The 57,671-nt window shown below is 33.3% G+C and carries 54 protein-coding genes and 2 pseudogenes (2 of these 56 cut by a window edge); 19 read left to right on the top strand and 37 right to left on the bottom strand.

All coding sequences use genetic code 11. The features are described 5' to 3' along the window. A protein-coding gene (lpdA, locus tag ACWA1F_RS10390; protein WP_456893688.1) for a dihydrolipoyl dehydrogenase crosses the window boundary here: on the top strand, nucleotides 1-94 show its end. The gene continues 1,310 nt to the left of window position 1, outside the view; 94 of the gene's 1,404 nt are visible here — the last part of the coding sequence; its start codon lies off the left edge, out of view; it ends in the stop codon at nucleotides 92-94. Nucleotides 95-263: 169 nt separating this feature from the next. Then, nucleotides 264-806 carry a lipocalin family protein gene (locus tag ACWA1F_RS10385; RefSeq protein WP_456893687.1) on the top strand — a complete coding sequence of 181 codons (543 nt, stop codon included), beginning with the start codon at nucleotides 264-266 and terminating at the stop codon, nucleotides 804-806. Nucleotides 807-869: 63 nt separating this feature from the next. Here ACWA1F_RS10385 and ACWA1F_RS10380 read toward each other — a convergent pair whose 3' ends face one another. Then, the gene (locus tag ACWA1F_RS10380; protein WP_306158786.1) at nucleotides 870-1,244 is read right to left on the bottom strand and encodes a DoxX family membrane protein; all 375 of its coding nucleotides are present in this window, start codon (nucleotides 1,242-1,244) and stop codon (nucleotides 870-872) included. A gap of 299 nt (nucleotides 1,245-1,543) precedes the next feature. Between ACWA1F_RS10380 and ACWA1F_RS10375 the strand changes: the two genes are divergently transcribed. The 3 genes from ACWA1F_RS10375 (at nucleotide 1,544) to ACWA1F_RS10365 (ending at nucleotide 6,501) form a co-directional block, all read left to right on the top strand. Next, on the top strand, nucleotides 1,544-2,830 hold the full coding sequence (locus ACWA1F_RS10375) for an anthranilate synthase component I family protein (RefSeq protein ID WP_456893686.1): 1,287 nt from the start codon (nucleotides 1,544-1,546) through the stop codon (nucleotides 2,828-2,830). Nucleotides 2,831-3,109: 279 nt separating this feature from the next. Continuing rightward, on the top strand, nucleotides 3,110-4,420 hold the full coding sequence (gene tilS / locus ACWA1F_RS10370; RefSeq protein WP_456893685.1) for a tRNA lysidine(34) synthetase TilS: 1,311 nt from the start codon (nucleotides 3,110-3,112) through the stop codon (nucleotides 4,418-4,420). Next, nucleotides 4,420-6,501, top strand: coding sequence for a protein-disulfide reductase DsbD family protein (locus tag ACWA1F_RS10365; RefSeq protein ID WP_456893684.1), 2,082 nt, complete (start codon nucleotides 4,420-4,422; stop codon nucleotides 6,499-6,501). Before tilS ends, ACWA1F_RS10365 begins: the two co-directional genes overlap by 1 nt. 348 nt (nucleotides 6,502-6,849) lie before the next feature. Here the strand turns inward: ACWA1F_RS10365 and ACWA1F_RS10360 are convergent, their stop codons facing one another. Next, a complete protein-coding gene (locus ACWA1F_RS10360) occupies nucleotides 6,850-8,166 on the bottom strand; it encodes an ammonium transporter (RefSeq protein ID WP_306158778.1) in 1,317 nt (438 codons plus the stop codon). 315 nt (nucleotides 8,167-8,481) lie between these two features. On the opposite strand from ACWA1F_RS10360, the gene ACWA1F_RS10355 reads away from it, so the two are divergent. The 3 genes and pseudogenes from ACWA1F_RS10355 to ACWA1F_RS10345 all read left to right on the top strand — a co-directional run. Next, nucleotides 8,482-9,456 (top strand): Gfo/Idh/MocA family protein, encoded by a 975-nt coding sequence (locus ACWA1F_RS10355; protein WP_456893683.1) that lies wholly within the window; start codon nucleotides 8,482-8,484, stop codon nucleotides 9,454-9,456. Between the two features lie 13 nt (nucleotides 9,457-9,469). Beyond that, entirely contained in the window at nucleotides 9,470-9,880 is a 411-nt protein-coding gene (locus ACWA1F_RS10350; RefSeq protein ID WP_456893682.1) for a hypothetical protein, read from the top strand. A 75-nt stretch (nucleotides 9,881-9,955) separates the two neighbouring features. Next, a pseudogene (locus ACWA1F_RS10345) lies at nucleotides 9,956-11,380 on the top strand (YifB family Mg chelatase-like AAA ATPase); the annotation flags it as partial. Between the two features lie 137 nt (nucleotides 11,381-11,517). On the opposite strand, the gene ACWA1F_RS10340 reads toward ACWA1F_RS10345, so the two are convergent. Further along, on the bottom strand, nucleotides 11,518-12,471 hold the full coding sequence (locus tag ACWA1F_RS10340) for a hypothetical protein (RefSeq protein WP_456893681.1): 954 nt from the start codon (nucleotides 12,469-12,471) through the stop codon (nucleotides 11,518-11,520). A gap of 424 nt (nucleotides 12,472-12,895) precedes the next feature. Here ACWA1F_RS10340 and ACWA1F_RS10335 point away from each other — a divergent pair, with 424 nt between their 5' ends. From ACWA1F_RS10335 to ACWA1F_RS10320, 4 genes are all read left to right on the top strand, one after another. Beyond that, on the top strand, nucleotides 12,896-14,002 hold the full coding sequence (locus ACWA1F_RS10335; RefSeq protein ID WP_456893680.1) for an IS3 family transposase: 1,107 nt from the start codon (nucleotides 12,896-12,898) through the stop codon (nucleotides 14,000-14,002). 18 nt (nucleotides 14,003-14,020) lie between these two features. Beyond that, complete coding sequence (locus tag ACWA1F_RS10330; RefSeq protein ID WP_456893679.1) at nucleotides 14,021-15,181, top strand: IS3 family transposase; 1,161 nt, start codon at nucleotides 14,021-14,023, stop codon at nucleotides 15,179-15,181. Between the two features lie 503 nt (nucleotides 15,182-15,684). Beyond that, nucleotides 15,685-16,320, top strand: coding sequence for a hypothetical protein (locus tag ACWA1F_RS10325; protein WP_456893678.1), 636 nt, complete (start codon nucleotides 15,685-15,687; stop codon nucleotides 16,318-16,320). 283 nt (nucleotides 16,321-16,603) lie between these two features. Then, on the top strand, nucleotides 16,604-17,200 hold the full coding sequence (locus ACWA1F_RS10320; RefSeq protein WP_456893677.1) for a recombinase family protein: 597 nt from the start codon (nucleotides 16,604-16,606) through the stop codon (nucleotides 17,198-17,200). A gap of 98 nt (nucleotides 17,201-17,298) precedes the next feature. Here ACWA1F_RS10320 and ACWA1F_RS10315 read toward each other — a convergent pair whose 3' ends face one another. Continuing rightward, on the bottom strand, nucleotides 17,299-17,757 hold the full coding sequence (locus ACWA1F_RS10315; protein WP_456893676.1) for a hypothetical protein: 459 nt from the start codon (nucleotides 17,755-17,757) through the stop codon (nucleotides 17,299-17,301). Nucleotides 17,758-17,874: 117 nt separating this feature from the next. Here ACWA1F_RS10315 and ACWA1F_RS10310 point away from each other — a divergent pair, with 117 nt between their 5' ends. After that, the gene (locus tag ACWA1F_RS10310) at nucleotides 17,875-18,132 is read left to right on the top strand and encodes a helix-turn-helix domain-containing protein (RefSeq protein ID WP_456893675.1); all 258 of its coding nucleotides are present in this window, start codon (nucleotides 17,875-17,877) and stop codon (nucleotides 18,130-18,132) included. A gap of 29 nt (nucleotides 18,133-18,161) precedes the next feature. Here ACWA1F_RS10310 and ACWA1F_RS10305 read toward each other — a convergent pair whose 3' ends face one another. After that, a complete protein-coding gene (locus tag ACWA1F_RS10305) occupies nucleotides 18,162-19,667 on the bottom strand; it encodes a recombinase family protein (protein WP_456893674.1) in 1,506 nt (501 codons plus the stop codon). A gap of 58 nt (nucleotides 19,668-19,725) precedes the next feature. On the opposite strand from ACWA1F_RS10305, the pseudogene ACWA1F_RS10300 reads away from it, so the two are divergent. Next, a pseudogene (locus ACWA1F_RS10300) lies at nucleotides 19,726-19,842 on the top strand (magnesium chelatase subunit ChlI family protein); the annotation flags it as partial. Nucleotides 19,843-19,902: 60 nt separating this feature from the next. On the opposite strand, the gene ACWA1F_RS10295 reads toward ACWA1F_RS10300, so the two are convergent. From ACWA1F_RS10295 to gltB, 17 genes are all read right to left on the bottom strand, one after another. After that, nucleotides 19,903-21,156, bottom strand: coding sequence for a porin family protein (locus ACWA1F_RS10295; protein ID WP_456893673.1), 1,254 nt, complete (start codon nucleotides 21,154-21,156; stop codon nucleotides 19,903-19,905). 319 nt (nucleotides 21,157-21,475) lie between these two features. Next, nucleotides 21,476-22,345: an alpha/beta hydrolase gene (locus tag ACWA1F_RS10290; protein WP_456893672.1), complete on the bottom strand. Its 870-nt coding sequence runs from the start codon at nucleotides 22,343-22,345 to the stop codon at nucleotides 21,476-21,478. Between the two features lie 92 nt (nucleotides 22,346-22,437). Beyond that, complete coding sequence (locus ACWA1F_RS10285) at nucleotides 22,438-22,938, bottom strand: SRPBCC family protein (RefSeq protein WP_456893671.1); 501 nt, start codon at nucleotides 22,936-22,938, stop codon at nucleotides 22,438-22,440. Between the two features lie 29 nt (nucleotides 22,939-22,967). Further along, nucleotides 22,968-23,471, bottom strand: a complete 504-nt coding sequence (locus ACWA1F_RS10280) for an SRPBCC family protein (RefSeq protein WP_456893670.1) — start codon at nucleotides 23,469-23,471, stop codon at nucleotides 22,968-22,970. Further along, nucleotides 23,461-23,787: an ArsR/SmtB family transcription factor gene (locus ACWA1F_RS10275; protein ID WP_306158766.1), complete on the bottom strand. Its 327-nt coding sequence runs from the start codon at nucleotides 23,785-23,787 to the stop codon at nucleotides 23,461-23,463. Before ACWA1F_RS10275 ends, ACWA1F_RS10280 begins: the two co-directional genes overlap by 11 nt. A gap of 155 nt (nucleotides 23,788-23,942) precedes the next feature. Beyond that, nucleotides 23,943-25,130: a hypothetical protein gene (locus tag ACWA1F_RS10270; RefSeq protein WP_456893669.1), complete on the bottom strand. Its 1,188-nt coding sequence runs from the start codon at nucleotides 25,128-25,130 to the stop codon at nucleotides 23,943-23,945. 225 nt (nucleotides 25,131-25,355) lie between these two features. Continuing rightward, complete coding sequence (locus tag ACWA1F_RS10265; RefSeq protein WP_456893668.1) at nucleotides 25,356-25,826, bottom strand: DUF1572 domain-containing protein; 471 nt, start codon at nucleotides 25,824-25,826, stop codon at nucleotides 25,356-25,358. Between the two features lie 80 nt (nucleotides 25,827-25,906). After that, complete coding sequence (locus tag ACWA1F_RS10260) at nucleotides 25,907-27,067, bottom strand: DUF1624 domain-containing protein (RefSeq protein ID WP_456893667.1); 1,161 nt, start codon at nucleotides 27,065-27,067, stop codon at nucleotides 25,907-25,909. Between the two features lie 228 nt (nucleotides 27,068-27,295). Beyond that, nucleotides 27,296-27,658, bottom strand: a complete 363-nt coding sequence (locus ACWA1F_RS10255; protein WP_456893666.1) for a hypothetical protein — start codon at nucleotides 27,656-27,658, stop codon at nucleotides 27,296-27,298. Nucleotides 27,659-27,716: 58 nt separating this feature from the next. After that, the gene (locus ACWA1F_RS10250) at nucleotides 27,717-28,169 is read right to left on the bottom strand and encodes a hypothetical protein (RefSeq protein ID WP_456893665.1); all 453 of its coding nucleotides are present in this window, start codon (nucleotides 28,167-28,169) and stop codon (nucleotides 27,717-27,719) included. Nucleotides 28,170-28,252: 83 nt separating this feature from the next. Beyond that, entirely contained in the window at nucleotides 28,253-28,651 is a 399-nt protein-coding gene (locus tag ACWA1F_RS10245) for a helix-turn-helix domain-containing protein (protein WP_456893664.1), read from the bottom strand. Between the two features lie 186 nt (nucleotides 28,652-28,837). After that, nucleotides 28,838-29,299, bottom strand: a complete 462-nt coding sequence (locus tag ACWA1F_RS10240; RefSeq protein WP_456893663.1) for an RDD family protein — start codon at nucleotides 29,297-29,299, stop codon at nucleotides 28,838-28,840. Between the two features lie 331 nt (nucleotides 29,300-29,630). After that, nucleotides 29,631-29,786, bottom strand: a complete 156-nt coding sequence (locus ACWA1F_RS10235) for a hypothetical protein (protein WP_456893662.1) — start codon at nucleotides 29,784-29,786, stop codon at nucleotides 29,631-29,633. Further along, the gene (locus ACWA1F_RS10230) at nucleotides 29,783-30,253 is read right to left on the bottom strand and encodes a DUF6934 family protein (protein WP_456893661.1); all 471 of its coding nucleotides are present in this window, start codon (nucleotides 30,251-30,253) and stop codon (nucleotides 29,783-29,785) included. Before ACWA1F_RS10230 ends, ACWA1F_RS10235 begins: the two co-directional genes overlap by 4 nt. A 191-nt stretch (nucleotides 30,254-30,444) precedes the next feature. Continuing rightward, nucleotides 30,445-31,668: a diaminopimelate decarboxylase gene (lysA, locus tag ACWA1F_RS10225; protein WP_306158754.1), complete on the bottom strand. Its 1,224-nt coding sequence runs from the start codon at nucleotides 31,666-31,668 to the stop codon at nucleotides 30,445-30,447. A 537-nt stretch (nucleotides 31,669-32,205) separates the two neighbouring features. Beyond that, nucleotides 32,206-33,660, bottom strand: a complete 1,455-nt coding sequence (locus tag ACWA1F_RS10220) for a glutamate synthase subunit beta (protein ID WP_456893773.1) — start codon at nucleotides 33,658-33,660, stop codon at nucleotides 32,206-32,208. Between the two features lie 122 nt (nucleotides 33,661-33,782). Beyond that, complete coding sequence (gene gltB / locus ACWA1F_RS10215) at nucleotides 33,783-38,300, bottom strand: glutamate synthase large subunit (RefSeq protein ID WP_456893660.1); 4,518 nt, start codon at nucleotides 38,298-38,300, stop codon at nucleotides 33,783-33,785. A 415-nt stretch (nucleotides 38,301-38,715) separates the two neighbouring features. Here gltB and sucC point away from each other — a divergent pair, with 415 nt between their 5' ends. Next, nucleotides 38,716-39,909: an ADP-forming succinate--CoA ligase subunit beta gene (gene sucC, locus ACWA1F_RS10210; RefSeq protein ID WP_306158749.1), complete on the top strand. Its 1,194-nt coding sequence runs from the start codon at nucleotides 38,716-38,718 to the stop codon at nucleotides 39,907-39,909. Nucleotides 39,910-40,166: 257 nt separating this feature from the next. Here the strand turns inward: sucC and ACWA1F_RS10205 are convergent, their stop codons facing one another. After that, entirely contained in the window at nucleotides 40,167-40,967 is an 801-nt protein-coding gene (locus tag ACWA1F_RS10205) for a DUF5694 domain-containing protein (RefSeq protein WP_456893659.1), read from the bottom strand. 220 nt (nucleotides 40,968-41,187) lie between these two features. Here ACWA1F_RS10205 and ACWA1F_RS10200 point away from each other — a divergent pair, with 220 nt between their 5' ends. Beyond that, the gene (locus tag ACWA1F_RS10200) at nucleotides 41,188-42,228 is read left to right on the top strand and encodes a sensor histidine kinase (RefSeq protein WP_456893658.1); all 1,041 of its coding nucleotides are present in this window, start codon (nucleotides 41,188-41,190) and stop codon (nucleotides 42,226-42,228) included. A gap of 3 nt (nucleotides 42,229-42,231) precedes the next feature. Further along, on the top strand, nucleotides 42,232-42,939 hold the full coding sequence (locus tag ACWA1F_RS10195; protein ID WP_456893657.1) for a LytR/AlgR family response regulator transcription factor: 708 nt from the start codon (nucleotides 42,232-42,234) through the stop codon (nucleotides 42,937-42,939). A gap of 237 nt (nucleotides 42,940-43,176) precedes the next feature. On the opposite strand, the gene ACWA1F_RS10190 is transcribed toward ACWA1F_RS10195, so the two are convergent. The 4 genes from ACWA1F_RS10190 to ACWA1F_RS10175 all read right to left on the bottom strand — a co-directional run bounded on the left by ACWA1F_RS10190 (nucleotide 43,177) and on the right by ACWA1F_RS10175 (nucleotide 46,620). Continuing rightward, nucleotides 43,177-43,644: a DUF1456 family protein gene (locus ACWA1F_RS10190; RefSeq protein ID WP_456893656.1), complete on the bottom strand. Its 468-nt coding sequence runs from the start codon at nucleotides 43,642-43,644 to the stop codon at nucleotides 43,177-43,179. Nucleotides 43,645-43,766: 122 nt separating this feature from the next. Then, on the bottom strand, nucleotides 43,767-44,786 hold the full coding sequence (locus tag ACWA1F_RS10185; RefSeq protein ID WP_456893655.1) for an aminotransferase class I/II-fold pyridoxal phosphate-dependent enzyme: 1,020 nt from the start codon (nucleotides 44,784-44,786) through the stop codon (nucleotides 43,767-43,769). 1 nt (nucleotide 44,787) lies between these two features. Further along, nucleotides 44,788-45,798 carry a dipeptide epimerase gene (locus ACWA1F_RS10180; RefSeq protein ID WP_456893654.1) on the bottom strand — a complete coding sequence of 337 codons (1,011 nt, stop codon included), beginning with the start codon at nucleotides 45,796-45,798 and terminating at the stop codon, nucleotides 44,788-44,790. 24 nt (nucleotides 45,799-45,822) lie between these two features. Continuing rightward, nucleotides 45,823-46,620 carry an alpha/beta hydrolase gene (locus ACWA1F_RS10175; RefSeq protein WP_456893653.1) on the bottom strand — a complete coding sequence of 266 codons (798 nt, stop codon included), beginning with the start codon at nucleotides 46,618-46,620 and terminating at the stop codon, nucleotides 45,823-45,825. A gap of 57 nt (nucleotides 46,621-46,677) precedes the next feature. On the opposite strand from ACWA1F_RS10175, the gene ACWA1F_RS10170 reads away from it, so the two are divergent. Further along, entirely contained in the window at nucleotides 46,678-47,079 is a 402-nt protein-coding gene (locus ACWA1F_RS10170) for a TerB family tellurite resistance protein (RefSeq protein WP_306158737.1), read from the top strand. Here ACWA1F_RS10170 and uvrB read toward each other — a convergent pair. From uvrB to ACWA1F_RS10155, 3 genes are all read right to left on the bottom strand, one after another. Then, entirely contained in the window at nucleotides 47,076-49,067 is a 1,992-nt protein-coding gene (gene uvrB / locus ACWA1F_RS10165; protein ID WP_306158735.1) for an excinuclease ABC subunit UvrB, read from the bottom strand. The genes ACWA1F_RS10170 and uvrB overlap by 4 nt on opposite strands. Nucleotides 49,068-49,426: 359 nt before the next feature. Beyond that, a complete protein-coding gene (locus ACWA1F_RS10160) occupies nucleotides 49,427-50,377 on the bottom strand; it encodes an alpha/beta fold hydrolase (protein ID WP_456893652.1) in 951 nt (316 codons plus the stop codon). A gap of 90 nt (nucleotides 50,378-50,467) precedes the next feature. Beyond that, a complete protein-coding gene (locus ACWA1F_RS10155) occupies nucleotides 50,468-50,698 on the bottom strand; it encodes a uroporphyrinogen decarboxylase (protein WP_125721554.1) in 231 nt (76 codons plus the stop codon). 15 nt (nucleotides 50,699-50,713) lie between these two features. Here ACWA1F_RS10155 and ACWA1F_RS10150 point away from each other — a divergent pair, with 15 nt between their 5' ends. Then, the gene (locus ACWA1F_RS10150) at nucleotides 50,714-50,839 is read left to right on the top strand and encodes a hypothetical protein (protein ID WP_456893651.1); all 126 of its coding nucleotides are present in this window, start codon (nucleotides 50,714-50,716) and stop codon (nucleotides 50,837-50,839) included. A gap of 172 nt (nucleotides 50,840-51,011) precedes the next feature. Here the strand turns inward: ACWA1F_RS10150 and rlmF are convergent, their stop codons facing one another. From rlmF to ACWA1F_RS10115, 7 genes are all read right to left on the bottom strand, one after another. Then, nucleotides 51,012-51,962 carry a 23S rRNA (adenine(1618)-N(6))-methyltransferase RlmF gene (gene rlmF / locus ACWA1F_RS10145; RefSeq protein ID WP_456893772.1) on the bottom strand — a complete coding sequence of 317 codons (951 nt, stop codon included), beginning with the start codon at nucleotides 51,960-51,962 and terminating at the stop codon, nucleotides 51,012-51,014. Nucleotides 51,963-52,213: 251 nt separating this feature from the next. Further along, a complete protein-coding gene (locus tag ACWA1F_RS10140; protein WP_456893650.1) occupies nucleotides 52,214-52,876 on the bottom strand; it encodes a thiamine diphosphokinase in 663 nt (220 codons plus the stop codon). 94 nt (nucleotides 52,877-52,970) lie between these two features. Then, the gene (locus ACWA1F_RS10135; protein ID WP_456893649.1) at nucleotides 52,971-53,417 is read right to left on the bottom strand and encodes a DinB family protein; all 447 of its coding nucleotides are present in this window, start codon (nucleotides 53,415-53,417) and stop codon (nucleotides 52,971-52,973) included. Nucleotides 53,418-53,419: 2 nt separating this feature from the next. Further along, the gene (locus tag ACWA1F_RS10130) at nucleotides 53,420-53,902 is read right to left on the bottom strand and encodes a GyrI-like domain-containing protein (protein WP_456893648.1); all 483 of its coding nucleotides are present in this window, start codon (nucleotides 53,900-53,902) and stop codon (nucleotides 53,420-53,422) included. A gap of 2 nt (nucleotides 53,903-53,904) precedes the next feature. Further along, a complete protein-coding gene (locus tag ACWA1F_RS10125; protein ID WP_456893647.1) occupies nucleotides 53,905-54,726 on the bottom strand; it encodes a DUF4249 family protein in 822 nt (273 codons plus the stop codon). Nucleotides 54,727-54,754: 28 nt separating this feature from the next. Further along, on the bottom strand, nucleotides 54,755-57,136 hold the full coding sequence (locus ACWA1F_RS10120) for a TonB-dependent receptor (RefSeq protein WP_456893646.1): 2,382 nt from the start codon (nucleotides 57,134-57,136) through the stop codon (nucleotides 54,755-54,757). Nucleotides 57,137-57,278: 142 nt separating this feature from the next. Further along, nucleotides 57,279-57,671, bottom strand: the final stretch of a protein-coding gene (locus ACWA1F_RS10115) for an NADP-dependent isocitrate dehydrogenase (RefSeq protein WP_456893645.1). The gene runs 1,827 nt beyond the window's last position; 393 of the gene's 2,220 nt are visible here — the last part of the coding sequence; the start codon falls outside the window, past its right edge; the stop codon is at nucleotides 57,279-57,281.

Below are 57,671 nucleotides of genomic sequence, written 5' to 3'. Positions count from 1 at the left end.
TATTTCTCGAATGAGCCATGCGCACCCAACTTTCGCGGAAGCGGTAAAAGAGGCGGCATTGGCAGCTACAGAAAATAGAGCTTTACACGTATAAAATAGCGTTTAAATATATAAACCGTCCCGTCTCGTCAGAATTTGACGAGACGGGACGTTTTTTTTGTGCTTAAAATTTAAGCTTTGGATCATATAATAATCAAAAATAATTTTGTAAATTAGATTTGTAATTCTGGTGCTATCTTTATGACTATTAAAAAGATAGGATTATGAAAAATAGATATATAGTTCCAATTCTAATTGGAGCAGGTATTGGGATCGCATTAAGCTCATGCGGAGGCGGAATTCCAAAAAATGCAAAAGCTGTAACAAACTTTGACAGCGCGAAATATCTCGGAAAATGGTATGAAATTGCCAGATTAGATTACAAATGGGAAAGAGATTTGAACAATGTAACAGCCGAGTATTCTTTGAATGAAGATAAAACTATAAAAGTCGATAATAAGGGCTATAATGTCAAAAAAGACAAATGGGAACAAAGTGTCGGGAAAGCTAGATTTGTCAAAAAAGACAATATTGGTATGCTGAAAGTCTCATTTTTTGGTCCTTTTTATTCTGGTTACAATGTCGTTGCAATCGATCCTGATTACAAATATGCGCTTGTGGCCGGAGAAAGTTTAAAATACATGTGGATACTTTCTAGAGAAAAAACAATTCCAGAAAGTGTAAAAGCAGATTTTCTTATCAAAGCTCAGGAAATTGGGTATAACGTAACCGATTTGGTTTGGGTGAAACACGATAAGGTGAATTAGAAAACAAAAAGTCCGTCTCGTTAATCTATCGGGACGGACTTTTTGTTTTTATTTAAAAATGATTTATGCTGTAAAAACACTTTTATAATTATCCCAGTATCTGTAAATCAAAAATAAATTTCCTAGAAATAAAAGTACGGCAATAGGCAAGCCTTCGGGTGCAAGAAAATAATTGATAAACAAAATATTTACCGTAATAGGTAAGATCAAGACGTTTGCTAAAGTTACATAACGCCCAGTTACAAATGCAATTCCACAAAGCAGCTCAATTGATTTTGCTAAAGGCATCAAATAAGTTGCGGCCATTAAACCTACATTAAAAGCTTTAAAATTTCCTGTAGTTTCAGGTTCAGGCATCAAGTGAAAAAAGTAACTGATAGAGGCAAAAAGCAGCAAAAGGCCAATTAAAACGCGGACAATAATGGTGGCAATTTTCATAATACTTAGGATTTTTTAGGGTTAAAAAATATAATTAAGTTATTGGAAAAGATGCAATCTAAAAGCTCAAAGTAGAATCACAAATTATGTTTTTTGAGGTTCTTTTTTAAGGATTTTACAATCAAATCAAGGCTGTTTTAGAATTAATCTAATTGTATATCAAATATAACGAATTTTTTCTTATAAAAAGTATGTCTTTTTAACAGTTTTGCAATCAGATTCAAATCATTTGATTATTTTTTTTGCTTTCTGGTAATGAAATAATTTTGTCGTAATTTTGACCTTTAAAATTACCATTTTTGAGAGTTTCCATCCATAAAAATATTGCCAATCCGAAACTGTTTAAGGAGCAGCTTTTAAGTTGGGCGCAGCAATTTCGCGAAGTCGTTTTTTTAGACAGCAATTCTTATCCGCAGCAGTATTCGAGTTTTGACTGCATATTGGCAGTAGATGCTTTTACGTCTTTAAAAACCGATTATTACAATGCTTTTGAAGATTTAAAACAATATCAGCAAAATACTAAAGACTGGCTTTTTGGACATCTTTCTTATGATTTAAAGAATGATGTAGAAAAGCTTCAATCCAATAATTTTGATGGTTTGAACTTTCCAGATTTGTTTTTCTTTCAGCCTAAAAAGATTTTTGTTTTGAAAGACAATGAACTTGAAATTCAATATTTAATGCTTTGCGATGATGAGGTTGAAGATGATTTTGAGGAAATCGTAAAAACTCAAACTGAAACGTTTGTCACACTGAGCGGAGTCGAAGTGAAACAACGCATTTCTAAAGAATTGTATATTCAGAAAGTAAATAAAATGCTGGAACATATTCATATTGGAGATATGTACGAAGCTAATTTCTGCATGGAATTTTATGCTGAAAATGCTATTATAAATCCGTTAGAAAAATTTCAGAAACTAAATGAAATTTCACAGCCTCCTTTTTCGGTTTTCTTTAAAAATTACAAACACTATCTGCTTTCGGCTTCACCAGAACGTTATCTGAAAAAGGAAGGAGAGAAGATTATTTCGCAGCCAATTAAAGGAACTTCGAGACGTTTTGCAGATCCGGTTGAAGATGAAAAATCAAAAAATATTTTGGCTTCAGATGCAAAAGAACGAGCTGAAAACATCATGATAACCGATTTAGTTCGAAATGACTTATCACATACTTCGCAAAAAGGTTCTGTAGTGGTTGAAGAACTTTGCGGAATTTATTCGTTTTTGCAGGTACATCAGATGATTTCTACAATTACGTCAAGATTAGATCCGCAATATTCTGCGGTAGATGTTTTAAAAACAACATTCCCAATGGGAAGCATGACAGGTGCGCCGAAGATTTCAGTAATGGAAATTGTCGAAAATATGGAAGAAACCAAAAGAGGTCTTTATAGCGGTGCAGTCGGCTATTTTACACCAGATGGAGATTTTGATTTTAATGTCGTAATCAGGAGTATTTTATACAATCAGGAAAATAAATATGTTTCATTTTCGGTAGGAAGCGCCATTACAGCACAATCTATTCCCGAAAAAGAATATGAAGAATGCCTGCTGAAAGCGAAGGCAATGCATGAAGTTTTGCGATAAAAAAAATAGCCACGAATTCACGAATTATTTTTTTTCGTAGATTGAACATATTTTTTTGCCACAGATTAAAAAGATTTCCACAGATTTTAAATCATTTTAATTCTTTTAATATGTAGCTATTTAGTTGAAGAAATAATTTGTGGGAATTTGTGTAATTTGTGGCAAAAGAAAATATGCGCCATCAGCATAAAAATAATTCGTGAATTCGTGGCTAATAAAAATATCGCGCTTAACATTTCGTTTGAAAAATAAACAAAACTTATTCTTTACTTTTATCAGATGTTTTTAAAATTCCAAAATCATATCGTTTCGAGATTTCCATTTTTAGCCGAAAAAAAACTTTTTCTGGCTGTAAGTGGTGGGCTAGACAGTATGGTTTTATTGCATTTATTGAATAAAATGCCTTATGAAATTGCAGTTCTACATTGCAATTTTCAACTTCGCGGATTGGAAAGTTTTGGCGATCAAGAATTTATTCAGAACTATTGCGAACAAAACAATATTCCGATTTTTACCACTCATTTTGATACTGAAGCTTTCGCTAAAGATTATAAATTATCGACTCAAGTTGCAGCGAGAGAACTTCGTTACAGCTGGTTTTACGAGCTTTTAGAAGAAAAAAACTTCGATTATATTCTGACGGCGCATCATGCAGATGATAATCTGGAAACGTTTATCATCAATTTAACGCGAGGAACGGGATTGGAAGGTTTAACTGGAATTCCAGAACAAAACGATAAAATTATTCGTCCGCTTTTGTCTTTTTCAAGAGAAGAGATTTTGAAATATGCAGAAGAAAATAAAATAGAATGGCGTGAAGATAGCAGTAATGCCTCGACTAAATATCTTCGAAATAAAATTCGCCATAATTTAGTTCCAGTTTTAAAAGAGATCAATCCTAATTTTTTGGATGCTTTTCAGAAAACGCAGTCCTTTCTTCAAGAATCAAAAGAAATGGTTGAAGATGCTTCAATTATGATTTATCAGCAAGTGGCAAAAGAAGCAGGCGATGATATTCATTTCGATTTAAATCAATTAAAAAAACTGCCTAATTATAAATCGTATTTGTACCAATGGCTGAATGAATTTGGATTTTCTGCATGGAATGATATCTACGATTTGGTTGAAGGACAGTCTGGAAAACAAGTTCTTTCTGAGGAATTTAGATTGCTAAAAAATAGAGAAACACTGATTTTGAGTCCGTTTTCTGAAACGTCAGAAAAGGAAGAATATGAAATTGGTGAAAACGATACAGAAGTTAATTTTCCCATAAAAATGAGTCTTTGTAACGTAGGTCACACAACATTCGGATCAAATAAAGTTATATTTGTTGATTCCGACAAAATCCAGTTTCCTCTGACTTTGCGTAAATGGAAAGAAGGAGATGTTTTTCAGCCTTTTGGAATGAATGGAAAATCTAAAAAAGTAAGCAAACTTTTTAAAGATGAAAAATTATCATTGATTGAAAAAGAAAAAACTTGGATTCTATGTTCTGAAAATGAAATAGTCTGGGTTGTCGGAATGAGACAGGACGAACGTTTTAAAATAGAAAAAACCACAAATAAAATACTTAAAATAGAAATACAATAATGAACTTTACTCAAAATCTTCAGACAAGTTTGTCAAAAAACGTTTGGACTAAAACCATTTTACTTTTCTTGTTTTTCTTTGCTTTTGCAAAAGGTAATGCGCAAATTTTAGAGCCAGTGAAATGGACTTCTAAAATTGAGAAAAAAGGAAACAATACCGTTTTGATTTTTGATGGAACAATCGAAAAAGACTGGCACATGTATTCGCAGTTTACACCAGACGGCGGACCTTTGGCATTAGAAATTAGTTTTAAAAATCAAAAAGGAAATTACGAACTGGTTGGGAAAGCGAAAGAAGGCAAAACCAGAACCGCTTTTAATGATGTTTTTGGTGTAGATGAAACTTTCTTTGAAGGAAAAGCACACATCGAGCAAGAAATTAAAATCATTAACCCGAACTTGAAAACGGTCGATGTAGATTTTGATTTTCAGGTTTGTAAAGAAGTTTGTATCAACTCAAGCAAGAAATTCTCTATTGCAGTTCCTTCTACTTTTAAAATGAGTGAAGTTCCAGTAGTTACAGAGGTTAAAGCTGATGAAACTAAAGTAGTTGGTTTGGCTGTTGATACTGCTAAAACAGAAGAAGCAGTTCAGCCAAAAATTGAAAAGACAGCAGAAACAGCAAAAGAAGAAATTCCTGCTCCAGCGCCTGCAAGAAGTTTATGGTCAATCTTTTTTATTGCTTTCTTATCAGGATTTGCGGCATTATTGACACCATGCGTTTTCCCAATGATTCCGATGACAGTAAGTTTCTTTACGAAACAAAGTAAAAGCCGTGCTAAAGGAATTAGAAATGCAATTATTTACGGTTTTTCTATTATTGCTATTTATGTTGTTTTAGGTCTTATTGTGACTAAAATATTTGGTGCCGATGCCTTAAATGCGTTGTCTACAGATGTTTGGTTTAACTTAATATTCTTTGTAATCTTAATCATTTTTGCTACTTCTTTCTTGGGAGCTTTTGAAATTATGCTTCCAAATTCATGGGCAAACAAAGCCGATCAGCAAGCCGACAAAGGCGGTTTAATCGGAATATTATTCATGGCTTTGGCTTTGGCAATTGTATCGTTCTCTTGTACAGGGCCAATTGTTGGAACATTATTAGTTGAAGCAGCTTCAAACGGTGGAATAGCTCCAATTGTTGGAATGTTAGGTTTCTCATTAGCATTAGCGCTTCCATTTATGTTATTTGCGATGTTCCCAGGTTGGTTAAATTCATTGCCAAAATCTGGCGGATGGTTGAATACGGTTAAAGTAGTTTTAGGGTTTTTAGAATTGGCTTTAGCATTCAAATTTTTATCAAATGCCGATTTAGTTTTACAATTGCATTTCTTAGAAAGAGAAGTTTTTATCGCAATCTGGATTGCTATTTTTGGAGCTTTGACTTTATATTTATTCGGAAAAATTACATTGCCTCACGATAGTCCGACAAACCATATTTCTGTTGGAAGACTGTATTTAGGATTACTGACTTTAGTGTTTACATTCTATTTAATTCCAGGACTTTGGGGAGCGCCTTTAAAATTAATTAGTGCTTTTCCTCCTCCGTCTACGTATAGTGAAAGTCCTTTTGGAGTTGGTGGATCAGGAAATGGAGCTGTTTCTGCAGAAACAGGAAAAGGACTTCCAGAAGGAGCAGAATTAGGCCCGCACGGAATTATGGTTTTCCATGATTACGAAGATGGATTAGCTTACGCGAAAGAAATCAATAAGCCCATTATGCTTGATTTTACAGGTTATGCCTGTGTAAATTGCAGAAAAATGGAAAACAATGTTTGGTCTGAACCAGCAATTTTACCAATTCTAAAAAATGATGTGGTTCTGGTTTCGCTTTATGTTGATGATAAACGTGAATTGCCAAAAGAAGAGCAATTTACAACTGAAGCTGGAGACAAAATTATTACAGTTGGTGACAAATGGACTGATTTTATGATTTCTAAATATAAAACTAATACACAACCGTTGTATGTAATTACAGATTTAGAAGGAAATAATATGAATGCTTCTAAACCAACAATTAGCTATGTAAGCGCTGATGAATATTTAAAATGGTTGAAAGAAGGGATTGCTAATTTTAAGTAATTGGGTCAATTAGTCAATTAGAAAATTAGAAAATTAGAAAATTAGAAAATTAGAAAATTAGAAAATTAGAAATAGAATATTAAACCACTCTATAGGCAATCTGAAACCTACAATCTAAAATTTAAAATAATAATAAAAGGTTAATTCAAACAAAAAACGCTCTAAATATTTAGAGCGTTTTTTTATGGGGGACAAAAAAGGAATTAACTGTATTGCTAGAGTTTTTTATTATCGCACTAGTAATACTCTTTAAAACGTTTTAAAGGAATCTATTAAAGCAAAAAGCACTCTAAGTCAAATTTAGAGTGCTTTTTTATTTATCAAGTAATGTGAGAAGGGAATTTATTCTTATAAGAATTCTCCGTGTTGAGAGATGTCTAATCCTAGTTCTTCTTTTTCTTCAGAAACTCTTAGTGGTGTAATTTTGTTAACGATGAAGAATAAAGCATAAGAAGCTACGAAAGCAAAGATTGAAACGATAACCAAAGCAGTTAATTGGTTAATGAATAAAGTTGGAGTTCCGAAGATTAGACCTTGGTTATCTCCAACAGCAGGGTTGATTGCTTTTGAAGCAAAAACTCCAGTTAAAAGCATACCTACCATACCACCAACACCGTGACAAGCAAATACGTCAAGAGCATCGTCGATTTTTCCTTTAGGGAATTTGCTTACTACAATGTTACTCACAATTGCAGAGAATAAACCGATGAAAATAGCGTGAGATATACTTACGAAACCAGCAGCAGGTGTAATAGCAACAAGACCTACAACAGCTCCGATACAAGCTCCAAGAGCAGATAATTTGTGTCCTAAAATTTTGTCAAGGAAAACCCAAGCCATTGCAGCTGCTGCGGCAGCAACAGTTGTAGTTCCTAAAGCTTGAGCAGCAAGACCATTTGCTCCTAAAGCAGATCCAGCGTTGAAACCAAACCATCCGAACCAAAGTAAACCTGTTCCTAATAATACATATGTAATTCTTGCAGGATTTGCTTTTTGAACTTTTCTTTTTCCTAAGAAAATAGCTCCAGCCAATGCAGCCCATCCAGCACTCATGTGTACCACTGTTCCTCCAGCAAAGTCCAAAACTCCCATCTTGAAGAAAACTCCATCAGGATGCCAAGTCATGTGAGCAAGTGGAGTATATATCAATAATATGAATAAAACCATAAATAGCAAATAAGCCCAGAAACGGATACGTTCTGCAAAAGCACCTGTAATTAATGCAGGAGTAATGATGGCGAATTTTGCCTGAAATAATGCGAATAAAATAAATGGAATTGTTGGTGCAAGGCTCCATGCTGTATTGGTTCCAACTCCTTCAAAGAATAAATTATAAGACGGATTTCCGATAATTCCTCCAATTGTTGGTCCAAAAGCCAATCCAAAAGCAACAACTGTCCATAGAATAGTAACAATTACCATTGCCATAAAACTTTGAAGCATAGTACTAATTACGTTCTTCTTACCTACCATACCTCCGTAGAAAAATCCTAATCCAGGTGTCATTAACAATACAAATGCAGTTGCAACGATCATCCAGGCAGTATCTCCCGTATCAAACTTTACAGCTTCTGCAGGAATTGGGTTGTCTGCAATGATAAAGTTCGAAATAAAGGTTAGTACTAAAATCGTGATAAGAATCACACTTAAAATAATTTTTCGCATAGTTATTTAGTTTTAAATTTTTTATAAAAGTATAAAATGATTTGATACCCCATAAAAAAATAGGGGTATGTGTTTAATTTTTGTTAAATTTAAAATTTAACCCCTATCATTTTGCGTAGATTTCTTAAAACAAACTTAAAATTTACAATTTAGCAACATTCTTTTTTCACTTAACGTCATTTTTGATAATTTTTGGGGTAATTGATTGCTATTTTTTGTAGGATAATAGATATTTGTTGTTTAAAAAACGTCTGGAGTTTGTTGTAAAGAATATTTTTTAATCTTTTTAACAATTTTGGTGATTATTATATAAGAATGGAAAATAGAAAAATTAAATGGGGAATTGTAGGACTTGGAAATATTGCAAGTCAGTTTGCATCTGATTTGTTGTTGATTGAAAATGCTGATTTGACGGCAGTTGCGTCCAGAGATTTTTCTAAAGCAGAGCAGTTTGGCGGAAAATTCAATGTTTTAAGAATGTATAATTCCTATGATTTGCTTTTTGAAGATCCAGAGGTAGAAATTGTGTATATCGCAACTCCTCATAATTCTCATGCCGAATTGTCTATAAAAGCAATGGAAAATGGCAAACACGTTTTATGCGAAAAGCCAATGGCATTGTCTTATAACGATGCAGAAAGAATGGTTGAGGCTTCTAAAAAGCACAATACATTTTTTATGGAAGCATTTTGGACACGATTTATACCATCGGTTCAAGATGTTTTGCACAAAATCAATAATGGAGCAATTGGAAACGTCAACTATATAAAAGCCGATTTTGCCTTTCACGGAAGTGAAATAGAAAATAAAAGACTTTTTGATAAAGAATTGGGTGGCGGCGCTTTATTTGATATTGGAGTTTATCCGTTATTTCTCTCCTATATAGTATTAGGAAATCCAAAAGAGATTTTAGCGAGCGCCATCAAACATAAAAACAATATTGATTTGCAGACTTCGATGATTCTGCAATACGAATCGGGACAGTCAATTCTTCACGCTTCTATAGTTTCTGATTCTGACATGAAAGCCTTTATTACTGGAACAGAAGGACGAATAGAATTAAATGCGCCGTGGTTTGTTGCAGACGGTTATTCTCTATTGAAAAATGAAGGAAAAGAAGCTGTTTTTACTTTGCCGACTTTAGGAAAAGGATATTCTCATGAAATTATTGAATGCCAGAATTGTATTTTGAATAATGAAATTGAAAGTGAGTTTTGGTCACATCAGAATTGTTTAGATTTGAGTAGGATTGTGGAGGAGGTTAAGAATCAGATTGAGTTACCATTTTAATAATTAAAATTATATGATTGAGAAAACAGAATATCTTGCAAATAAAATAAATGAGTTTGTTGAAAAATATGGAGAAGTGCCTCCTCAATGGATTTTCAAAGAAGATTCACATCCTTATAGTATTTTTTGGAGAATGGGAAGTGGTGACGAATTTTGCGACTGTCTTTACATTTGGTTTGTAGAGAATCTTAAAACAACTGAACAAAAACTAGATTATTTTAAGAAATATTCTCCTCCGCCAAGATGGCTAGCTACAGTAATTGAAGATACTTGGGAAGTAGAAGGATGGAACGAACCATTTTTTGATTATACTCCTTATTTAAAAAAACTTGAAGAATATGGTTTTGAAGGTACGTCTGATTATGAAAAAGATTTAGAAGATCAAAAATGGCTTGATATAGAAAATGATTTAAATAAAAAGTAATAAAATATTTACAAAAAATGTTTTGTACTCGTATTTAATTAAATACTTTTACTTTTTATAAGAATTTATTTATTTATGTTGACAAAAGTTTACGGAAGTGCCGTATTTGGTGTTGAGGCGACAACGATTACAGTTGAAGTTCATATGGATGCAGGAATTGGATATCATTTAGTTGGTCTTCCAGATAGTGCGATAAAAGAAAGTAGTTTTAGAATTGCGGCGGCGCTCAAAAATAATGGCTATAAGATGCCAGGAAAGCGAATTACTATTAATATGGCTCCGGCAGATCTTCGAAAAGAAGGTTCTTCTTATGATTTGACTTTGACAATGGGAATTCTGGTCGGTTCAGATCAGATAAAAGCTCCTGAAATTGAGCAGTATATCATTATGGGCGAACTTTCTTTAGACGGAAGTCTGCAGCCCATTCGCGGTGCTTTGCCTATTGCCATAAAAGCCAAAGAAGAAGGTTACAAAGGATTTTTTCTTCCGATTCAAAATGTAAAAGAAGCGGCAATTGTAGCTGGTTTAGAGGTTTACGGAGTTTCAAATCTAAAAGAAATCATTGATTTTTTCTCAGGAAGAGGAACGCTCCAGCCAACGGTTATCGATACAAGAGCAGAATTCTACAAAACGCTAGATTTTCCTGAACATGATTTTTCAGATGTTCGCGGACAAGAAAGCATTAAACGCTGTATGGAAATTGCAGCAGCGGGCGGACATAATATTATTTTAATTGGTCCGCCGGGAGCAGGAAAAACGATGCTGGCCAAACGAGTTCCGAGTATTTTACCGCCTATGACTTTGCGTGAAGCTTTGGAAACCACTAAAATACATAGCGTGGCAGGAAAATTAAAAGAAGTCGGATTAATGAACCAACGGCCATTTAGAAGTCCGCACCATACAATTTCTAATGTCGCACTTGTCGGTGGAGGAAGTTATCCGCAGCCAGGAGAAATTTCGATGGCGCATAATGGCGTTTTGTTTTTGGATGAATTGCCAGAATTTAAACGTGATGTTTTAGAAGTAATGCGTCAGCCTTTAGAAGATCGTGAAGTGACCATTTCGAGAGCTAAATTTACGATTACGTATCCTTCGTCTTTTATGCTCGTGGCAAGTATGAACCCAAGTCCAAGCGGATTCTTTAACGATCCGAGTGCGCCAAATACTTCTTCGCCACACGAAATGCAGCGTTATATGAGTAAAATTTCTGGACCGCTTTTGGACAGAATTGATATTCATATCGAAGTTACGCCAGTTCCATTTGAGAAATTAGCCGAAGAGCGAAAGGCAGAAAGCAGTGTAGAAATTCGTAAACGCGTCACGGCTGCGAGAGAAATCCAAACCAAAAGATTTGAAACGGTCGAAAATGTACATTACAACGCTCAAATGAGTAGTAAATTGATTCGAGAGTTTTGCGTTTTAGACGAACCTTCAAAGGCATTATTGAAAACCGCAATGGAACGATTAAATCTTTCTGCAAGAGCTTATGACAGGATTTTGAATAATAAACTTTGTTACATATAGTTCAAATATAAATTGCGTATAAAACTAATCCTTACTCCTTTAAGATTTTCTTAGTATAATAAAACTTCAGTTTCGAGGTTGTATTTTTTGTTAGATTTGAATTTTTTAAATAATTATCTATTGTTTAAAAAATCATATCTTAATTGTTTGCTTGAGTTTTTTAGTTGGTATATTAGATGATCTACATATTCATTCTGATTAACAAGCATTTCTTTTAGTCTTGAAACTTCGTACTCTAAATTATTATACATGTTTACGGCTTCAACAGTTACCATCCATAGATTACCTGTATCTTCATCGAATTCCTTATGCATCGAGTGATAACGGTCTAACAGTTCCAGAGTTGGTTTAAAAAATAATTGGTATTGAGATGGCATGATTTCCACACCTTGATAATTTTTTAAAATTTCTGTTTTTTTGCTAATTTCGAATAAGTCATAAAATAGAGGATCGTCAATCTCTTTTAAATTAACAAGACATTTACCAAAGAGGTCTGCGCATTGTCTTGCACAGTCATGAAATTCTGCCCGCATTTCACGTTCAAATGTATACATGTTCTTTAGATTCTCATTGATTTGTATGAAGATATCATTTATAATTCCGCAAGAATCCACGATAATTTTGAAATCAGTTAGAACTTCTTTTTTTCCTTTTTGTGAATAGTAAGATAGGTAAGAGAGTAAATAATTTTCTTTATCAATTTTTTCTGCTATTATATTTAAGTCGTAAGTAGGATGCTTTTGTAAATTTCTGTTTTGTAATCCTTCATTTGTTATTTCATTAATTAATTCTCTTACTTTAAGATTTTGTCCTTCTGCATTTTCAATTGCATTATCGATTATCATTGCAAAATATGTTAGTTTATTTATCAAAGCCTCCTCTTTAGAATTTTTAGCTATTAGTTTGTCATTTACAATTTGTTTAAGAAATAAAAACCATGCAACAATACCGCTTAAAAATGTTAATAGTAGTGGATAAATAAAGTCTTTAATAATGTTGTATAGTAAGCTATCTTGAATGTTTTTTGTGATTAGTATTGCGAAACCGTTTATAATATGTTCAAGCATATTTTTTTGTAAAATTTAATTTTTTTAAAGTAATGTTATAAGTCTATTGTAATTTGTAAATTCTGGTTTGCACTAGTGATACAAAGTTTTTCTAATATTTTGTATTATAAGAAGCAACTATTTGTGTTTAGCTAATATAAACTTTTATTGCTTTAAATATAAAGTAGACTTGTTAGTTTTTAAATAGAATAATATTTCAACCTTATCTGTACTTAAATTAAAAAAGTGGTTGGGAATGTGTTATACCCAACACAATTCAAGCTAAAAGTTGAAATTATGACATAATCTATAAAATAAATCTTTTCGATCATTTTTAAATATATTAGATAGTTGGTTTTGGTAGTTAAGTTATTGATATATTGTTGTTTATATCTTGTTTATATTTTTTAAATTCACAATAGAATATTAATCTGAATTTTGAAAAATGGAAAAACATACAGTTTACGATCGCGATTTCAAAATGAATGCAGTCAAATTAGCACTTGAAACAAATCGTTTTACAGTGGCAAAGGAGCTTGGTATAAAAACAATGAATATCTATAAATGGTGTGCTGAATTTAAAAAATATGGAAAAGAAAGTTTTTGTGGCGGTGGTAATTTTAGAAACGAAGAAGAAAAAAGTTTATCTGAAATTAAAAGAATTCTTAAACAAAAACTTAAAGATACGGAGCTTGAAATTGAAATCTATAAGGGTGCAAGCAAACATATCCTTGAAGGAAAACCAATGGTTTTTCATTTCATTGAAGACAATTTAGATAAATATGCACTGTATAAAATGTGTAAAGTTTTAGGTACAAGTGTGCTTGCCTATTACAGGTGGAGGGATAAACTACTCTATCCAAGTCAAAGGCAAAAGGGATTGATAAAGAAAGAAATAACGGCAATATTTCACGAGAATAAGGGGCTGTATGGTACTGCAAGAATTTGGGCTGAATTACAAAGCAGAGGTTTTAAATTATCTGTTTCTCAGGTTGGTTATTACAAGAGAAAGTTAGGTCTAATCGGTAAGAATAGTTTAAAGAATAAGGTCAAATCAGAGACACCATTTATTCCTTATAATCCTTTTGTTTTTCCGAATCTTATAGACTGTCATTTAGAAGTTGGAGAACCCTCTCGGGTTTGGGTTTCTGGTATAAACCGAATTGAAACATTGGCTGGGTTTTTGTTTTTTACAGTTGTAATCGATTTGTTTGATCAAAAAATTATTGGATGGAGTCTGAGTGATGGATTAACAACAGAAGAAACGTCAATACCTTCGTGGGAAATGGCAGTTAGTACAAGAGAAATAAAGTTTGGGTTGATATTTCATTCTAACCGATCAACTCAATATGCCAATAGGATGTTTACTTGTAGAGTAAATTCCTTTAAAGGCGTTAGAAGAAGTATGAGCAAAACAGGCAATCACTTAAATGGCATTGTGCCAAAAGGCTATATTGCTTCATTTACATCTGAAATAGTTGATTTGCAAACGCCTTTAACTAAAAAACAAATACAGATAAAAATAATGGAATATATTGAAAATAAGCATTAATGTAGAAAAAAAGTTATTATGAAAAAATATGATCGTGCTTTCAAAGAACATGCAGTAAAATTAAGTTTCCAGAGGGGTAATGGGCAAATACTAATTATTGAAAGAGAGTTGGGGATTACTCCAACTTGCTTAAATAGATGGAGACAAGATTATATAAAATTTGGGAAAGGTAGCTTTTGTGGAACTGGCTATCTAAAACTAACGCCAGAACAACAAGTAATTGCTGATCTTGAAAAAAAGGTACGAGATTCTGAACTTACTTTGAAAATTTTAAAAAGTGGTAGTAAATATGTTGCTCAGGGAAAAATAATGACTAAAGATTTCATCGAGAACAATAAACATAAATTTTCAATTTTAAAGATGTGTAAGGCATTAGGTGTGTCTAGGACTACATATTACAGAAGGAAGAAGGAAGAGCTATCAGGTACTGAGTCTCGGATAATTTTATTAAAAGAAGAAATAGTATCTATATTTTTTGAGTTTAAGAAGACTTATGGAAGCTCCAAAATCGCTAAAGAACTTCAAAATCGCGGATTTAAAATACAAAACCAACAAGTTTTAAATTATATGAAAATGTTGGGACTACGTAGGAGATCTAAAAGAAAATATAGAGTGACGACAGATTCTATTCATAACCATTACATTTATCCAAATGTTTTAAACGGAAGGTTTGATGTAATTGAGCCTTCTAAAGCTTGGGTTTCGGACATAACATATATACAGGTCAAAAGAGGTTTTTTATACCTTACGATTATTATGGATTTATTTGACAGGAAGATAATTGGATGGAGTTTAAGTGACACAATGACCACCAAACAAACTACTTTGAAAGCTTGGGAAATGGCGGTCATCAACAGGAAGGTTTCTAAAGGTTTAATTTTTCATTCTGATCGAGGTGTACAATATGCTAATAAGATTTTTACTAAGACATTAGATTCGTATAAGTGTATTACACGAAGTATGAGTCGTAGACAAAATCATAATGATAATGCTGTTTCCGAAAGTTTTTTTAAGTCTTTTAAATCTGAATTGATTAATGGGAATTGCCTCCTGCCTAGAAAACAAATGAGAATAGATGTCCACGAATATATTGAAAGTTGGTATAATAAGAAGAGGAGGCATTCATTCTTAGGCTTTATGACAATCGAAGAATTTGATAAAGCTCATGATTTACTGTAAAGTTTAATAAGCTGTAAATAATAAGTTTTTTTAATATGCGCTTCAATTTTGATATGCTATAGTTGTTTTAAACGTATTTTAAGCGATTTTTAAGTGTTTTTATTAATTTTTGATTATTAGACAATGTTAAATTGTTTTAGTCTCTTAAAACGGTTTAAATGAGTTTTTGCCTCGTTGCAGTTTGGTTGCTTCTCATAGGACAAAGCTAATCTTCCTCTGTTTTTTCTTTAGAATTCATATAATGCTTATTTATAAGTACTTATGCTTTACTCCACCCAGTAGATAGAAAAGCGGTTTTTCAAGTAGGTTGCTAGATTTAAAAAAAAATCAGCGTGATTCACCGTAAAAGTATTTCATAGAAATACTTACATAATTAAAAAAAAATTTCAATGCAACATTGGTAAGTCCTGCGTAGTACGGTTTAACGAAGGATCAATGAAATGAATCATTGAAAAAAAATTTCAATGGGAGTAAGTATATAAATAATCTTAAAAATAGAAAAAATGAATTTAATTAATGTTAAGCAGGACTTTGAAATTGTTCTGGAAAATATTCTGTTATCAAAAATTCTGAGTAATTCAAATCAGAAAACACTTTTGTTAGTATTACTTTATAATCACAAAAAATTCAATAGAAGGCATTACTCCTTTACATTAAGTGATGAATTGTCTGCGGTCTTAAATGTTTCAAATCCTACTTTTAGAAAAGAACGCGATAAGTTAGAGGCATTAAATCTCATACATATAAAAGTTGAGGTAAATGGAGTAAAGAAAATAGTTGAAAAAGCGCAGAGAAAACATTCAAATCTATACTATTACTTGAATTTTACCAAACTACATCAACTGGGCTTCATCAAGATGGAAAAAGGTCTTGAAGACATATTCAATATTGGGGTAGTACTTGATCTTAAAAAGGCTGAAAAGTTAGCAGATGAAAAGCTTTATAATATTATACGTTATGATTTAACACTTAAAGAAAGAAAGAGTGGTAAAAGATTGGTTTTAACGGGGAGAGAAATAAAAGGGTATCACCGTATTATGAATAGCAATTTTAAACACGGAAGTCCGATAGAAAATGAGTATGAATATCATGGTTTAAATAAAGCGGGACAAGACTTTCTTTTGAAATATGGTTTTTAATAAAAAATGAAAACGGCTGTTTTTTAAGGGTTTATGTGTTTTGCTACTCATTTAGCAAATAGTTCGTTATAAGGTATTAATTGATACATCCGTAATTGAACTTATAACTCTACAGACATGACTTTTACAGATTGTATCTAAATTAGGGTATAGGTTAGTCTTGGTGCAATTTCAATTCAAATTTTAATGATTTTGTTGGGCTTGTGTAGTGTTAAAAATAACCACCCTAAAAATGATACAGTATTATATAATTTATTACATTTACATCATAAAAACAAAGACCATGCAACAGGCAAAATATATAAGAGTTAGTACTAGTGAACAAAATATTGATAGACAGTTAAGTTCTGCTCATAAAGAATACATTGATAGGTGTAGTGGATCAATCCCTTTCTTTGATCGTCCAAGCGCAAAAAGATTGATTGCAGATATTTCGAACAAAAAAATTGATAGCCTAGCAGTGCATTCAATTGATAGGTTAGGGCGAAATGCTTATGATATTCAAACGACATTAAATACATTAAGTACACTTGGTATCAATGTTTTTGTGGAAAATATTGGACTTAATTCGATGGTAGAGAATAAGCCTAATCACATATTTAAAATAATAACAGATGTTTTAAGTAATGTTGCCGAAATGGAAAGACTATCTTTATTAGAAAGACAAAAAGAGGGCATCAAAATAGCTAAGACAAAAGGTGTATATAAAGGGAGGCAATTAAATACTAGTGAAACGCCTCAGCAATTCTTATCAAAATACAATCAATCACATTTAGAATTGATTAGAGATGAAAACTATTCGATTAGAAAACTTGCATCAATTACCAATTTATCAAATAATACTATAGTTAAGATTAAAAAGATAATGAGTCAAACTTAATGAATAAATAGTTCTCATATTCCATAAGTGATATATAAATAAATATAAAGCCACTCTTTTTAGAGTGGCTTTTTTTTGATTGCGAACTTGGCTTTTTATTACTTTGATTGATCATTAAAGAGTTTCTTAGTTTGTTTTTGTGTTAGATACATTCCTAAAGAGACTACGTTGTTTTTTGAGATTGCGATATACAGCGACTTTGTTCCCATCGATTTTTTAAAATTAGCATGTACTGCTGTACCTTCTTTAGTTTGAAAAACAAACCCTTCATTATCTGTATATTCATTTTTATTAAAGCGATTTTTAACTTCATTGTAAAAAGAATCAATTTCTTCTGGAGTCAATATAAATTTAGCTTGGACATCTAAAATTTGATATTTGGCATCTTGAAATGTAAAGGAAGTGTAACTATCATACCAATTAGCTTCTATCAGTGTAGTTCCCATGATTGATGCTTTTGTAACCAATTTTGGTTCTAATGTTTTGTTGTCAATGATTTGAGCATCAACTAATGATGAGCATAATAATGTTAATAACAGTAGTAATGATTTTTTCATTTCTTTGAATTTTAATAATTTATGTTTTTACAATTTTTAGATATAGATATAATTCACAATTGATGTTGACATATATGTTTGCCTATGGGATAAATATATAAACTATTATTGACAATTATGTCAAAAGAGTCAATAAATATAGATTTTTACGTTAAGCAATTCGGAATCAACCTGAAGGAAATTAGAGAATCGAAAAACATGACTCAGCTAGATTTGGCAACTGCTATGAATGAGTTAAGCTCTGAGCCCCTTATTGATAAAACTACCATTTCTCGAATTGAAAACGGACGCACTAATATAACTTTAACTACATCAATAAAACTCTCTTTAGCGCTAAAAATAGATTTAAAGGAGCTTTTTGATTATGATCTTTAAAAAGATTGATTGTTAGTTGTGCGATGGTTTTAGTCTGTAGCATAATTCCTTACATAATCGTCTATCATCATTTGTAAATCGTCATCAGTAAAAGTATGTCTAGGAAGCTTTTCCTCAAGGTATCTCTCGTTTACTGGTTTTCTTGCTTCCCAACCAAGTTTAATTGGGTTTGGTTTAGGGAGATAGTATTCTGACCATCCATAAAGTTTTATGCAGACCTCTTCTTTTTCAATAATAATATAGTTGATAATTTCTTTGATTTCATTTTTAAATAGCTCTAAGTCTTCGCTAAAATGCTCAATATCCTTTGTTAGTGCTTTCTCTGAGCTTTTGATTACTTCATTTAGTCTAATATTAAGTTGATTACATTCTTCTATTTTTGTGGTTATTTCAGATTTGATTTCGTTGTAATCTTCTTTGGTATATTCATAATCAAGATAAAGGTCTCGCGCTCTTTTTCGCCTGTTTTCAAGTTTTTCAATTTCTCTATTGTTTAGATCAATATTAGCTTTATGTGATAGTATTTGCAATTTAAAGTTTTCACGAACTTTTTCGTCTTTTGTTTTTTCTGCGTGCCTATTAACGAGCCTACGTACCATTCTAAATAGCCAAGGTCTATTGATTGAATTTTTACATTTTTCATCCTTGCATGTGAAACTATCATGTCTTCCTTGTGGAATTACTTTCTGATGCATTACACTGCCACATACACAAGTGATTTTTCCTTGTACAATGTTAGTGTTTATATTTGTTCTACTTCCAAATTTATTTCTACTATCAATGGAATCATTTGCTTTTTGCCACAAATCCTTTGAGACAATTGCAGGAACAGTTAAATCTAAATCGATATATTTTCTTTCACCTTTGTGGAATGTGTTTCTAATTATTCCACTAAGTGTTCCAATTGCTATTTTTCGTCCGAACTCTGATTCAATCATTGTAGAGATATTTCTCATCCCAAGATTGTTTGAGGCTAGTTCAAATATCCTTCGAATCATTGGTGCTTCAACCTCATCAATCGTAGGAGTGCCATCTTCTCCTTTCTTATAGCCTATTATTTTACCTCCAAAAGCTAAGTTTTTTTTGGCTCGCGACATTTTCCCCGAGCGTATTCTTGAACCGAGTATACGTGTTTCATTAGATGATATTACACCAAGAACTGAGATAATCATATCTGATGCGTGCAATCGCATGCCGTTATCATCAAGTGTTGTTATATTTAAGTCTTTAATGTGTATATTAATTCCTCTTTCGGAATAAGCATCAACAACATTCTGAATATCACTATTTTTTCGACCAAGTCGAGATATTTCTAAGACTAAAATATTCTTTATATCTTCATTGTTTAGAAGATATTTTTCCATTTCATTAAATCCTAATCTCTGATTCGTTTTTGTCTTCGTAGCACTGATTTTATCTTCAAATATTTTGACTAATGTTAAGTTTTTTTCAGAAGCAAATTTTTCAACATCTTCATACTGTCTCTCTAAAGATTGTTCCTGAGTACTAACTCTGATATACGCTACTGCCTTCATATATTACTATTTTTTGTAAAAGTATAAAAAAATTTCAATGAGCGATATATAATAATTAATGATTAAAGTTTCGAGAACCATCGCCGACTTAGATCATTCAGAAAATATTATTTCGTCTCATATTGCCGAAGCGATTCAATATAGAAGTTTGGATAGAGAAGGGTGGTTGGGGTAAAATAAATAAGCTAATTGACAACACTGTCAATTAGCTTATTTAGTATGACTTATTAAATTATTAAAAGAAAGAATATCCAACAATTAAAGAAGTCGTTTGATATGAAGAGCCCCAATTTGGATTTTCAGCCAAGAGCCCTCTAGGAGTTTGGTATCTTACTTCCGCGCTAAACTTGTCCATAAGTTTCACACCTAACCCTAAACCGAAATTGATGCCCGATTTTATTTCTAATTTATTTAGTTCAGACCCATCATTTCTTGTAACACTTGCTTTAGAATTATTACTGAAATCTATTACGAGTGATCCATTGGCAAATATTTTTGTATTCTTATTAATGAAAAAATAGCGTCTCACACCAATTGGTAATTCAATTGATTTATAATCTACTTTACCAGTAAGAGTACCACCGACCACTTGAGAGCTTGCAATTGTTTGTTCTCCTTTATAATATTGATAAGTAGGTTCAATAATAATTGACCATCTGTCTTTGTTAAAAGGAAGAATAAACTCAGCTTCAATTCCCAGGCTAAAGCTTGATTTTTGACCAAAATCAAAATCTAATCCTTCAAAAATAGAGTTGTCCATAGTTAGTGAACTGTTATTATATCTTGGGCGCACTGTAAGATTGAATAGATCTTTTTTTTCTTTTACTTCAAGGTCAACAAATTCAGAATTAGTGCATTTATTGTATTTAGCGAAAATACGCATTAAAGCATTTTTTGTATAGCTCAGCGTTTCGTATTCGTTTTGCTGAATATTGTCACATTTCAAATCAAGATAAAGCTGTTCTCTAAAATAATTGTTTTTTGCAATTTGGTCTGTGTAGTCTTTAGCACGCTCATTATCTCCACTTGCGAGGTAAGTTTTGTAAACAAGTTGCTTTATTTCAGAATTATTTGTTTTATAAAAGAAACGTCTTACAGTACTGTCATCGTAAAGATATAGAGACGCATTTCCTTCCATAAGCGTTTGAAGGAATAATGTTTCCAAATGAAAAACAGGATTTTTTTCTGTAGTCATGGTTTGAAGATCTTTGGTAGAACGATCAATATTTACTGTAGATCTAATATATTTTTCTTGGCCAGTAACACTAAATTCCTTTACAGTTTTAATATCTGCGTTAATAATTGGAGAACCTTCTGATAATCTATATCTAAAATTGACAGGATTACTTTTCCAGTCCATGTTCTCAATTAAACATTCTGTTTTTTGATTGTTTTCTGTTATGATATAACCTTTTTCGAAAGCTATTTGGGAGATTCCAGTAATAGTAAATAGTAGAGTTAGGGCAGTAAATAAAATTTGTTTTTTCATTAAAAATAATTGAGATTTTAATTTTTTTTTAGTTAATATTTATTTTATGTGGTGCCCAAATATAATGTGTAAATGATCAATTATTTTTACGGGAAACCGTATTTGTTTAATTTTTTGTGATTTTTAAGTAATGATTTTTTAAGTGGTTTTTATTGTTTTTTCTGAATTATAGATAGTTATATCTTTGTTTTGAAGTAAAAAAAATCATAAAAGGAATTTTCCTTTTATGATTTTAGGTTAAACAAAATAGATCGTTTTAAATTTATTAAAATAGCATTTTGATCTCCGTCACAATAAACCTTCTAAATGCTAATATATGTTATTCCTTAACTTGCGGATAAAAGAACTTAAAAGAATTGGCAACAGCAGGATGCAGAATCGTTCCGTGATTTTCTTCAGGAAAATAATCAAAATAGACTTTGATGTTTTTACTTTTGGAAGCCTTTAGTTTTTCTGTCAGTAAGTTAGCGTCAACTTCCATAACACGCGGAATTGCAGTTGGAGCTAAGCCTTCTTTTCCAACAGCAATATAAATTTCAGTTTTTTGACTAAAGTTCTCATTTAGAATTTCAGAATCCAAATCCAATATAGAACCATTATTCCACCACAAACTCGGACTCACAATAACATATTTATTAAAAAGAAATGGCTTTTTAAGTAAGATTTCGGTTTCTAATAATCCGCCAAGAGATTGGCCAATTATGGTTTTAGATTCGTTGGTTTTGTATTTTTTATCCATAAAAGGCAGTAATTCTTTTTCGATAAAAGCAATAAACTGATCAGAATGACCCGTAGTTGGAAAACGACTTTTATCTTTTTCAACAGTAGTCGGAAAAGTAAAATCTCTTCTGCGGTCTACGGTTGCGATTCCCACAACAATAGATTTCGGAACCTGATTGATCCATTCAAAACTATTAAACTGAACCAATCCAGAAATATGAATGAAATCTTCATCAGCAGAACCGTCCAATAAATAAATTACGGGATATTTTGTTGTTTCAGCAGGATTATAACCTTCAGGAAGATAGATGTTTAAAATTCTTTTTTCATTTAATTCTTTCGATCGAATTTCGTCAATAACGCCTAATACAAAAGGTTTTGAAGTTTCTACGGTTTTAGTTTTATTCTTTTGGCTGAATATCGTAGTGTGGCAAATAAGCAAAAAGATCAGAGCAAAAAATCTGTTCATTGATAGTAAATAAATATTTTATCTAACGAAAATACAAATTTAATAGCAGTTCAAATTTTTTGCACTGACCTTTATTTTGATTTCAGAAATAATTATGCTTTCTCTTCAAAAATTTTATCCAAACCTTCCATCGCAATAGTGAAACCTTCTTTAAAGCCCATTTGAAGTATTGCTTCCAGATCAGAAAGTTTTTCGTGTTTGATTACCACATCAACAAAAGTAGAGCCTTCCTTTTCAGAGAACGTAACATCCCAGTCCGAACGCGGCAACTCGTTGTTTAAATTTCCTTCGCTGTCGCAAAAAGCATCCAACCATTTTACATTCGATTTTGCATCAATCGAAGTATAATCGGCAAGTGCCCAATGTTCTTCACCTTCTGGGCCAACCATTGCGTATAATCTTCGTCCACCTTCCTTAAATTCCATGCTTTTTGTTTCCGATTTCCACGGAGCTGGCGCCCACCACAAATCCAGAATTTGAGGTTCTGTCCAAGCCGACCAAACTTGAGGCAGCGATGCATTAAATTCGCGTTTTACATGTACCGTATTCGTTTCTTTGTTTACGGTAAAATCCATTAAAAGATTATTTTTCATATTCTTAAGATTTTAATTCGACGTTAATTTTATTTCTTTCTACTTTCAAAAATAGTATCCAAAGTTTTCATAGTTGCCGTCATGCCTTCTTTAAAGCCCATCTCAACTATTTTAAGTAAATCTTCCAGACTGTCTCTAGTAATGGCGATGTCAACAATAGTTTTTTCTCCTTTTTCAGAAAAATTGATATCCCAATATGAACTTCCAAATTCAGAATTTGGATTTCCTTCAGCGTCACAAAAAGTGGCAGCATATTTAAAGTTTGTTTTTGGCGAGATCGAGCTGTAGTCAAATGTGCTCCAGCGTTTTTGATCTTCTGGTCCAACCATTGCATAAAGTCTTCTGCCGCCTTCTTTAAACTCCATTATTTTGGTTTCAGATTTAAACGGAAGCGGCGCCCACCACTGATCTAATATTTCGGCTTCTGTCCAAGCAGACCATACGTCCGAAAGAGGAGCGTCAAATTCTCGTTTAATATTTACGATTTTGTTTTCCTTGTCAATCGAAAAATTCATTAATAGATTACTTTCCATTTTCTTTAGATTTTAAATTCATTAATACTTGATCCAATTGACTAAAACGCTGTTCCCAAATTGCCTTAAATTGCTCCAGCCATTGATCGATTTCTTTCATTTTATCAATTTTGAGCTGATAATAAATTTCTCGGCCCAATTTCTTTTCTTCCAATAAATCACATTCATTCAATATTTTAATGTGTTTAGAGACAGCCTGTCTTGTAGTTTGAAACTGCTCCGCAATGGCATTTGGCGTCAATGCACTCGAAGAAATCAAAACTAATATTGCCCTTCTCGTCGGATCGGCAATCGCTTGAAAAATATCTCTTTTCATTTTTTTAAACATTAATTAGCAACTAATCAGTTGCAAATATACGCAACTTTTTGGTTGCGCAATTTAAAAATGAGATTTTTTTTTTGCTGAAAAGAACTTAAACAAAAAAAGATGCATCAAAAATGCATCTTTTTCATTATAAGTATGTTATATAATTATCTTCTAAATTTATTTTTTGCAATGATGTCTTTTAGCTTGGTTTTCAGGTCTTCACCTGTATCAAAAACCATCTGTTCGTTATTCGGAAACGCAACAGCGCGTCTGTCAAAATACGCCAGATAATTATCATCGCAAGCACCTCTGTTTCCTTTATAAGTCGAATAAACATTTTCAAAAACATACTCGCTACTAATTGGGAAAGTCTGAACTAACTGATTGCTTTTTAAATCTATATAATCAACTTTTGCCGTTACCAAACAAGATTTAAATTGCCTGAATTCATACACCGTTGCACGAAGCGTTTTATAATTATCTACTTTAATTTCTTTACCCAAACTGTCTTTTACAGGTCTTCCTCGGCTATCCAAAAGTGTTTTTACGCCATCTTTTACCTGTCTTTCCTTGATAAATTCTTTCTCCTTAATCTGTTCTGGCGAAATGGCAATCTGTCTAAAACTCAGAATCAGACTATAATCGTACGTCACGTTTTTTTGTCTAGAACTGTGATAAACTGTCCATTTATCGTTCAATCCGTAGGTTTTAAAATCAAGCAAATCTTCCTGAAGTACTTTCGGAATCACCATGTTTGTTTCGTTTTTAGCATAAACGTCCACAAAATCAGTCCCTTTAAAAAGCGCATCATCCATCAGCTTTTTAGTGTTTTTGTAGCCTGGATTAATACTTTCCAAATAAGCAAAATCATCATAAGCTTTTCTAAAATCCATTTTATTATTCGATTTCAAAAGAGCCGAAGCGTTCTCGTACAAATATTTAGAAAGTGCATTTTTGCTATTTACAATTTCTGTAGAATAATTTTCAAAAGGAAAATTGGCATTTTTCCCCTGTTTCAATAAAGACAAGGGCAGAAGTGGTCTAATTTTTTCCTGACGGTTATTTAGCTGTAAATAAGTGTTATAAATTCGCTCAGCATTTGCAGGATTGTTCTCTTTATTCAGCATTTCCAGATTGCGACTATCACGATCCTTCGCTTTTGCAAAAGCTTCTTCCAGTAAATACACATAATCTTGTTTCCCTTTAGAATCCTTTTTGGTGCGAAGTGCTTCAACAGCACGATCAATTGCTCCATCATAATTTCCGTCGCTAAGCATTGATTGTGTTGTTTTTACCCCGCAAGACGAAAAGGCCAAAAACAATATAGAAAATAGAAAAGTAATTTTTTGCATAGTCTGTTTTTTGAAGGTGTAAATATATCTTTTTTAACTTTCAACAACTATGCCTTTTTCTAATTTATTTAAGGAGCAGAAAAGCTGTTTTTCATAGGAAGCACCTGTCCCGCTGTCCGCTATATCTTTTATGGCGAACCCCGCCATAAAAGGATGCCGCTCCCATCGGGGCTAGATTAGAAGTTTAGTTTTTTATAACAAACATAAAAACGACTTTCGAAAGCTCTAGACTTTTAGCAATAACTTTTTAATCAAAACCACTTGGCCTAAATGATAATAACTGTGTTCAATCATAGCTTCGATATTTCTTCTGTAAGTTCCGTATTTAACAACTACAAAACCTTCATCGAGTTTTTCATCAGGCATTTTTTCTATTAGAGAAGCAAATTCTTCGGCATCATTCCAAAACTGATTCAGAAAAGCATTCCATTGTTCTTGCGAATGAATTGGCGGAAAATCAAAACTAAATTTGTCTTTTATATCCAAAGTTCCGCCTTTAAAAACGTGATTGATCCCGTTGATGTAATAATGAATATGCTGCGCCAAAACCGCAATTGTATTTAAATTCTCAACAGGACTCACCGCAATTTTCCAATCTAGATTCTTGAGCTGATCTTTAAAATTGGTATTTGCAATCCAAGTTCCGTTTAAAATAACTTCTCTAAAACGATTTGCGATTTCTGTTGAGTTTTTCATATTCAAAATAGTTTAAAAGTTTATACTTGCTGAATCCATTTGCATTAAGTTTAAATAAAATTTTATATCGAGATATGAATCTAAACATATTTCAGCCACCAATGTTGATTTTCGGCTTTGTATTTTCCGAACCACAGACAAGGTTTATAAAGTAATGCCACTACAGCTATCCAGATCAAATAAATAGCCAAAAGAGGCAGTCCGCTTTCTAAATTTTTAGGTCTGCCAAAAGTTCCTGAAGCAAATTCAAATTGTGACCAATTGAAACCTTGGGAAAAAAGCATGATTAGCGTGAGAATATGAATGACATAAAAATGAATGACGAAATAAAACAAAGGCACTTTTCCGTAAACCAAAGTCACTTTTTTAATGCTGTTTTGAAATTGTTCTGCAAAAGCCAGAAGTAAAAACATTACGCCTAAAGTGGCGAAGCAAAATAGAAGAGAAGGCGGATATTTGGTAATATTCATAAAAGACAAAAAGGTAAACATCGAATCTTTCTGCGAAGTCCATAAGGCAGGATCGCCATAAACATTAATCAATCTGAGGATAACAAATAGAGTCAATGAACTTAGACCTATTTTGATAAAAAGTCGTTTTCTTTTTTCTGCTTCCAACGCAAAGAATTTTCCTGTTGCAAAACCAATCAGCATAATTCCGAGCCACGGAATCGGAGGATAGCCCATTATAAAAGCTCTTTCTGGAAAAGGAAAAACTACTGGTGCAAAAAAAGGTGATAAAATAGCTTTTACAATCGAGTTTTCGGCAAACGGAATTACAGGCAGAAGGTTATGACAAACAATTATTATTAGGCCAATAATCCCTAATGTTCTGGAACTTATTCTTAATAATAATCCTAGAATTATAAAACCAAAACCTATCGCGGCGATGACTTCAAATAATAGTGTATGAAAACCAATATCAAAGAACAATCCGAAATTGACAACGGTAAATTCGAGGAAAATTAGCCAAAATCCTCTTTTGATTAAATCCTGTCTTTTTTCAGCAAGATTATTTTTATTTTGAAGTGAAAGATAAACGGAAGTTCCCGCTAGAAAGACAAAAATTGGCGCGCACAGATGCGTAATCCATCTTGTGAAAAATAATAATGGAGAAGTTGTCGCCAAATCGGTCGGACTTTGGGTAATCGAATCGACATGCATCAAATCCCGAACATGGTCCAGCGCCATAATAATCATTACAATTCCGCGGACAATGTCTATTGATGGCTGTCGTTTCATGAGTTTGATTTTTAAATACTTAAAGTAAAACTAATGAATTATTTTTTAAGTTTATTTAATTCTAATAGAGCGATAAAGTTGTAAATAAAAAAGTGAATTGCCTCCAGCTTTAGCTGGAGATGTGGTTAGTGAAAAAAGAAAAGGCTTTAGCCAAACTTTTAGAGTTTGGCTAAAGCCTATTTCGTCCTGTATTTTTCCGCCAGCTAAAGCTGTCGGCAATTGAATATATTATTGTTTTCTTACCTTTATCTGATACAAAACTTCCCAAAAAATAATAGAAAAAACAGCATTGGCAAATATGGCCGTTTTTACCTGATACGGATCGTAATCTATAACTAAATGCAAATTGGTAAACTGCAAAGCCAGAAATAAAGCCAAAGCTGCGATTCCGACAGCGCAGATTATATTTAAAATAGGTTTCCATTTCAAACCAAAAAAAGCATAAATAAGATTTAAAACCGCAAAACCACAACCTAAAGTGATGTAAGGATCTGTTTTTATAATTGCACCCAATGATAATATAAATTGAGTTAGAGTTAAATATAAAAAGAATAAAATAGAGTAAAACAGAATTCGTACTTGCAGTTTCATTTTGAATATTTTTTAATGAACAAAATTACTCATTTAAAATGAAGTTGAGATTAGGTATTTATTCTAAAATCGCTTCGACTTTAGCTTCCGATTTCTCTTTTAGCGGACTATCTGGCTGTAAACTCCAAATAACAAGAAATTTTCCTTTTGCCAAATATTCTTCAGGATGTTCAGCTGTTGGTTCACCGGCTTTTCCCCACAATAATCCTTGAAGGAATCTATCGCCTTTAAAAACGTGTTCAAACTCAAAATACATAATAGAACCGCGGTCTGCTTTACTTTTAAAACTCTGAATGGATTTACTTTTTACCGTTCCGACAATGTTTGCATAAGTTTCAATATCATTATAAAAAGTGCAGGCTTGTGGCGTAATGCAGATATTTCCGTCGCTTACCATATAACCGCCTTTCGGAATTTCTTTTGGTTTTAGTTTTAAATCAGCGATGGTTTGGCTGAAAGTATTTATTGTAAATAGTAGGAGTAGGGTTGATAAAGTAATTGTGGATTTCATTTGATTTTGGGGTTTGATTTGGTTTTACAAAAAAAGCACAAAATCATAAGATATTTGTGCTTTGTAAAATTTATTTTGTCGGATTATTTCCCTTTTAGCAATTTTTCTAAATATTCAACTTTGTCTTTTTCGGCCTGAACCAAACGTTCGTAAAGTTCTACAACTTTATCTAAAGGATTGAAAGTGCAATGATTATTGTTATCGCCACTTCCTTGAGCACTAGAGCTATTATCGTAAAAATTATTAAAGAAATTAAAAACAGATTCTTCAGAAAAATTTTCAATTGCTTCAATTGTAACTCCAAGTGCTTTTGCAATTTCAGAAAGTCTTTCTTTATCAACAGTTTCGCTTGCTTCAATAGTAGAAACATATTGCTGGCTAACACCAATTGCTATTGCAAGCGCTTCCTGCTTCATACCTTTTAGCTCTCTAATTCGGCTGATATTTCTGCCAATATGTTTTGGTTTTGTTGCTGTGCTCATAATTCAAAGGTATTTAATTTTTTCTGAAACAAAAATACGGTTTTTCTTATCTAAATAAGTGTGAAGTTCAACTTTCTTAGAATCGTTAGCGCGGATTTGTAATCCGTGCCCACAAAGAGAATCAATGAAGAAGAGTGTGCTCATCTTTACGGGCACGGATTGCAAATCCGCGCTAACGGTGTTTGGTTAAGCAAATCTTTTATAAAACTGTTCACTGTCTTTTGTGTCAACCACAATTGTATTGGCACATAAGTCTCCAAGTCTTTGGTTATATTTGGTGTTTTTTATGAGCAATATTCCTAAAAGCCCGAAAAACCATAAATCAAGAATATCAAATAAATGTCTCAGAAAGGACTGACCGATGGTCAAGCTTGTCGTTTTACTATCTTTTATAGAAATCACACGTAAATCAAATACTTGATTACCAAGTGTTGCTCCAAATTTCACTTCAAATCCAACCATATAGCCAAACCATATTAACCAATTGAGTAATGCAGGAAAATCTTGCAGTTCATAACCAGTTTCGGTTTTTTTGCCAAAGTACAGAAACATAACTAGAGTTACTCCAAGTATTATTGAATAGTCAATTAATCCGGCAAGAATTCTTTTTTTAAGATTTGGTTTTGTAGCAATTTGTTCTGGGGTCATTTTTTGGATTTAAGTTGATACAAACATAATTTATAAAAAATTAATATTTGATATTTTTTTTAAGCGTGAGGGATATAGCCGAAAGCCCGACCCGGAGGGACACACCCAAATTAGTATTAATTCTCAAATTATATAAATTCCAAATTCCAAAAACTTTGCAGAGTTTCTTGCGGAGATTTCTCCCTTCGGTCGAAATGACAAACTTGCGTGGGCTTCGACTTCGCTCAGCCTGACAATCGCAACTCAAAAAATCTAAAATCTAAAATCAGAAATCTACAATAAAAAAAATCCCGCCTCAATTAAGAAACGGGATTGAATATGTTTTTGGAGATTAAAAACTCAACTTAAAATTTAATTTATTTATTTCATCGAGCTTGCCAGATTTAAGTTTAATATCTATTAAATCATTAAGTGCTGGGTCTACAACTACTTTAGGAACTTTGTTAGTAATTCGGGTGGCTTTAACTATTTTTTTTACACTTTTCATCTCTTCTTCCTTTTAATTAGAAATCCATCAAAGTCTTTTTTATAATCAAATGGTTCGTCTACGATTTCATTATTAATTATTCTTGCTCCAAATATATCAAAAGTTTCTGATAATTCTTTTAAGTTTAACATTATGGCTCTTTTGTAAGTTTCTGTTCTTCTACTGTCACTACCTTTAAAGAAAATAGTTATATGTGGATTTTCATTTGTAAATTCATAAGCAGTTTGTGCTACAGTTGCTAAAATGATTCTCATATCTCCATTATCATTTGTAACTTGATCATCTATAATGTACTTTTTTGTTGGAGGATCATATTTTAAATCTCCAAAACCGAGATTGAAGATCATCAGATTTTTAGTAGGAGAGTAGGCAACCGCTTTTCTAAAAATTCCTTTTTTTCCAATACTTATAAAATTAAATATTGTGGATGATTCATTTTTAGAAAAATCATATTTATTATAATTCATTAAATATAAAATTTCTTACAAATATATGATTTTGAATTTAAATGTTTTATTACTTACGAAAACTTTGCTTTTGGCTTCGACTTCGCTCAGCCTGACAATCGCAACTCAAAAAATCTAAAATCAGAAATCTACAATAAAAAATCCCGCCTCAATTAAGAAACGGGACTTCTAGATATTCTCTTTTTTTTATTTTAAACTGTTGCAGCAATTTCTTGTGGCAACGGAATTTGATTTTTAAGTAAATCTTCGAAAGTTTCGTGTGCACGAATCAAGATTCCTTGTCCGTTCATCCAAAGAACTTCGGCTGGTTTATATCTTGAGTTGTAGTTTGAAGACATTGAGAAACAGTATGCTCCAGCGTTACGGAAAGCTAAAATATCGCCTTCTGTAATTTCTGGGATTCTACGGTTGTTTGCAAAAGTATCAGTTTCGCAAATGTATCCTACAACAGAATAGAAACGCTCTTTTCCTTTCGGGTTAGAGATGTTTTCGATATGATGTGAAGATCCATACAACATTGGACGAATTAAGTGGTTGAAACCACTATCTACTCCAGCGAAAACTGTAGAAGTTGTTTGTTTTACTACGTTTACTTTAACTAAGAAATGACCTGCTTCACTCACCAAGAATTTTCCTGGTTCGAAAATTAAAGTTAAATCTCTACCGTATTCTGTACAGAAAGCATTGAATCTTTTAGATAATTTTTTACCTAATTCTTCGATGTCTGTTTCGATATCGTCTTTTTTGTAAGGAACTTTGAATCCGCTTCCGAAATCTAAGAATTGTAAATCTTTGAAATGTTTTGCCGTATCAAACAAGATTTCAGCAGCATACAAGAATACTTCGATATCTAAAATATCAGATCCTGTGTGCATGTGGATTCCAACGATACTCATTTTTGTATTTTCAACAATTCGCAAGATATGCGGAATCTGGTGTACAGAAATTCCGAATTTACTATCGATGTGTCCAACAGAAATATTAGCATTTCCACCCGCCATTACGTGCGGATTGATACGAATACAAACTGGAATATGTGGATGTTTGGTTCCGAATTGCTCCAGAATTGATAAATTGTCAATATTGATTTGTACACCCATTGCGGCAACTTCTTCGATTTCTTCTAGAGAAACGCCGTTTGGTGTAAAGAAAATTTTGTCAGGATCGTAGCCAGCGTGAAGTCCTAACTGAACTTCCTGAATTGATACAGTATCTAAGCCAGACCCCATGTTCTTTAATAACTGTAGAATCGCAACGTTAGACAATGCCTTCATGGCGTAATTAACTCTTAAGTTTTCTACCTTAGAGAAAGCTTTAGTTAATCTGTTGTACTGAGATTGGATTTTTTCAGCATCGTAAACATACAATGGACTTCCAAATTGGTCTGCTAACTGCAGTAAATCTTTTGCTTGCATTTTTATAAACTATTTTGAGCAAATGTATTACACTTTTGTCTATCAGCAAATAATTTGCAGAAAAATAACAAATTATAACAAATTGTTTTATTTTGAACAAAAAGTTGCTGTTTTTGGAATTTTGTAACTGTTTATTAGTAACAAAGGGACAGAGGTTCAAAGTTACAAAGTTTTTCCGCCACGAATTCACGAATTTTTCTAATTATGAATGCTGCTGAAATTGCTTTTGCCACAGATTCCAAAGATTAAATGGATTATTTTTTTAGCCACGAATTCACGAATTTTTATTTTTACTATATGTCACAATAGCTTCGCTATTATTGTTTAACTATAATTAGTGAAATTTTAAGGCGAAGAATAATTTTTTCAACAGCATTAAAATTAGAAAAATTCGTGAATTCGTGGCTAAAAAAACAAAACCCCTGAATAGAAATTCAAGGGTTTGTTATAGTAGTTATGTTGTTATCGGAATAAAGATTTTATATTTTAAGATCTTAAGAGAAAAACTTAGAAGCTTAGCATCTCAGAACCTTAAAATTACAAACTCGGTAAATCTCCTTTTCCTTTAGTAGGCAAGTTGGTAGATCCCATAAGGAATAAATCTACTTCTCTTGCTGCTTCGCGACCTTCTGAAATAGCCCACACGATTAATGATTGTCCACGACGCATATCTCCAGCTGTGAAGATATGAGGAACGTTTGTCTGATAATTATGAGCTTTGTAATTGCTTCTCATATCAGTTTCAATTCCTAATTGCTCGCTTAACGTTTTCTCAGGACCTGTAAATCCAAGTGCTAATAACGCTAAGTCACAAGGCCAGATTTTCTCAGAACCTTCTTTTTCGATTAGTTCTGGTCTGTTTCCTGGAGTCATTTTCCATTGAACTTCAACTGTTTTTAATCCAGTTAATTCGCCTTTTTCGTTAGAAATGAATTCTTTAGTATTGATCAACCAGTTTCTGTCGCAACCTTCTTCGTGAGAAGATGAAGTTTTCAACTGCAACGGCCAGAAAGGCCAAGGAGTTGACTCGCTTCTTCCAACTGGAGGTTTTGGTAAAATCTCAAAGTTAGTTACCGATTTTGCTCCGTGTCTGTTAGATGTTCCGATACAGTCAGAACCAGTATCTCCACCACCAATAACGATTACGTCTTTACCAGTAGCTTTTACTTGGTCTGGAATCGATTCTCCGAAAAGAACTTTAGTCTGTTGTGTCAAGAAATCCATTGCTTGAACAACGCCTTTGCTTTCGATTCCTTTAGTTGGCAAGCTTCTTCTTTCAGTTGCTCCTCCGCATAAAACGATAGAATCGAATTGGTTTAATTCTTCAACGCTGAAATTTACACCAACGTTTACGTTCGTTTTGAAAGTGATTCCTTCTGCTTCTAGAATCGCTACACGACGGTCGATAATTCCTTTTTCTAATTTGAAGTTTGGAATTCCGTAACGTAATAAACCTCCAATTGCGTTGTCTCTTTCAAAAACAGTAACGGTGTGACCCGCTCTGTTTAATTGCTGAGCCGCTGCAAGACCAGCTGGTCCTGAACCAATAACTGCAACTGTTTTTCCAGTTCTAGTTTTTGGTGCTTGTGGTTTAATCCATCCTTCAGCAAAACCTCTTTCTACGATGCTTTTTTCGATGTTTTCGATAGAAACCGGATCTTTGATGATTCCTAATACACATGATTTCTCACATGGAGCAGGGCATAAACGACCTGTAAATTCAGGGAAGTTGTTAGTAGATTGCAAAATCTCTAATGCACTCTGCCATTCTTCCTGATGTACCATGTCGTTGAAATCAGGAATTAAATTTCCTAACGGACATCCACTGTGGCAAAAAGGAATACCACAGTCCATACATCTTGATCCTTGTTCTTTTAATTTATCTTTTGGTACCGGAATAGTAAATTCGTTGTAGTTGGCAACACGTTCTGCAACTGCTAAATTACTTTCGTCGGCTCTATTATATTCTTTAAATCCGCCTATTTTACCCATGACATTTAAATAATTTTCAATTTTAAATTCCAATTTTTAAAATTCCAAATTCCAAAATCCTTCGACTCCGCTCAGGAAGACATAGTGAAGAAATCTAAAATCTGAACTCTAAAATCTAAAATTTAACCTGCTATTAATTCTTCTATTTGTTTTTCTTCTGCAATTCGTTTTAATGCTTTTTTGTAATCTGTCGGCATTACTTTTACGAAGTGCTGTGTTTGATTTTCCCAGTCTGCTAAAATTCTTTTTGCTAATGGACTGCTCGTGTACAATGAATGGTTTTTGATGAGTTTTCTTAGTTTAGTAACGTCCTCTTCTTCCAATGGATCAAATGCAACCATTTCCATGTTACATACCGTTGAGTCGAATTTCTTGTTCGGATCGTAAACATAAGCCACACCACCGCTCATACCAGCTGCGAAGTTTCTTCCTGTTTTTCCTAAAACTACTACTGTACCACCTGTCATGTACTCGCATCCGTGATCTCCAATTCCTTCTACAACTGCTGTTGCTCCAGAGTTTCTCACACAGAAACGCTCTCCTGCGATACCATTAATATAAGCCTCTCCGGTAATAGCTCCGTAAAGGGCAACGTTTCCAATAATGATGTTGTCTTCAGGACTGAAAGTCGCAGTAGGAGGTACTTTTACAATTAGTTTTCCTCCAGAAAGACCTTTTCCTAAATAGTCATTACAGTTTCCGTGAATTTTAAATGACAATCCGTTTGTTGCAAATGCACCAAAACTTTGTCCGGCAGAACCTTCAAAATCAACTAAAATAGTGTCATCTGGTAATCCTTGTGCGCCATAAATTTTTGAGATTTCGTTACTCAAAATCGCACCTACAGAACGGTCTGTATTTTTAATTTTGAAAGTAACTCTCGTTTTCTCTTTTCTATAGATAGACGGAATTGCTTCTTTGATGATGTCGAAATCCAATACGTTTTCAAGAGCGTGATCTTGAGTTGTTGTATTGTGAATTGGAACATGTTTCGCTTTTTCCGGTTTGTATAGAATAGTTGATAAGTCTAAACCATTCGCTTTATAATGTTTGATCGCTTTGTCTACGTTTAATTTTTGAGACTGACCAACCATTTCTTTCAATGTTCTGAAACCTAACTGAGCCATGATTTCTCTTAACTCTTCAGCAATAAAATACATGAAGTTGATTACGTGTTCTGGAGTTCCTTTGAAATTTTTTCTCAATTCTGGATCCTGAGTTGCAATACCAACTGGACAAGTATTTAAGTGACAAGCTCTCATCATGATACATCCAGAAGCCACAAGCGGAGCCGTAGCAAATCCGAATTCTTCTGCACCAAGTAAAGCTGCGATTGCAACGTCACGTCCTGTTTTTAACTGTCCGTCACACTCTAAAACTACACGGCTTCTTAAGTCGTTCAAGATTAAAGTTTGTTGCGCTTCAGCTAAACCAAGTTCCCATGGAATACCTGTGTGCTGTAATGAAGTTAATGGTGCAGCACCCGTTCCTCCATCATAACCAGAGATTAAGATAACGTCAGCTTTTGCTTTTGCAACACCGGCAGCAATTGTTCCAACTCCAACTTCAGAAACTAGTTTTACGTTGATACGAGCTTCACGGTTTGCATTTTTCAAATCGTAAATCAACTGAGATAAATCCTCAATAGAGTAGATATCGTGGTGAGGTGGAGGCGAAATCAAGCCTACATAAGGCGTAGAGTTTCTCGTTTCAGCAATCCAAGGCACTACTTTTTCTCCAGGTAACTGTCCACCTTCTCCAGGTTTTGCTCCCTGAGCCATTTTGATTTGGATTTCTCTTGCGTTTGTCAAATAGTTGATCGAAACCCCGAAACGTCCAGAAGCAACTTGTTTGATTGCAGAGTTTCTAGAATCACCGTTAATTTCTTTCTGGAAACGTCTTGGATCTTCTCCACCTTCTCCAGAGTTACTTTTTCCGCCAATTCTGTTCATTGCAATCGCTAAGTTCTCGTGCGCTTCTTGGCTGATAGAACCGTAAGACATTGCTCCAGTTTTGAATTTCTTAACGATTTCTGTCCATGGTTCTACTTCGTCAATAGAAATTGGATCTAAATTGTTGAATTCAAATAAACCTCTAATAGTCATTAAGTTTGAGCTTTGCTCGTTTACAGCGTTTGCATATTCTTTATAGCTTTCTGGGCTGTTTAAACGAACTGCTTGCTGTAATTTAGAAATTGTTGTCGGGTTAAACATGTGTTTTTCACCACCGCGTCTCCATCTGTAAATACCTCCAATTTCAAGAGAAAGCAAGTTTGCAATTTTTGAATTTGGGAAAGCTTTTTGGAAACGTTTTTTCACTTCTTTCTCCACTTCCATTAAACCGATTCCTTCAATTCTTGATGGAGTGTAAGGGAAATATTTAGATGTAAATGTTTTGTTTAATCCTAAAATCTCGAAAATCTGAGCAGCTCTATATGAATGTAAAGTAGAGATACCGATTTTGTTCATGATTTTTACAATTCCTTTTGCGATTGCTTTGTTGTAGTTTACAACAGCATAATCTGCTTTTACTTTCGTAATGAAACCTTTTTCCACTTGATCGTGAATGATTTCATTTACCATGTAAGGATTGATCGCACTTGCGCCATATCCGAACAATAAAGCAAAATGATGTGGTTCGCGTGGTTCAGCAGATTCGATAATGATTCCGAATTTAGAACGAACTTGTAAAATATTTAAAGAGTGGTGAATGTAAGAACAAGCCAATAACATCGGGATTGGAGCTAATTGCTCGCTAACACCTCTATCAGATAAGATAATGATGTTGCATCCTTCTTCAACCGCTTTAAAAGTAGCTTGAACGCATTTTTCAAGAGCACGCTCCAAACCATTAACTCCTTTTTCTATTTTGTATAAAGTAGAAATGGTAGCCGATTTGAAATCTGCGTGATCGATATTTCTAATTTTATCCAAATCCTCATTAGAAATAACTGGATTTTGGATTTTTAATTTTTTACATTGTTTAGATTCGATTTCGAAAATATTGAAATCTCCTCCAATCGCTAAACTGATATCTGTAATGATTTCTTCACGAATACCATCCAACGGAGGGTTAGTAACCTGAGCAAACAATTGTTTGAAGTAATTGTACAACAATTGAGGCTGATCTGATAAAACCGCCAAAGGTGTATCATTACCCATAGAACTGATTGCTTCAGCTCCGTCGCTTCCCATTGGATTAATGATTGTTTTTAAATCTTCAATTGTATAACCAAACAAACGCTGTCTTGTTAAGAAATCTAATTTTTCAACAGGAGTAGGGTTGTTCGTGTAAGGAACTTTAGCAAGTGGCAATAAGTTTTCGTCAACCCATTGCTGGTACGGACGTTTTGTAACTATCGCTTTCTTCACTTCTTCGTCTTCGATGATACGCCCTTCATTCATATCAACTAAGAACATTTTTCCTGGCTCTAAACGTCCGTGCTGAATTACATCTTCTGGATCGATGTCTAATACACCAATTTCAGATGACATAATTACGAATCCGCTTTTCGTTAAAGTATAACGAGAAGGACGAAGTCCGTTTCTGTCAAGTAAAGCTCCAATTACGTTTCCATCTGTAAACGGAATAGAAGCAGGACCATCCCAAGGCTCCATGATGCAAGCATTGTACTCATAGAAAGCTCTTTTCTCAGCAGACATAGTTTGGTGTTTTTCCCAAGCTTCAGGAACTACCATCATCATTGCCTCTGGAAGAGAACGGCCAGTCATTAATAAAAGTTCAACCACCATATCCATAGAAGCAGAATCTGATTTTCCTTCTAAGATAATTGGGAATAATTTTTTGATATCATCGCCAAAAACTTTGCTTTGCATAAGCTCTTCACGAGCACGCATACGGCTTACGTTTCCGCGAAGTGTGTTAATCTCACCATTATGACACATGTATCTAAACGGTTGAGCTAAGTCCCATGATGGGAATGTATTTGTAGAGAAACGCTGGTGTACAAGTGCAAGACGAGTTACCAGTTCTGGATCTTTCAAATCTATATAATAACGGCTGATGTCTTCTGGCATCAATAGACCTTTATATATTATAGTAGTTGTCGATAAACTAGTAAAATAAAACATGTGGCTTTCAGAAGTTTTAGATCCTCTTACGGCATGTTCGGCAATTTTTCTAGCTGCAAAAAGTTTTGCATTAAATTCTTGTTCTGTTAAATCCTGTCCGTTTTTAGAAACGAAAACTTGTTTAACAGTTGGTTCTTTTTCTGCGGCGATTTCACCTAAATTTTCAACGTCAACTGGCACATCTCTCCAACCTAAAACTTTTAAGTTTTGATCTTTAATTGTTGCCTCAAATGCATTAATACAAAAAGAAACTTGGTTTTTGCTTTTTGGTAAAAAAACCATTCCTACTGCATACTCACGCGCTTCTGGGATTTCAAAGTCACATACTTTCTTAAAAAAATCATGAGGAATGTCGAATAAAATTCCGGCTCCGTCACCAGTTCTTCCATCAGAACTTACGGCACCACGATGTTCCAATTTAATTAAGATGTCTAATGCTTTGTGAATAATATCATTTGACTTAATACCATTCAAATTACAAATAAATCCTGCACCACAATTGTCGTGTTCAAATTCAGGCAGATAAAGCCCTTGTTCTTTAACTCTCATTCTTGATATTTTTTTTACAAAAATAAAGATTTCGTTAAACATAATGTAGTGAATTTATCTATTCGCTTTCATTTTTATAGGAATATTAGAAAAAGGGTTCTTAAATGATAAAATTATCAGATAAAGCATTGCGAATTATCAAAATCATAATTGCGATTAAAATATATTAAGAAAAATCGTCGCTTAGGTATTGATATCAGTGAAGTTTTTGTTAAATCTCAAACGTTTTAGCGTTTTTGTGTTAACTTTTTAGATACAATTGTTTAATGATTTTTTTTCTTTCGATTTAAATAGGTGAAGAATCATTTAAGAGGCAGTTATTAATTTAAAAAAGATTTTACTTTTAAGTTGTATTTTGTTACTTTTGTCGCACTTTTATTCTGAAATAAATTCAGGACCAGACAAATTCTATATTATGAACATACACGAATATCAAGGAAAAGAAATTTTAGCGAGTTACGGAGTACGCGTGCAACGCGGAATCGTGGCTAATAATGCAGTTGAAGCTGTGGCTGCTGCAAAACAATTAACTGCCGAAACTGGAACAGGATGGCATGTAATTAAAGCACAAATTCACGCAGGTGGTCGTGGAAAAGGTGGTGGAGTTAAGCTGGCAAAAAATTTACAACAAGTAGAAGAGTTAGCAGAACAAATCATCGGAATGCAGTTGATTACGCCTCAAACTCCGCCAGAAGGTAAAAAAGTAAACAAAGTATTAGTTGCTGAAGATGTTTACTATCCTGGAGAAAGCGAAACTTCTGAATTTTATGTTTCTGTTTTATTGAATAGAGGTACAGGACGCAACATGATTATGTATTCTACTGAAGGTGGAATGGATATCGAAGAAGTTGCTGAGCACACTCCACACTTAATCTTTACTGAAGAAATTGATCCTTCTGTAGGATTACAAGGTTTCCAAGCTAGAAGAGTTGCTTTCAACTTAGGTCTTTCTGGAAACGCTTTCAAAGAAATGGTGAAATTCATCGACGCATTATACAATGCTTACATTGGTTCTGATGCTTCTATGTTCGAAATCAACCCAGTTCTTAAAACTTCTGATAACAAAATCTTAGCAGTTGATGCTAAAGTAAATATCGACGATAACGCTTTATACAGACAACCTAAATATGCTGAAATGAGAGATATCCGTGAGGAGAATCCAATCGAAGTTGAAGCTAAAGAAGTTGGTCTTAACTACGTTGACCTTGACGGTACTGTAGGATGTATGGTAAACGGAGCTGGTCTTGCTATGGCAACTATGGACTTAATTAAATATGCTGGTTTTGAGCCTGCTAACTTCCTTGACGTAGGAGGAACTGCTGATGCTAAGCGTGTTGAAACAGCTTTCAGAATTATCTTGAAAGATCCAAACGTAAAAGCGATCTTAATTAACATCTTCGGAGGAATCGTTCGTTGTGACCGTGTTGCTCAAGGTGTAGTTGACGCTTACAAAAACATGGGTGACGCTATCAATGTGCCAATCATTGTACGTTTACAAGGAACAAACGCTGAAATTGCAAAAGAATTAATCGATAATTCTGGTATGCCGATCTTATCAGCTGTTCAATTCCAAGAAGCTGCTGACCAAGTTAAAGCTGCACTTTCTTAATTAAAATAAGAAATTCAATTATATAGAAAACCATTTCGAAAGGAATGGTTTTTTTATGTTCAAAGGATACGTAGAGGCGCACCGCAGTGCGTCTAACACAAAGTTGAGCATTGTGGTTACATAACGTAAGACGCACTGCGGTGCGCCTCTACAATAAATTTTGTGTAAAAAATATAGCCACGAATTCACGAATTATTTTTACTCTATATAATAAAAATTCGTGAATTTGTGACTAAAAACCTTTGCGGTTAAAAAAGCTATTTCAAAACAGTAGATAATTCTACAAGTTCAAATGTTGGATCATATTTTATAAATTCTCGAAACATTGCAGCGTGGCTAGCTCCTAATAAAACCATTATTTTATCATCTTCACTTTCGGTTAATTTCTGAACTAAAGAATACATATACAAATTTCTTTTGTACCATTCAGAAACTAAAAAAGCGCCCACAAAATTGTCTGTTTTTCCACCACGATTTGCTGTACCTAAATACCACTGATTATCACTATTAGTAAATGCTTTAGTGTTGAAATCTATTAGTAATTCGGTTAAAGTGTATTTACTGATTTTTTGATTTTGATTTTTTTCAAATGCAGCCATTTGTTCTTCATTCTCTTTGAGTAAATCTAGCTGATTAGCTTCTTTCATTCCTTTAGTTAAACTATCATAAGGAAATCTAGTTTTATTATAATCAATTGCAAAAAGTTTTTTATGCCCCATTTTTTTTGCGGTTCTCAATGCTAATTGAACTCGTTCATCTGCTTTTACACGCAATAAGCTATCTGTATTGCTAGAATATAATTTATCCAATTTGTCTTGTTTGTCATAACCCCATTCAACAAAAATTTTGTCAGGACTGAAGTTTTTAATTTTGTTTGTAATGTTCTCTAATTCCTTTTGACTTTTTTCAGACATTACATTAAATGTATTGATTTTGGCAATATCAAACCCTGGATTGGCAAAATGAAATGTTCCGATTAGTAAGATTTGTTTTTTCTTAGTTTGAGCAGAAGTAAGATTAAATGTAATAAGAGCTAGTAATAAAATGATTTTTTGCATGATGGTTTGTTTTTAAATTCATGTCAAATGTATCGAGTCTTTTGAGCTCTAATTTTTGTTTTTGATGAACACAAGATTTCATTTTATGAACAGCATTAAAATTGACTTGAACAATTTCGTATAACGTTTTGCATAGTTCATCCTCAAAAAAGAATCTTTTAAATAAATATCATTTTCTATTAAAGGCTTAATTGTATTTTTGAATCAATTATCAAAAACTATGAAAGTCAAAATATCCTTTAATTACCATATCTACCTTTTTCTTGTTTTATTTCTAACTTACTTTTGCTGGGATATTGGAGTGAATAACAGAACTTCAGAAATGGTTCTCACGACGCTTTATATTGGTTTAGTAGCGACATTTTTTATCTCTATTTTTTTAGTTTACTTGTTTAATTTTTACATTTTTTGCAATTGGTTTTTCAATAAAAAGAAGTTCCTTATTTACCTGATTACGATTCCTGTTTCGCTGCTTTTATTTGCAGCAATTCGTTATTTTTTTCAGGAAGTTATTCTTTTTCAGATAACCAAAGTTCATAACTATGCGGAGCATAGTAGGGAAATAGGATTTTATATAAAAGATAATTTCTTTTTCGGATTGCCGGCAGTGATTTTGAGTGCTATGAGTTTTTTATTCTGGCAGTTTCAGCAAACACAAAAACAAAATCAGGAATTGCTTTTGGAAAATAAAAAAGCTGAATTTCAGATGCTAAAAGCCCAAGTGAGTCCGCATTTTTTGTTTAATACATTAAATTCTTTTTATAGTCAATTAATTTTGAAAGACGATAAAATGGCCGACGATATTTTGGTGCTTTCTGACTTGCTTCGTTACGTGATTACTGAGACAGATAAAGATGAAGCTATACTTTCAAAAGAGATTCAGTTTATTCAAAACTATATTCATTTACAAAAGAAAAGATTTGAAGATCAGCTGTTTTTAGATTTTTCAGTTGAAGGTGACTATTCAAATGAAAAGATTCTTTCGTCAGCTTTAATTCATTTTGTGGAGAATGTTTTCAAACATGGAAAATTCAATAAAGAACAAGAAAAGGCTAGTATTTCAATTCGAATAAAAGAAGATTTTTTGGAGATTACAACTTTCAATTATTTTAATGAAGGAGAAAATTATTCTTCAACGGGAATTGGTTTTGATAACTTGACCAAAAGATTAGAATACACGTATAAAAATCAGTTTATTCTTGAAAAAACAGAAGAAAATAATACCTTTAAAACTTACTTAAAAATACCGCTAAAGAAGTAATTTATGGCTTTTAAATGCATAATTGTCGACGACGAACCGCCAGCAACACGAATATTAGAAAATTATATCGGGAAAGTGAATTTTCTCGAAAAAGTGGGCATTTTTAATGATTCGCTAAAAGCATTAGAATTTCTAAATTCACATTCTGTAGATGTTATTTTTTTGGATATTCAAATGCCGCAATTAACAGGTTTACAGCTCTCTAAAATTATTTCAAAAAATATAAAAGTCATTTTCACAACGGCTTATCCTGATTTTGCTCTGGAAGGATTTGAATTAAATGCTGTTGATTATTTATTGAAACCGATTTCGTTTGAGCGTTTTTATCAGGCGGTTTCAAAATTGAATTCGGAACCAAAATCAGAAACTGTAATTGCTCCAAATTCTCTCGATTTTATTTTTATAAAAACCGACGGAAAGAATAAATTTCAAAAAGTATTTTTATCTGATATTTTGTATGTAGAAAGTCTACAGAATTATGTTTGCATTCACACTTCTAAACAGCAGATTATAACACATTCGTCATTAAAAAATGTAATTGAATCGCTTCCGTCAACTGATTTTATTCAGATACATAAATCGTATGTTGTTTCTTTGCAGCATATCGAATCAACAGATAATTTTTCTGTTTTCGTAAACGCGAAAGAACTGCCAATTGGAGCAACTTTTAAAGATGCTTTTTTTGATAAGATCGAAGAGAATAAAATATAGTTTTTACCGAAAGATTAAAACGGAATGTATATCGTAGAGACGCACTGCAGTGCGTCTACGCAAAGTTTAGCGATGTGGTTACGTTACGTAAGATGCACTGCGGTGCATCTCTACAATAAATTCTGTGTAAAAAAATATAGCCACAGATTAAAAAGATTAGATGGATTTAAAAATCTATGTTAATCTTTTAATCTGTGGCTAAAAAATATCTTAGCGCGATTGCGGTTAAATCACAAATTAAGATTTTTTCTTATTGCCGTTTTTGAAAACCACTTTTTCTACAACAGATGGTTTTCCATTTCCTTTAGGGAATGATTTCTTTTTAGGTTTTCCAGTTGATGAACCTGCGTTTGATGGTTTTTGATCGCCTCTGTATTTTTCAGAATCTTTAGGAGCAGGTTTAAATTCCTTTCTCTCAGCAGTATTTTCTTTCTTCGGAATTTCAGCTTTATGCTTGGCTAAAACATCTGTTGGGTTTTTCGGATTTTCTTTCGTTCCTCTCAAATGAATTACTAATCCGTTTAGGAAGTTTCTCAAAACCTGATCGCCACATTCCATGTAATTTGGATGGTCTTCGGCTCTAAAAAAAGCACCCAATTCTGATTTAGAGATTCTAAAATCTACTAATTCTAAAATTTCAACTATTTGATCATCACGGAGCATCAAAGCCACGCGAAGTTTTTTAAGTATATCGTTATTTGTCATTGTTTATTTTTTACAAAGGTACGTTTTATTTTTTTGCCACAAATTCCACAAATTTGCACAAATTCCCCAGTTTTATAGAAAATATAATTTGCGAAAATATGTGTAATTTGTGGTTAATAGTTCTAATTATTTAAAACTCTAATCAATTTATCTAAATCTTCTTTTAAGTGATTTGCGGTTATTACAATGCGGTTTAGCGGTTCGGCTTCTTTGGTATATCTAAAACTGGCGATAATGATGTTTTCTTCTTTTAATTTATGAACTAATTCTTTCGATAATAAATAAATTAGCGGATAGCTCTTATCAAACTTAACATTATCATTTTTGGCTAAAATCGAATCGATATAACTTAAATTTTCTAGCAGTTTTTGGTGCTGTTTTTTATAAATTTCTGAAGCATCTGAAAGTGTCTGTACAAAAGCAGGATTCATTCCTGCAGCGCTTGTAAAAGTTTCAATTTCTTTTATTTCTTGAATAAATTCAGCATCTGAAGCAATTACGCCACCAGTTAACCCGAAAGCTTTTCCTAGAGACGAAACGAATATTTTTCGTTTAATTGCAAAGTCAATTGATGAATAAATTCCAGAGCCATTTTTGCTGATAATTCCTAACGAATGCGATTCATCCATAACCAATGTAATTTCCTTTTGATTTGAAATTTCCTTTAAGAAAGACAAATCAACAGGTTTGGTTTGAAACGAAGGAACTCCATCGGTCAGAATTGTTATTCTTTCAGGTTTTGAATCTAATAAACGCTCATTTAGTTTTTCGTTTACAAATACAGGAAGACTGTTTTGAATCTGAATAGCGGAATGAATTTCATTTAAATGAAAGAAACAATCGGTTTGTTTTTTTAATTTTTCTAAAACCAATTTTCCAGCCAGCATTCCAGAAGAAACCGTAACAGCATCTTCTGAACCAATATGTTGGGCCAAGAATTTTTCGCCCGCAGTATAAGCGCTAAGTTTTATATTAGCAGTTCTGGAGCTTCCGTAAGTGGTTCCCCATTTTAAAATGTTCTGAACTACTAAATCCTGAAAAACTTTATTTGTTGGAAGTCCTAAATAGGCAGTTCCGCCAAAATACAAAAAATGTTTTTGGTCAGTTTCAATGATTCGATCTGGAAATTTTTCGACTATCATTTTAAAGCAATGTAACGCCTGTTCCGTTTAAATCTGAATAACTTACAACACCATCTTTTATCGTAACTCCAGTTGCAATATCTTCAGCCAAAAGCAATGCGCCATCCATATCCACATAATCCAATTGCGGAAGCAAATGCGCAATAGCAGAAATTCCGACAGTAGATTCAGTCATACAACCAACCATGGTTTTTAAACCTAGTTTTTTCGCTTCTTCAATCATGCGTTTTCCAGGAGTAAGTCCCCCGCATTTTACGAGCTTCACATTTACGCCATGAAAATGATTAAAGCATTTTGCTACATCTTCTTCAATAATACAGCTTTCGTCGGCAATAACAGGAAGTACAGAATGTTTGAATACTTCCTTGTGGCCTTCCCAATTATCAGCTTTCATAGGCTGTTCTAGAAATTCGACGCCTAGTTTTTTTAATTCAACAGCATTATTTATCGTTTCATCAACGGTCCATCCGCAGTTGGCGTCAATTCTGAAAATGGCGTTCGTATATTTTCTAAGTTCTTTTACGATTGCAATATCTTCCTTTGTTCCGAGTTTAATTTTGTAAATCGGCCAAGGCAGTTCTTTCATTTTAAAAACCATTTTTTCGATAGAATCAATTCCGATCGTATAATCAGTCAGCGGATTATGATCGGTTTTGTAATTCCATAACTCGTATAATTTTTTGCCTTTTTTACGAGCGTACAAATCATTATAAGCCAAATCTAAAGCGCATAATGCAAACATATCATCTTTTAAATACGGATGCATTTTTGCCCAAAAAACTTCTGGAGTTTCATTTTCGGTGCTTTCAATAATTGACCTAATTTTTTCTAAATCCTGAATCATCATTGGAACCGTAATATGATAATACGGGTTTGAAGTGGCTTCTCCAAAACCAGAAAAACCATCGCTTTGCAATTCTACAATTAGAGAAGGCTGTACATCAATAGATTCTCTAGAAATAGTGAAAGTGTGCTTTAGTTTGAGATTATATTCTCGTAAAATAAGTTTCATTTTGGGGTATTTTTTATTTTTTAATTAGTAGCCTAGCCAAAGCAACGCTTCAACAAAGTGATCGCGCCACAGTTTTTCATTATGTTCTCCGCCTTTTACAATTTTTGTTTTATCCAAATGAAGACAATAACAACGTTTGGTATCTAATAAACGTTTCATTTTAGTTAAATCGTTTACCATATCATCACTTTCTTTATCTCCGCATAAAAAATAGATTTTAGTCTTGATTTTGGATTGTTTTTCCGCGAAAGCGTAAATTTCATTAGAAAACCAAAAAGATGGAGAAAAGACGCCCGCTTTACCAAAAACATCAGGATATTTTAGAGCACCATAATACGAAACCAATCCGCCAAGAGAACTTCCGAAAATAATAGTGTTTTTGGCTTTTGTTTTGGTTCTGTAATTTTGGTCAATATGAGGTTTTAATGTTTTGACGATAAATTCTAAATAATTATCTGCATTTCCGCCACCATATTTTTCGTTTTTAAAAGGAGTAAGTTCATCGATACGTTTTTCGTTTCCATGTTCAATTCCCACAACAATTACATGAGCTTTTAAGCTGTCTAATTTTTCGTCAATATTCCATTCGCCAACAAAAGAAGTTTTGGCGTCAAAAAGATTCTGTGCATCGTGCATGTAAATGACGCTGTATTTTTTCTTGAGATCTTTTGAATAATTTTCAGGAAGATAAATCCAGATTTTTTTTGAAGTATGGAGCTGAGGCGCTTCAATTGTAAAAGTAGAAACATTTTTTGAAGCCGTGCTTTGTGCTTTTCCAATAAAAGTAAACAGAAGTAAAACCGCTAAGAAAATCCTCTTCATTATCTGTGTTTTGTATTTTTATTTAAAAGCAATATTTTAGCTAAAAATAATAAATTGATGAATACAGAAGCAGAAAAAAGAAGTTTACTTTTAGAAATGATTATGTTCGCTACAGTTGATGGTCATTTGCACAAACGTGAGCTTGATTTTTTAAGACTTGTAGCTTTAGAGTTAAGTATAAGCGAAGCAGAATTTCAAGATTTGTTTCATCAGGAAACCGAAACAATTCCAATAAAATCAGAAATGCAGCGTATCAATCAGTTTTACCGATTAGCTTTATTAATGCATATAGACGGCATTTTGCACGAAAGAGAATTTAATGCTATTCAGCAGATTGCTTTAGAAATGGGATTAAACCTTTCGGCGGTAAAACGTGTTTTGGAAATGATGAAAAAAGCGCCAAATACAATGATTAATCCAATTACATTGCTGGAGATTTTTCAGGAACAGCATAATTAAGCAAGCTGTTCCTGTAGTTTTTTAATTTCGTCACGAAGTTTAGCAGCTTGCAAGAAATCCAGTTCTTTTGCTGCTTTTTCCATAGTTTTGCGCTTTTCGCGAATCATTTTCTCCAATTCTGATTTAGACAGATAAGCTGTTTCTGGCTCAGCTGCCACAGGAATTGGATGTCCTAATTCGTACTCTACCAAAGGATTTTTGGTGAAAGCACTTTCGATTTTCTTATTTAATGGCTGTGGAACAATATTATTTTCCACATTATAATTCATCTGTTTCGTTCTTCTGTAATTGGTTTCGTCGATTGTTCTCTGCATGCTTTCTGTAATTTTATCTGCATACATAATCGCTTTACCGTTTACATTTCGAGCTGCACGACCAATAGTTTGTGTCAAAGATTTTCGGTTTCGCAAGAAACCTTCTTTGTCCGCATCCAGAATGGCAACAAGAGAAACTTCGGGCAAGTCTAAACCTTCACGAAGTAAATTTACTCCAATCAAAACATCAAAAAGTCCTTTTCGTAAATCTTGCATGATTTCGATACGTTCTAAGGTGTCGACTTCAGAGTGTATATAACGGCATCGAATGCTTACTTTAGTTAAATATTTAGCCAATTCTTCTGCCATTCTTTTGGTTAAAGTCGTGACTAAAACTCTTTCGTCTAACTCGCATCTCACTTGAATTTCTTCAATCAAATCATCAATCTGGTTCAAACTCGGACGGACTTCAATCACAGGATCTAATAATCCAGTTGGACGAATAATCTGTTCGACATAAATACCATCTGACTTTTGCAATTCATAATCGGCTGGAGTTGCAGAAACATAAATCACCTGATTTTGCAATGCTTCGAATTCCTCAAATTTCAACGGTCGGTTGTCCATTGCGGCAGGCAAACGGAAACCGTATTCTACCAAGTTTTCTTTTCTGCTTCGGTCACCTCCGTACATGGCGTGAACTTGCGAAACCGTTACGTGACTTTCGTCAACAACCATTAAAAAATCACTTGGGAAATAATCTAATAAACAGAAAGGTCTCGTTCCAGCTTCACGTCCGTCAAGATATCTTGAGTAGTTTTCAATTCCAGAGCAATATCCTAATTCGCGGATCATTTCAAGATCGAAATTGGTTCTTTCTTCCAAACGTTTCGCTTCGAGATGTTTTCCAATTTCTTTAAAATAATCTACTTGTTTCACCAAATCCTGCTGAATCTGCCAGATGGCGCCTTGCAAGACTTCTGGCGAAGTCACAAACATGTTGGCAGGATAAATCGTTAAACGCTGGAATTTTTCTATTACTTGAGAAGTTTTGGCGTCAAACGCTTCGATTTCTTCGATTTCATCTCCAAAAAAATGGATTCTGTAAGCATCATCAGCATAACTCGGATAGACTTCGACAGTGTCTCCTTTAATTCTGAAAGTTCCTGGATTAAAATCGGCTTCTGTTCTGGCATATAAACTCTGAACCAAACTATGCAATAATTTGGTTCTCGAAATAACCTGATCTCTTTTGATTTCGATTACGTTTTTCTGAAATTCAACAGGGTTTCCGATACCATATAAACAAGAAACAGATGCCACAACCAAAACATCACGTCTTCCTGAAAGTAGAGAAGAAGTAGTACTTAAACGCATTTTCTCCAATTCTTCATTGATAGATAAATCTTTTTCAATGAAAACTCCCGTTACAGGCATAAAAGCTTCTGGCTGATAATAGTCGTAGTAAGAAACGAAGTATTCAACAGCATTATTCGGAAAGAATTGTTTGAACTCTGAATACAATTGCGCCGCCAGAGTTTTGTTGTGAGCCAAAACCAAAGTAGGTCTTTGCACTTCCTGAATTACATTGGCAACGGTAAACGTTTTTCCGGAGCCTGTAACTCCTAATAAAGTTTGATATTTATCTCCGTCAATCACTCCTTGTGCCAGTTTTTGTATGGCTTGCGGCTGATCTCCTTTTGGACTATATTCTGAAGAAACTTGAAATTTCATTTGCGTGTGAAAATTTGGATTGTAAATATACGAAGATTAATTGGTTTTGTTTTTTTGTGTTTTAGCCACGAATTGCACGAATGGCGCGAATTTTTATTGCCACAGATTTCACAGATTAAAAAGGATTTTTTTTGGTTTGTTTCGCTAAGTTTTTTTAGCCACGACCCGAGCGATAGCGAATAGGCGAAGCAATTTCACGAATTACGCTAATTTTTTATTTAATGCTGAATAATGTTTAGCCGCAGATTTCCCAGATTAAAAGGATTTTTTTTAATTCAATTTGGAAAAATCTTTATAATCCTTTAATCTGTGGCAGATAAAATTCAAGAAATTCGAGAATTCGCGGCTAAAAAAAAACATTATTTCAAAAAGTCAACCATAGCATCATTGACTATTTTGGATTGATCTATAGAAAGGAAATGTCCAGCATCTTTTATGACTCTGGTTTCGCTGTTGACTAAATATTTCTTTGCTCTTTCGATGCTTTCTTCGCCATTAATAACATCATGATCGCCAATTAAAATCAAAACCGGATTTTGGATGGATTCTAATTCTTTCTCAGAAAAAGGCATCATTTTCAGCATACTCGAATTTGATTTTGCATATTTATTTGCTAAATAAAATTGCCTTTTGTAAAGCGGACTTATTTTTTCGGGATGTGTGGAAAATGTGGTTAAGGTTTTTCCAAATTTCTTTTCGCTTGGAAAAAGTTTCAGCATCAAAGCCGAACTTGTTTTTCCAATTTTATCAATAAATTTAAAAGTCTGCGCGGGACTCAATAAAACAATTCTATTTATCGAATTTCCTTTTTGAGTGGCTAACAAAGTGGCAACCCATCCTCCGCGTGAAGCGGCTACAATATCAAATTTCTTCAATTTATAATGGTCGAAAATTTCGTTGTACCATTTCACGATTTCGTTAGCAGAAGGAGAGATTCCAGTAAAAATGGAGTTTCTTGTATAAACGGATTTATTGGGTTCCATTAAAAAATCGATAGCATAAACGCGATGATTTTTGGCTAAAGCTTTAATGTTTGGATACCACATTGTCGAGCTGGCATCCATTCCGTGGAGTAAAACCAGTTTTTTTCCGTTTTTAGGACCAGCAATAACAACATGAGCAGTTCCTAAAGTAGTTTTGACATCTTCTTCGGTGTAGGGAACATCCCAAAGTTTAAGCGCTTTGTCGTACGCTTTTGTATAAGAATCTTTGTCTTTTTTGGTTTTAAAGCTGTAATCGCTGAATTTTTGTGTTGAAGAACAACCGACAAATAAAAATAAAACCGCAATTTTTAGAGCAGATTTAAGCATGATAGTGAATTAGATTTATACCTAAAATTACTTCAGATGAAGATTTAAGGTGTCATATAATTTTAGTTTAAACTATCAAAATTTTAAGGTCTATTCCTTTTTCGAAGAGAGATAATAGATCTGCACAAAAGCTAAAATAGCATTCGGAATAATAACTGGCCAAAGCCATTGATTGAAATCTCGATAATCATTTAGAAAAATGCCATAAATGACAAAGCAGATACAGCCAAACATATTAATAAACCGAATTGTTCTAAGGTTTTTGAGCAAGAAACCGCCAACAATAAAAACAGACGCGAGATAACCAATATATTCTGCCATAATCTTGATTTTGAAATGTTTACAATAAATGTAACAAAAGGAAATTATAAAATCAAGGTTTGGGTTCAGAAATCAGATATTTTAAAAGGTTTAGTTTATCAAAATATTTCGCCCCGCTGGGGCTTTGAAAAAGAGGGATAATATTCTTCTATAAATATTTCGTCCCGCTGGGACTATATCAACATTGCTTCATTCATTAATGCTAAGGCTCCAGAGGAGCCAAATATTTATAGCGAAATCTAAGCGCATTGACTAAAGCTCCGGAGGAGCGACACATTTTAAATTATTACAAAAATCAAAATGTTTTTAATTCTTAAAATTTCCAACTCTTTGATTCCTGTTCATTCAAAAAACTCCAAGCGACAATGCGGCTATTTTTTTGCCCTTGTGCCATCTCAATTGTTTTAACAGAAACAGCATTTACTTTCTTCAAGGTTTTATAAATAGCAGGAAGATTTTCTTTTTTTGAGACTAAAGTCGTAAACCAGAGACATTGCGATTTGTAATGTGCACTTTCATAAATCATTTGCGTTATAAAAGCGATTTCACCACCATTGCACCATAATTCGTTGCTTTGTCCTCCAAAATTTAAAACGGGAGCATTGATTTTTTTGTCTTTCGGATTAAGGTTTTTGATTTTTCTTAAAGAGCCTTTAGCCGCTTCTTCTGCAGAGGCATGAAAGGGCGGATTACACATGGTAAAAGAAAATCGGTCTTCTGGAATTATAATATTTTTGAAGATGAATCGAAGTTCTGTTTGTTGCTGTAAACTAATAGAATCTATAAGATGCGGATTTGCTTCAATAATTTTACCGCAATTTTCGATTGCTTTTTTATCTATATCGGTAGCAACAAAGCTCCAATTGTATATTGAGTTTCCTAATATCGGATAGATCATATTTATGCCTGTTCCGATATCTAGACCTAAAACGCTAGAATTATTCGGAATTACACCGTTATTGCTTTCTGCTAATAAATCGGCGATGTAGTGAATATAATCGGCGCGGCCGGGAATAGGAGGGCAGAGATAATGCAAAGGAATATTCCAAAAGCCAATATTATAATAGGTTTTGAGTAAGGCTTTATTAAGGACTTTTACTGCTTTTGGATCGCTAAAATCAATTGTTTCGATCTGGTATTTGTTGATTGAAACATATTCTTTTAACTCAGGACAATTTGAAATAAGAAGCTCAAAATCATAACGGGAACGATGAAGGTTTCTTGGATGTAAATTGCTTTTTTCTAAATTGTCGTTTGCTTTCATTTTCATTGATTTCGATTGCAAAGATAGGTATTCCATTTTTGGAATTAGAATTCCGTAGGAATGATCTATATTTTGTAGCAACAGATTTTAATCCGTTGAATTTGATTGATGATATTCAGATGAGTTGCATAGGATCGATTTATTCTTGAAGATATGTGCCGAACCTTTGGTTCTCAAAATTGTGGATGTATATCATTATACCTCGGATTAAAATCCGAGGCTACAAAATTATTCGAGCCGATGGCTCTTTTTTAATCAAAACACTCCATTAAAAGCAAATCGCCGTCTGAATGAATAATAGAAACAATGCCATCTTTTTCGACAGAATTGCTGCTTCCGGTTCTGTAACCCATTGTTAAAGTATCGTCTTTTAATTGATATTTTAAGTTGGTTGAAGAAATACCTTTTACAACGCCGATTGGAATAAGAGAAATTGGAGTTTTTGCCGTATACCATTTCTCGAATTTTGTTGGCAGAAGGAATATTTTAGAATGATCGTCTAAAATGACGATTTTAAGCAGATTTCGATATCTTACAATATTGGTAAGATTGGTAATCGTATGATCGGCGCGTCTTCCGGTTGCCCAAACTACATTTACGGCTGGAATTTTTCTTTCGATTAAATAATCAAAAGCCTTTTCTAAATCGGTTTTGTCTTGATCGGGAGTATGGACAATTTCTATCGGAAATTGAGAAGTTTTGTAAATTTCGGGATCGAAACCGCGATCAAAATCTCCCAACAAAACGTCGACTTTGATGCCTAATTCGATCACTCTTTCTATAGCCGAATCTAAAACCACAACCAACGGAGACCATTCTAACAATTGTCCTAATAATTCAGGATCGCAGGCGGCGCCGTTTGCAATTATTAAAGCGGGTTCTTGATCGTCGCGGACTATATGATGTGATGACATGTACGTTTTTTTGAATGAAGTGCAAAGTTAATGAGATAATTGGGAAATTAGATCATTAGATAATGTTAGGTAATCTAAAATCTGCATTCTAAAATCAGAAATCTAGAAGTCTTCTGTGGTAATTGATTTGTCCTAAATGATAAGCTAAATGTGTTGAAAGATGAATAAGGAAGAAACCGGTTGTCATTTCTTTTTCAAAAACAATCTGCGGGTAAATCTGTTCTAAATCTTTTTCAGTTAGTAAATCTAAAGCGTTATTGACGACTTCAATTGTGTTTTCGATTTTAGAAATTAATTCCGTTTTTGGGATGTCTTTTAAAGAAAATTCCAGAGGACGATTTCGCACGTAACCCGTTTTTCCTATTTCTGCGCCAATATAGGTGTTTAGATTTCCGATTAAATGCAGACATAGATTTCCCGCCGAATTCGAAATGTTTTTATCAACTGCCCAAATTTGTTTTTCGAATTCGTAAGATTCGATTTCAAATTTTAGTTTGTTTAAATCTCTGTTTAAAAGGGATTTTAAAGTTTCTATGATCATAATTAATTTCTGCTTTTTATCGGAATCCAGATTTCTTCCTCAGAATTTGGATCGTCTTTTTTATATTTTTCGTTCATAACAGCAAAATGCGGTCTATTGTCTACGGTATATTCAGAATTTGGAAGCCATTCGGCAAAAATATAATGATAGGTTTTGTGCGCGTCTGAAGCTGGGCCTAGATGAAGAAAAACGGCATATAAACCATCGGGAACAACTAAGGTTTGCATTGCTTCTGGAATAGTTGAATAATCTGAAACTTCTACGGCAGCCCATTTTTGAAAACTGTCATTAGGATCAAAATTATCAAAATGGTTTTCTTTATATACTTCTAGAGAATACAAATTAGCGCCAATGGCATTTTTTATTTCTTTTCGGTGTGGCATAAAACCGCTCCATAATTGAAAAGTTTTATTTTCAATAAAAGACATTTCTATAAAATGCCCAAGGAGTTTTTTCTCGGTTAAGTTTTTGATTATAGGTCGCATGATTATTCGATTTTGTACTTTTTTGTACTGGTTTCGCTTAAGGAAAAATATCCAAGCGGATAATTATCTTTTGTAGTTACATTGACCATATTTCCTTTTACGGTTGCTGGCGGAGACTGAAAAGGTCCTCCAAAATTGCTTCCGGCAATGCTAACTAAGATACTCATATAATTATAATATTGTTTTGAAATTCCGTAATGCGTTATTTCAATTTCATTTCCGATTTCTAAATCTTCATCGTCTGAAATACTGAAGAATTCATTGCCATTAAAAAATTTATCCTCATCTACATAAAAGATCGATTTGACTTTATTAGGATATAAATATTTATACAAATAGTAATTTTCTGCATCGGCAGGATCATTATAAAACGCTTTTATTTCGATATCTTTTCCAGTAAAACCGCCTTGATTATTTTGGTCTATTCGCGTGATGGGCGCTATTGATTTTAAAGTTTCAGTTCCGATATATCTACTTCCTCTGCTAATTATAGTTAAAGTATATTCTTCGTCAATAACAGGTTTAAAATTGCTGCAGGCATATTGACCAGTCTTTTTAATTTCGATAAAATTAAATCTCTCTTTGTGACTATCTTCTATGTAAATAATGGCGCCAGAAACAGTTGGAATTACGTTTTCAAAATAACTCGTAGTTGTAGTCAGCGTTATGGTCTGCTCATTTCCTTTTGTATCCTTTTCCCAATTGATAGCAGCTTCGATCACCAATTTTGGAGGAGCTGTATCCAAATCAACATCAACAACTTCTTCGCAACTTATGAAGAGTAGCGATGTGAAAAATGCGATTAAAAAAACTAATTTTTTCATATTTATATTTTTAGTTTTTAATTGATTTTTAGAATTTGAAATTATAACTGACCGCGGGAACAATTCCGAAAATGGATGTTTTAATGGCTTCATTTGCACCTGTGTCAACATTTTGACGAAAATTGATTGAGGCAGCATTCATACGATTGTAAAGGTTGTAAATGCTGAAAACCCATTCGCCTTTCCAATTTCTATCTTTATTTTTTGTTGGTGTTAAAGTTGCAGAAATATCCAAATGATGATATGCAGGAAGTCTGTTCTCGTTTCTCAGTCCGTAACTTGGTACCGTAATTCCTAAATATTCGTATTGCCCATTCGGATAAGTAACAGGCTGTCCTGACTGCAAAGCAAAGTTAGCACCAAATGACCATTTTTCATTTAAATTGTATGCCGATGTTATGGCTAAATTATGAGTTTTATCATAAGCCGAAGCGTACCAATTACCGTTATTAATTCCGATTTCTTCTGGAGTTCTGCCAGGAGTCTGCTGTTCTGATTTGGAAATAGTATAAGAAATCCAGCCGTTAAATTTACCTTTGTTTTTCTTAATCATCAGTTCTAAACCATACGCACGCATTTGGCCATTTAAGATGACTTGCTCAATGGCATTATTGGCAATTAAGTCAGCTCCGTCTATATAATCTAATCGGTTTTGTATTTTTTTATAATAGGTTTCGACTTCTAGGGAATAAGCACCGTTATAAATATTTCTAAAATAGCCGATTGCCCCTTGATCTGCAAGCTGAGGTTTGATGTAATTATCGCTCGGCATCCAGACGTCTAAAGGAGTCGGAGATGAAGTATTAGAAATTAATTGAAGATACTGTGCCATTCTATTGTAGCTGGCTTTTATGGCTTGATTTTCATTTAATTGATAAGAAATAGAGAAACGCGGTTCGAAATTATCGTAGCTCTGAATAACTTTGTTTTTGCTAAAATACTGTGTCGAAGTTGGAGTTCCTTTTTCGTAAATCTGCATATTGCTATTATAGACAACTGCTTGATTATTATTATAATAATTAATAGTAGAAGCGCCTAACCTGTAAAATAAGCTGTAGCGCAATCCGTAAGCAATTGTAATTTTTTTAGAAAGTTGACTTTCTGCGTCCAAATAAACAGAAGGTTCAAAAGCATATTTTTTATCCAATTGATCTGGATTAATTCCTGAATCTTCGCTAGAAGGTTTAATCGTTCCGGGATTGAATTGATAATAAATTCCGTTTACTCCATAATTCAGTTTTAATTTATCTGAAAGATAATGCTTGAAATCGTATTTAATATTGTAGTTTTTAATGCCAGAATCCCATTTGAAGCCTACAAAATCAAGATCCAATCCGTAATAATAGTCACTATAAATTAAGGATAGATTGGAAAACAATTTGTCGGAATATAAATGATTCCATCTAAAATTTAAAGTGGAATTTCCGTAAGTATTGGTGAAACTTTTATTTAATCTGAAAACGTCTCGGCCAAAATAACCCGATAAGTAGAGACTATTATTATCGTTGAGTTTATAGCTCAATTTGGTATTTAAATCATAAAAATAGGCGGCATTATTTTTATTGTCTTCAGAGAGTTTCAAAAAAAGATGCGCATAAGAAGCTCTTCCGCCAATTAAGAAAGAACCTTTGTCTTTTACAATCGGTCCTTCGGCAAGCAATCGGCTAGAGATTAATCCAATACCGCCATTCATGTGGAAATCTTTACTGCTGCCGTCTTTTTGATAAATTTCTAAAACAGAAGAAGCTCTTCCGCCGTAGCGCGCCGGAATTCCGCCTTTGTATAGTTTTAGATCTTTAATGGCATCGGGATTAAAAACAGAAAAGAATCCGAAAACGTGAGACGAATTAAAAATTGTGGCTTCATCCAAAAGAATCAAGTTCTGATCTGCACCGCCTCCGCGAACATTGAATCCAGAAGCGCCTTCACCTGCATTGGTAACGCCTGGAAGCAATAAAATGGATTTTATAACATCAACTTCTCCTAAAACGACAGGCATTTTTTTTATGGTCGAAATAGAGAGTTTGTTCACGCTCATTTCTGGCGATTTGATATTTATTTTGCCTTTATTTTCTGTAATGATTACCTCTTGGAGTTCTTCTCCGCCTTCTTTTATCGAGAAATTGTTTTTTGTATTCTGATTTAAAACAATATTTTTTAGAATGGTTTGGTAACCAACATAACTGATTTCAATTTCGTATTCTCCTTTTGGAGCAGAAAGAGAATAAAAACCGTATTCGTTTGTTGTGGTTCCTATTTTTAAAGATGGAATAAAGATATTTACTCCAATTAAAGTTTCGTTGTTTTTGCTATCGCTGATTGTTCCGCTTAGAGTGAATTTTTCCTGAGCAAATGAAGTGAAAATCGTTAAAATAAAAAGAAAAAATGTGCAGGTATTTTTTGTAATCATTATATTGATTTTGATTTACATAGTTAACAAATTCTTACTACATATTCTTACGGAACTTTTGTTAAACATAAGTTAAGATAAAAAAAGGACAACCTTGTGAGTTGTCCTTTTTGTTTATTTAGAAATACAGTTGTATTCTGAATTATTTGATTTTAGCAACAATAGCGTTGAAAGTTTCACTTGGACGCATTGCTTTGCTTACTAACTCAGGAGTTGGCTGGTAGTAACCTCCAATATTCTGAGCTTTTCCTTGAGCAGCAATTAATTCTGCATCAATTTTAGCTTCGTTAGCTTCAAATTCAGCAGCAATAGGCGCGAAGATCGCTTGTAATTCAGCATCTTTAGTTTGAGCAGCTAATGCCTGAGTCCAGTAGAATGCTAAATAGAAGTGAGAACCACGGTTGTCAATCTGACCAACTTTACGAGCAGGAGATTTATCGTTTGCTAAGAATTTGTCGTTAGCCTGATCTAAAGTTTCAGATAAAACAATTGCTTTAGAATTGTCTAAAGTCTGTCCTAAATGCTCTAAAGAAGC

This window comes from Flavobacterium erigeronis (assembly GCF_054075165.1).
Note: the sequence above shows the minus strand (reverse complement) of the source record. Positions and strands in the feature narration are given on the sequence as shown.

What these genes read in the sequence shown, in the direction of transcription:
- ACWA1F_RS10385 (WP_456893687.1), top strand. Translation starts at nt 264, where the DNA reads ATGAAAAATAGATATATAGTTCCAATTCTAATTGGAGCAGGTATTGGG.
- ACWA1F_RS10380 (WP_306158786.1), bottom strand. Translation starts at nt 1,244, where the DNA reads ATGAAAATTGCCACCATTATTGTCCGCGTTTTAATTGGCCTTTTGCTG.
- tilS (WP_456893685.1), top strand. Translation starts at nt 3,110, where the DNA reads ATGTTTTTAAAATTCCAAAATCATATCGTTTCGAGATTTCCATTTTTA.
- ACWA1F_RS10365 (WP_456893684.1), top strand. Translation starts at nt 4,420, where the DNA reads ATGAACTTTACTCAAAATCTTCAGACAAGTTTGTCAAAAAACGTTTGG.
- ACWA1F_RS10360 (WP_306158778.1), bottom strand. Translation starts at nt 8,166, where the DNA reads ATGCGAAAAATTATTTTAAGTGTGATTCTTATCACGATTTTAGTACTA.
- ACWA1F_RS10355 (WP_456893683.1), top strand. Translation starts at nt 8,482, where the DNA reads ATGGAAAATAGAAAAATTAAATGGGGAATTGTAGGACTTGGAAATATT.
- ACWA1F_RS10350 (WP_456893682.1), top strand. Translation starts at nt 9,470, where the DNA reads ATGATTGAGAAAACAGAATATCTTGCAAATAAAATAAATGAGTTTGTT.
- ACWA1F_RS10340 (WP_456893681.1), bottom strand. Translation starts at nt 12,471, where the DNA reads ATGCTTGAACATATTATAAACGGTTTCGCAATACTAATCACAAAAAAC.
- ACWA1F_RS10335 (WP_456893680.1), top strand. Translation starts at nt 12,896, where the DNA reads ATGGAAAAACATACAGTTTACGATCGCGATTTCAAAATGAATGCAGTC.
- ACWA1F_RS10330 (WP_456893679.1), top strand. Translation starts at nt 14,021, where the DNA reads ATGAAAAAATATGATCGTGCTTTCAAAGAACATGCAGTAAAATTAAGT.
- ACWA1F_RS10325 (WP_456893678.1), top strand. Translation starts at nt 15,685, where the DNA reads ATGAATTTAATTAATGTTAAGCAGGACTTTGAAATTGTTCTGGAAAAT.
- ACWA1F_RS10320 (WP_456893677.1), top strand. Translation starts at nt 16,604, where the DNA reads ATGCAACAGGCAAAATATATAAGAGTTAGTACTAGTGAACAAAATATT.
- ACWA1F_RS10315 (WP_456893676.1), bottom strand. Translation starts at nt 17,757, where the DNA reads ATGAAAAAATCATTACTACTGTTATTAACATTATTATGCTCATCATTA.
- ACWA1F_RS10310 (WP_456893675.1), top strand. Translation starts at nt 17,875, where the DNA reads ATGTCAAAAGAGTCAATAAATATAGATTTTTACGTTAAGCAATTCGGA.
- ACWA1F_RS10305 (WP_456893674.1), bottom strand. Translation starts at nt 19,667, where the DNA reads ATGAAGGCAGTAGCGTATATCAGAGTTAGTACTCAGGAACAATCTTTA.
- ACWA1F_RS10295 (WP_456893673.1), bottom strand. Translation starts at nt 21,156, where the DNA reads ATGAAAAAACAAATTTTATTTACTGCCCTAACTCTACTATTTACTATT.
- ACWA1F_RS10290 (WP_456893672.1), bottom strand. Translation starts at nt 22,345, where the DNA reads ATGAACAGATTTTTTGCTCTGATCTTTTTGCTTATTTGCCACACTACG.
- ACWA1F_RS10285 (WP_456893671.1), bottom strand. Translation starts at nt 22,938, where the DNA reads ATGAAAAATAATCTTTTAATGGATTTTACCGTAAACAAAGAAACGAAT.
- ACWA1F_RS10280 (WP_456893670.1), bottom strand. Translation starts at nt 23,471, where the DNA reads ATGGAAAGTAATCTATTAATGAATTTTTCGATTGACAAGGAAAACAAA.
- ACWA1F_RS10275 (WP_306158766.1), bottom strand. Translation starts at nt 23,787, where the DNA reads ATGAAAAGAGATATTTTTCAAGCGATTGCCGATCCGACGAGAAGGGCA.
- ACWA1F_RS10270 (WP_456893669.1), bottom strand. Translation starts at nt 25,130, where the DNA reads ATGCAAAAAATTACTTTTCTATTTTCTATATTGTTTTTGGCCTTTTCG.
- ACWA1F_RS10265 (WP_456893668.1), bottom strand. Translation starts at nt 25,826, where the DNA reads ATGAAAAACTCAACAGAAATCGCAAATCGTTTTAGAGAAGTTATTTTA.
- ACWA1F_RS10260 (WP_456893667.1), bottom strand. Translation starts at nt 27,067, where the DNA reads ATGAAACGACAGCCATCAATAGACATTGTCCGCGGAATTGTAATGATT.
- ACWA1F_RS10255 (WP_456893666.1), bottom strand. Translation starts at nt 27,658, where the DNA reads ATGAAACTGCAAGTACGAATTCTGTTTTACTCTATTTTATTCTTTTTA.
- ACWA1F_RS10250 (WP_456893665.1), bottom strand. Translation starts at nt 28,169, where the DNA reads ATGAAATCCACAATTACTTTATCAACCCTACTCCTACTATTTACAATA.
- ACWA1F_RS10245 (WP_456893664.1), bottom strand. Translation starts at nt 28,651, where the DNA reads ATGAGCACAGCAACAAAACCAAAACATATTGGCAGAAATATCAGCCGA.
- ACWA1F_RS10240 (WP_456893663.1), bottom strand. Translation starts at nt 29,299, where the DNA reads ATGACCCCAGAACAAATTGCTACAAAACCAAATCTTAAAAAAAGAATT.
- ACWA1F_RS10235 (WP_456893662.1), bottom strand. Translation starts at nt 29,786, where the DNA reads ATGAAAAGTGTAAAAAAAATAGTTAAAGCCACCCGAATTACTAACAAA.
- ACWA1F_RS10230 (WP_456893661.1), bottom strand. Translation starts at nt 30,253, where the DNA reads ATGAATTATAATAAATATGATTTTTCTAAAAATGAATCATCCACAATA.
- lysA (WP_306158754.1), bottom strand. Translation starts at nt 31,668, where the DNA reads ATGCAAGCAAAAGATTTACTGCAGTTAGCAGACCAATTTGGAAGTCCA.
- ACWA1F_RS10220 (WP_456893773.1), bottom strand. Translation starts at nt 33,660, where the DNA reads ATGGGTAAAATAGGCGGATTTAAAGAATATAATAGAGCCGACGAAAGT.
- gltB (WP_456893660.1), bottom strand. Translation starts at nt 38,300, where the DNA reads ATGAGAGTTAAAGAACAAGGGCTTTATCTGCCTGAATTTGAACACGAC.
- sucC (WP_306158749.1), top strand. Translation starts at nt 38,716, where the DNA reads ATGAACATACACGAATATCAAGGAAAAGAAATTTTAGCGAGTTACGGA.
- ACWA1F_RS10205 (WP_456893659.1), bottom strand. Translation starts at nt 40,967, where the DNA reads ATGCAAAAAATCATTTTATTACTAGCTCTTATTACATTTAATCTTACT.
- ACWA1F_RS10200 (WP_456893658.1), top strand. Translation starts at nt 41,188, where the DNA reads ATGAAAGTCAAAATATCCTTTAATTACCATATCTACCTTTTTCTTGTT.
- ACWA1F_RS10195 (WP_456893657.1), top strand. Translation starts at nt 42,232, where the DNA reads ATGGCTTTTAAATGCATAATTGTCGACGACGAACCGCCAGCAACACGA.
- ACWA1F_RS10190 (WP_456893656.1), bottom strand. Translation starts at nt 43,644, where the DNA reads ATGACAAATAACGATATACTTAAAAAACTTCGCGTGGCTTTGATGCTC.
- ACWA1F_RS10185 (WP_456893655.1), bottom strand. Translation starts at nt 44,786, where the DNA reads ATGATAGTCGAAAAATTTCCAGATCGAATCATTGAAACTGACCAAAAA.
- ACWA1F_RS10180 (WP_456893654.1), bottom strand. Translation starts at nt 45,798, where the DNA reads ATGAAACTTATTTTACGAGAATATAATCTCAAACTAAAGCACACTTTC.
- ACWA1F_RS10175 (WP_456893653.1), bottom strand. Translation starts at nt 46,620, where the DNA reads ATGAAGAGGATTTTCTTAGCGGTTTTACTTCTGTTTACTTTTATTGGA.
- ACWA1F_RS10170 (WP_306158737.1), top strand. Translation starts at nt 46,678, where the DNA reads ATGAATACAGAAGCAGAAAAAAGAAGTTTACTTTTAGAAATGATTATG.
- uvrB (WP_306158735.1), bottom strand. Translation starts at nt 49,067, where the DNA reads ATGAAATTTCAAGTTTCTTCAGAATATAGTCCAAAAGGAGATCAGCCG.
- ACWA1F_RS10160 (WP_456893652.1), bottom strand. Translation starts at nt 50,377, where the DNA reads ATGCTTAAATCTGCTCTAAAAATTGCGGTTTTATTTTTATTTGTCGGT.
- ACWA1F_RS10155 (WP_125721554.1), bottom strand. Translation starts at nt 50,698, where the DNA reads ATGGCAGAATATATTGGTTATCTCGCGTCTGTTTTTATTGTTGGCGGT.
- ACWA1F_RS10150 (WP_456893651.1), top strand. Translation starts at nt 50,714, where the DNA reads ATGTTTACAATAAATGTAACAAAAGGAAATTATAAAATCAAGGTTTGG.
- rlmF (WP_456893772.1), bottom strand. Translation starts at nt 51,962, where the DNA reads ATGAAAGCAAACGACAATTTAGAAAAAAGCAATTTACATCCAAGAAAC.
- ACWA1F_RS10140 (WP_456893650.1), bottom strand. Translation starts at nt 52,876, where the DNA reads ATGTCATCACATCATATAGTCCGCGACGATCAAGAACCCGCTTTAATA.
- ACWA1F_RS10135 (WP_456893649.1), bottom strand. Translation starts at nt 53,417, where the DNA reads ATGATCATAGAAACTTTAAAATCCCTTTTAAACAGAGATTTAAACAAA.
- ACWA1F_RS10130 (WP_456893648.1), bottom strand. Translation starts at nt 53,902, where the DNA reads ATGCGACCTATAATCAAAAACTTAACCGAGAAAAAACTCCTTGGGCAT.
- ACWA1F_RS10125 (WP_456893647.1), bottom strand. Translation starts at nt 54,726, where the DNA reads ATGAAAAAATTAGTTTTTTTAATCGCATTTTTCACATCGCTACTCTTC.
- ACWA1F_RS10120 (WP_456893646.1), bottom strand. Translation starts at nt 57,136, where the DNA reads ATGATTACAAAAAATACCTGCACATTTTTTCTTTTTATTTTAACGATT.